The following is a 57,671-nucleotide window of genomic DNA, read 5'->3' as shown; positions in this document are numbered from 1 at the left end:
ACTGCTGCTTGAAGTGAAGGATCTCAAAAAATATTTTCCGATCAAATCGGGATTTTTTCGTAAAACGGTTGGTCACGTCAAAGCTGTTGATGGGGTATCGTTCACAGTGAATGCGGGCGAAACTCTCGGCATCGTAGGAGAATCCGGCTGTGGCAAATCGACTATGGGACGCATGGTGATGCGGGTTTTGGAGCCAACGGAGGGCAGTATCCTGTTCAACGGCCAAAATATCGCGCAAATGAGCCCTGCTAGCCTGCGAAAGCTGCGCAAGGATTTTCAAATGATATTTCAAGATCCTTCTTCGTCGCTCAATCAGAAAATGACGATTCGCGATTTAATCGCAGAACCGTTTCACATCCACGGACAGACGTCCAAATCGGATATCGATCAGGAAGTGATCAAGCTTCTGGAGACAGTCGGACTCCGGTCGGGAGACCGATTCCGGCATCCGCATGAATTTTCGGGAGGCCAACGTCAACGGATCGGGATAGCCCGCGCGTTGGCGCTCAATCCGAAGCTGATCGTGGCAGACGAAGCGGTTTCCGCGCTAGATGTTTCCATTCAATCGCAGATTCTGAATCTTATGGTCGAATTAAAGCATCAATTTAATTTATCGTATATTTTTATCTCGCATAATCTCGCGGTCGTCAAACATATCAGCGACCGGGTAGGCGTGATGTATTTAGGGAACATGGTTGAGATTGCTTCCAAGCAGAGCCTGTTCCAAAAGCCGCTGCATCCTTACACGGAAGCGCTGCTCTCCGCAGCCCCAGAGCCGAAGCGAACGGTGCGGCGGGAGCGGATTATACTTCAGGGCGATGTACCAAGCCCTGCTAATCCGCCCCTTGGTTGTCCGTTCCATACACGCTGTCCCAAAGCTTTCGATCGCTGCTCTCTTGAGCGACCGTCGCTTAAAGAAGTTTTGCCCGACCACCAGGTGGCCTGCTTTTTGTATTAACCTATTTATGATACGAACCTTACCGTTCATAAGCAATAACATCGAAAAAGCACATCTTCCGGATGTGCTTTTTGCCGTAGTTAACATTCGCCCTGCCACTTACTTGCATAGACAAGTATCTTGCGAGGAGGGTGATGGCATTGAAGAAAACGGAGCCTATTTATTTTGCATTCTCATGTCGGTCTTTATGAGTGTACCGATGTCCTTTGTTATGACAGCAGTTAATGTATTACACAGAATGCACTTTTGAAATAAGACGCTTTATCCCAGAGGGCAGTTGATTTATGAATTCGGTCTGCTCTTTTTGCTGAATTTACCGATAAAAAGCTTTTGCCGCTTACCCTGCAACTAAGGTATTATAGATAAAATAGTACGACATCTGTTGGAGGTAGTAAAAGTTGAACACACAAACGATTTCTAACGGAATCTTATCTGCGCTAATGGCTTGCACGGGAGGAGCTATTCTTATAATTGATACGGCCAATGCGGCTGGCTTCAGCCGACCTCAATTGATCTCATGGATTTTTGCCGTTTATTTTATTGGAGGCTTGTTAAATCTTATTCTCCCGTTGATTTATAAAATCCCAATTGCCGGTGCTCATTCTATCACGGTTGCTGCCTTTTTAAGTACGGCTGCTGCGGGCTATTCGTTATCCGAGCTGGCAGGCAGCTATATGCTGGCGGGGGTAGTTATTGCTATCGTCGGCGTCTCGGGGCTTTTTGTCAAATGGCTTCGTTACATCCCCAGGCCGATGCTCGATGCCATGCTGGCGGGATTGGTATTGAATTACATTGTCAAAATGGTTCCTGCTTTCAAGCAGGCGCCGATAATAGGCTTATTCGCTCTAACCGGTTTTCTGGTCATGCCCAAAATCTCGCAGAAAATTCCTCCGATTATCGGTGTGCTTGCTTTCGGAATTATCGGATTATCCGTTAGCTCGTCATTTCCGCCATTGAATGAGGCCCTTTTCGTATGGCCGCAGCCTATAGCGCCTACATTTTCACTCCAAGCTTTTGTGTCCATTACGATACCTGTAGCCATCCTTATTTTGAGCAATGATATTGCTGTAGCTCTTGCTGCGTTAAAAAAAAATGACTACGAGCTGCCGGTTAATAAAGTACTGGTCATCTCAGGTTTGGCCACTTGCTTAGTCGGATTTTTTGGAGGACATGCGGCAACTGTGGGAGGTATGATGAGCGCCGTATGCAGCCAGGAAGAAGTAGGTCCACGACATAAACGATACTGGGCAGCTGTTGTTTCAGGCAGTCTTGTGCTTTTATTCGGAGTTTTTGCTTGGGGTACCGTATTGCTAATTGAGATTCTTCCGCTGCATTTTATTACGATAATTGCCGGTTTCACACTGGTTGGGGTACTGCTGAACAGCTTGCAATCTGCCTTTTCTGAGACGTCCTACCGCTATTCCACCTTGTTTGCTTTTGCAATTGCCGTATCCAACGTAACTTTTCTGGGTGTTGCTGCACCGGTCTGGTCGCTTGTATGCGGGGTGCTTATTGCCAAAATTTTAGGTGAAGGCAAATCGCCCGTAGCTCCAATTCTGGAAAAAAGCAGAGTGGTAAGCAAGTAGGCTAGCTGAGGCTAAGGTTGCTTGCTATGGAGTGTGGGGTGGACCGAAAGCTATGCAACTCCACAACGTGCTCGGGATCTGTGCGTTGGAATTTCGCTCGTGGCGGAGCGTCAATACTGGCTGAACCTAAGTACTTCATTTCGTATTCAGACAGCTCGGTTCCTTTATGTTTGGTTAATGATGCCCCTGACATCTAAAAGTGATCCAGTCTTTTCAAATTTAACCTGTGTAATGTAAAGTGGCGGTCGGTTTCTGTTCAGTGCAGCTAAATGCTAAATGCTGAATGCTTTAGATGCTGAATGCTAAATGCCTCGCTGTACCGCGAATAATAAAGATTGTATGTTAAAACACAAGTTACTCGTGAATTCGGCGTGACTATGATGTCGGGTATCCACCAAAAGTCTAACATCATCAAAAGCCTGAAGTGCCACATTTCAAGTGGAAAAGTGAACCTTGTTGACTCGTAGCGCAGTTGAATAATAGTGTGTGCCTGTTTGTTCGCCGAGTATAGATATCCATCCATCTCAATATTCAGATATATCACCTAACACAATCCTCAGTGGCTTTTCAGCGAAATATTGGGACGAGAATATGAGTTAACTGGAAAATGTCATGTTAATTATTGAATTTAATGGCATTTCTATCCCTATAACTGGAAATCCTACCGCTAATTTCTTCTATTTACCCAATTATCTTAAATATCACCTTATTTAGATGGAGAATTTCCAGTTAAATATAATTAAAACCATATATTAGTTGAATTAGCAGGAGGATTTACTGTTATTGCAAAATCACAACCCGCACAACCCGCAACCCACAAATCTATAATCCCCGAGTAAAATAAAAAACCTAATCCCGCGAGGATTAGGTTTTTAGATGTTCTCTCGCATCCTTGCGGTATTGGCCGGGCGGCATGCCTACGGCCTTCTTGAAGGTGCGCGAGAAATTTTGAGCGTTGCTGTAATGCAGACGCGAGGATATATCTTCAATGCTCATTTCGCTGTGCACCAGCCAGCTTTTTGCTTTCTCAATCCGGCTATGCAGCAGGAAGTCCGAGAAGGTCGTATCATGGACCTCCTTAAGCGCTTGCTTGCCGATTGAGGTCGGCACATTAAGTGCCTTGCAGCAGCCCTCAGGCCGCAGGTCTTCTTCATTATGCTCATGAATATATGCGGTAAGCTGCTGGGCTACCTTGAGCATATGCTCCAGATGCTCCTGCTGCAAATCAGCGTATAGCTTGTCTACGGTATTAGCTTTGAGCCAAGCGATCCATTCCTCCAGTGTCGCCAGCTGCATCAGCTCGCCCATCAGCGGTTCAGTAGGCGGTTTACGCAGCGTGCTGCCTATAGTCCGGTGGATGGAGAATACCATCTCTGTCAGCTGGCTCTGCAGCCATTGATAGCTGATGGTACGCAAACCCTGAAGCTCTCCGAGGCGGTCGATGTAGCGATAAGCAAGCTCCGGGTTAAGGGAACGCACAGCATAAATAACGTCATTCTCCAGCTCGCGGAACGAAACGGGCAGGGCAGAGGCACCACTGTCTGATTCCTCTCTGCGGAATTCTTCGATCGGGATAATTTCATTGGTCCCGGTTACAAGCTTATGCTTCAATGCATCCTCTGCTTCCTGGGATGAGAGACTCAAATACGCGTAATCTTTCCTCAACAGGCTTATGCCGATAGAAACCGTGAAGGGAAAGTATTGCTCAATGAAATCGCGTATCGTTCTTGCCGCCTCATGAATGGAGTCTTTGTACGTATCAAGCGAAGCCTCTGCGTCATCTAAAGAAAGGAGGGCAAGAAAACGGCCTTCTCCGTGTCCGGTAACGACACCTTTGCCTTTCCCGGCGATAACTTCTTGAATAACCAATGACAGGCCATAAAGAAAGTAGTACAGGTCAATTTCCGAGTATATGCCTGACATGCTTTTATATTGGTCAATTTCCACACAAAAGCAGCTGTAGCCCCCCGATAGCAGTTCTATCTGATACCGTTCGCATTTGTCTACATCCTCCTGAGACCGCAGCCCCTTTTGCAGCATATTGCGAATGAAGGCTTCGCGGATTTCCGGCGTCAGCTCCTTTACCTGCTCCTTAAGCTCATCCCTCGTTTCTTTGATACGCTGCATTTTACCGTAAATATGTTGGAATTCATCGGCCCGATGCGCAGTTTTTTTGGTTGAACTTACCGCCCCAGAGCCTGTCGAAGGCTCATCCAGAAGCGAAACAATATCTTTCCAGCCCCGCCATAGCCGGTTTGTGGAGAAGATGGTAACTAATACGGCTAGAATCAACAAAACAGCTGCCAAAATAAAGGTCACATTGCGAATGCTGTTAATTTTCGTAAAAAGCTCCTCGTTTGGGGTGGCGAAGCCGAATATCCAACCATTATAAGAAGGTGGCAAATAGGCCGTGAACAGCTTGTCCGAAGAAGGGCGACGTTCATGTAAAATTTCTGGCACCACATAAGCCATCAGTCGGGTGGTGTCCATGACTCCGCGGTTTTGCAGCAGTTGATTGTTTTCATCCAAGATGAAATAATTCCCTTTTGTTTCATTGGAAGAGCCGAGTATATGATCGAAGAACTGCTGATTCAAGTGAATGATAATGTAGAGTGTTCTCGAACCTTGAAAGATCGGCAGCTTGCGGATATAAACAGTAGTAGGAGTCTCTTTAACCGTCAAATTAAAAAAGGAGTAGTTTTTATCGGTTTGCTCAAATTTGGCGATAGCCTCCCTATAATCCTCTTGAAAAGCAGTAACCTGGTGATTGGTGCTGTATAGCTTTTTGTTGCTAATACGGTACAGAGCTATATTATCGACATCATCCATTGAAGTTTGCATACGCAGCATGGTTTCGAGCAGCTTTAGAATCTCAAGATTATTTTCTTCTTCTCCCGGCATGATGAGCGATTCCAGGGCGGGAAGCTTTTCGAATTGCAGCACGGATTGATCGATTTGCTTGAAGTAGTTTTGGACTCGATCCTGCGTACGCTGCAAGGACACGTGGTAGGCGCTCTGCACCTCCTGTACCAAAGTATCTGTAGCTATCCGGTACACCGCGTAACCCATGGCTGTGATGCAGAGGGAGGTCAGAAGCAGCATGATGATGAGTGTTTGCGCTTTTTTGGAATGTTGAAGACGCACAGAGCGCCCCCCTTTCTATTTAAAAATATAACGGTAAGATTATAGCATGAACAGTATCATTTTGTGCAAATGAGCGATTTGGCAATAATGATAAAGAGAAACAATAAGGGAGCTTTACCCGATTTTACGTCTGGTTATATGGTCATTTGAGCTATTTGTAGCTATTTTGCGGAATTGATCGTTGCCGAAGCTGCTTGAAGAAAGGTACATTGATGGCGAAGGCAAAAGAGCAAGCATCTACATAGACCATTTACAATTGAAAATGAAAAGGGGAATAAACAATGACAGTTAATAGCAAGACTTACTGGAAACGTGCTGCCAGCACATTGTTGGTTACTGCATTAGTAGGAGTAACCGCAGCCTGCGGAAGCAACACTTCAGATAAGCCTCAAACCGGTGGGGCTGCAAAAGCGCCAACAGGTCCAGTGAAGCTGAAGCTGGCTTATGATTCCGGCAACACGATTCCAAGTACCTCGGCAGATAGTAATGAAGCGATGAAATATTTGCAAGATAAGCTGGGGATACAATTCGATCTCACAGTAAATGCCTGGGAAATCTATAAAGAGAAGATCCGTGTACAAATTGCGTCCGGAGATGTTCCAGATGCGTTTGCATGGAGAACGATGGATGATTTTATTGTAGGCATGATTAAGGCTGGGGAAATTGTACCGTTGGATGAATACATCGATAAGTATCCGAATTTGAAGAAGCAAAAGGATCTGTACCTGACCAAATATCAAAATAAGACGTATGCGATTGCGAATGTGCGTAACCCGGTTGCCTCTGGCGATGCTCCACTGATTCGTCAGGATTGGCTGGATGCTTTGGGATTGCAGGCGCCAAAAACAATGGACGATCTGTACAATGTAGCCAAAGCATTTTCCTTCAACGATCCGGATAAAAATGGAAAAAAAGATACGTACGGCATCCAGATTGGATTTGGAGCTAATGCATTTATAGGAGTTAGCGGCTTACAAGAGCCATTCGGCATTCAAGATAAATGGGTGAAGCAGGCCGATGGTAAATACATCCCTTATTTCGCGACTCCGGCCTTCAAGGAATATTTGACCTGGATGAATAAAGCATTCAAAGATGGCCTGATTGATCCGGATTTCGCGGTAACGGATGGCAAAACAGCTGAATCCAAGGTGGTCAGCAAAGGTCAGTCCGGGATTTTCTTCCATTACATGTCCCGTGTAAACGATTTTGAAGATAACTTTAAGAAAGCGAACCCGAATGCCAAGCTGATGCCTTTTGAACCTGTAAAAGGTCCTGCTGGACTGCAAGGGGCTACAGGTCGCGTGGAATATGGAGGCTTGTTCGTTTCTAAAAAAGCGGCTCAAGATCCGGCGAAAATGCAAAAGCTTATGGAATGGCTCGACTTCGGAGCAAGTCCAGAAGGCCAAACTTTCAACCTGTATGGTGCCGAAGGTATTCATTTTACGAAAAAAGATGGCAAGAATGAAGTGAAAAGCGAGCTGATTTCTCGTGATATGCCGGGTACATTCCTCAGAACATTGCCTATGCAGCCTACGGAAGAAATGTTCGTGAGCAAGAAAAACTCCGAGGAAGCTCAAAAAATTGTTATAAATGGAAATAAAATGTTAGAAATGTTTTTGAAAATCCCAACACCTATGGATTTCGCGTTCTCCCCTGTCGGTTCGAAATATAGGGCGGAGGCCGATGCTTTTATCAACACCAACATAGTGAAAGTCATTATGGGCAATACGGAAGTGAAGGATTGGGATGGCGTTGTGAAGCAATGGTACGACCGTTTTGAAGGCGCTAAATGGATTGAGGAAATTGCAGCTACTGCAGGTAAATAAATGAAGCAGCACAGGGGTGCGTGTCAGATCAGCGGCACGTACCCGAGCTTTCTATAGGGAGTGATGGATAATGACAACTAGGACGGAAGCCGCATACCCAGGAAGAAGACCGGCGGCCGCTGCCCGCACTGGGAGCGGTAAGCTGTGGAAGAAGCTATGGACGGACCGTTACTTATATTTGCTGGCTCTGCCCGGAATGGCTTTTATTTTACTTTTTGATTATGTTCCGATGTACGGAATTGTTCTTGCCTTTCAGGATTATAACCCGTTTGCAGGTATTCTCCATAGTGATTGGGTCGGTTTCGCCCATTTTGAGCGCCTATTTAAGCATCCGGATTTTTGGTTGGTTTTGCGTAATACTCTGGTAATCAGTTTAATGAATTTGGTGCTATTTTTCCCGACACCGATTGTATTGGCATTGCTGCTTAATGAGATACGGTTAAAATGGTTCCAGCGGACGATACAAACGATAATTTATTTGCCTCACTTCGTATCATGGGTTGTCATTTGCTCGCTAACGATCACCTTGATGAACTCGGAAGGGCTGGTTACACAGATTGTCCATGCATTGGGCTTTCCGAAGGTGCAGCTGCTGCTCGATAAACAGCTGTTCTGGGGTATGATTACGCTGCAAAGCATTTGGAAGGAAGCCGGCTGGGGGACGATTATTTTCCTTGCGGCGCTGGCAGGTATTAATCCCGAGCTGTATGAGGCGGCGCGTGTGGACGGAGCAAACCGTTGGCATCAGATGAAATCGATTACGATTCCCGCGTTGATGAACACAGTTGTTGTGCTGCTGTTATTGCGGATTGGACATATTATGAGCCTTTCGTTCGACCAGCTGTACATGATGGGTAACCCAATGGTGAGCGATGTGGCTGAAGTATTTGATACCTATGTATTTAAAGCCGGAGTTCTTCAAGGCAACTTCAGCTTTGCGGCAGCGGTAGGGTTGTTTAAATCGGCAGTAGGGCTTGTTCTAATACTTGGCTCCAACTTTTTAGCTAAAAAGACGAGTGATAACTATTTATTCTAGATGCGGTTCAACAAACTTCCAGGGAGGAGACAATCGATGAAAAGGCAGAAAAGTTCAGGATTCGAAGTGATTAACTACGCGCTCCTGGGATTAATGGCGTTATTGATGATATTTCCATTCTGGAATGTATTGGTAATGTCATTTTCGACATCTCATTTGGTGTATGAGGGTCAGCTGTTGTTTTGGCCTAAGCAATGGACGACGGCAGCCTACAACGTAGTATTTCAAAACCGTCAGTTCATTCAAACGCTGCAAAATACTGTATTTATAACCATTGTAGGCACAGTCATAAGTATGATACTGACAACGACTCTAGCGTATCCGCTATCCAAACGGACGGTTAAGGGTGCAAGTGTAATGCTGTTTATCGCCTTTTTCACAATGCTGTTCAATGGAGGAATTATCCCTTCTTATTTACTGGTTAAGCAGCTAGGTATGCTCAACTCGCTATGGTCCTTAATCATTCCAAGTGCGCTGAGCGTGTTTAACCTGATGATTATGGTCAGCTTCTTCCGTTCACTTCCATCCGAGCTGGAGGAGTCGGCCAAGATGGACGGATGTAACGATATCGGAGTACTGCTGCGTATCATTGTACCGATTTCACTTCCGGTTATTGCGACTTTGACATTGTTTTATGCGGTCTCCAAGTGGAATATATTTTTCCAAGCGGTTATGTACAACAGTGATGTCAGTAAAATGACGATGCAGGTGCTGCTGCGGCAAATTTTGGTCCAGATGACCAGCGATGCCGTGGATGCGGCAATGTCGGGAGATACTCCGAAGATTGGCGTGACGGTCAAAATGGCGATGATTATAATCGCAACGGTACCGATTCTATTGATTTATCCGTTCCTGCAAAAGTATTTTGCCAAAGGTGCGATGATTGGTTCGGTGAAAGGGTAGGCCTGATGAAAGGAATGAATTCTGTTTCGTAAAAGTGGAACGCAGAATATGTGTTTACGCTGCGAGTCTAGCTGAAGCGAAACTATTGGGAGGTTGCAATAAGGATGGACAGAGAAAGATTGTTGAGCAAGGCGCAACAGGTATACGAATATATGGTCACCGCACCTGAGAGCGATTGGCAGCGCAACATGTACAATTGGGACTGGAAGCCAGGCGTTGGTCTGGTCGCCGCGGTGAAGTATGGCGAAGTGATCGGTCAGTCAAAGGAGGTTCGCGAATATTTGTGGCGCTGGATGCAGGACAACCGCCACAAGGCGGCGCAGCAGCGCGTCATTAACTCGACAGCGCCATTCGCCGCGCTGACGGAAATGCTGCGCAGCGAGCCGGAGGCCGTGGCGGAGTGGATGCCGCTCGTGCGTGAGCACGGCGAGTGGCTCATGCACGAAGCGCCGCGGACGAAGGAAGGCGGCTTCGAGCACACAGTGACCGAAGGCGTCGACTTCCCGGAGCAGCTGTGGGCCGACACGCTGGTAGTCGGCGCACTGTTCCTGGCGCGGCTGGCGTCGCTGACTGGCGACGAGGCGATGGCGCAGGAAGCCGTGAAGCAGGTCGTCGTTCATCTGCAGATTCTGCAGGATGAGGCGACGGGCGTGCTGTTCCATGGCTTCGATGGGCTGCACCGCAGCCACATGTCGGCGGCGCGCTGGGGCCGCGCCAACGCTTGGGTGGCTTTCGGCGTGCCGGAGATCATCGCCGAGGTGAAGCATTTGGCTTATATCCCGCCCGAAGTGGGCGAGCGGTATACGGCGCTGGTGCAGGGCTTGGTCCGGCTTCAGACAGCTAACGGTATGTGGCATACCGTGATGGACCGGCCGGACTTTTATCTTGAGACGTCGGCGACGGCGGGTATCGCCTACGGCTTTGCGCTTGCGCTGCGCAGCGGCTTGATCGCCGATGCGGCGCTGCAGGCCGAGCTTCGCGAGGCCGTGCGCAAGGCGGCCGACGCGGTCATGATCCACGTCGATGTATACGGCGCCGTGCATGGGGTGTCCGGCGGCACGCCGGTTATGCCAACGGTGGAAGCATACAACGAAGTGAAGATTACGCCAACACCGTATGGGCAAGCATTGGCTCTGCTGCTGATCAGTGAGCAGCTTGATTCCCACGAAAATGAGATTTAAACAAACTAGAGGCAGGTTTTCCAGCCAGTGTAAAAGATTGATTTTAGTGAAAGCCTTTTTTTAATACTTACAATTGGGGGGAGCCGCTGTTTACTTCCCCTTGATTTTCTGTACTCATAAACATGTATACGGGAGGGAAAATAAGATGAAACAAGGGAAAATAGCTGGAAAACGGAAATCTTGGGGAGCGGCCATACTCGCAATGCTGGTGTCGCTATCCGCTTTTACAAGCGTGTCAGCTGCAGCGGCTGTAACCATCACGCCGGATGCGAATCTTTTTTTGGATAGAGTAGACCGAGTGTACCCGAATGTAAACGCAGCGGAAAAACAACTGAATTTTTTCAAAACCAATCTGCTCGCCAATCAACAGCCAGACGGTAGAACAGATAACTTTCCGCAGAAAGTGACTGTCAGCAACGGAAACCTTTTGACTGGTAACATTGTTTTGAATATGGGCTTTGAAGCAGGGACTTCTTCTGCAGGAGCACCCGATAGCTGGAGCTATTCAGGAGCAGCACAATTCACTTGGGTAAATGATGTGCAAGCTGCTTTTGAAGCTGCAAGAATGGTCAAAATGGAAGCGCTATCAGAGAGCGGCGGTGTTCTAACACAAACCATTGCGAATCCGCTCAACGTACTGGTCGATTATGTGACTCCAGCGACTGTAACATTAAAGCCTAACAGTTTGATGCTGTTTAGCGCTTTTGTGAAAAAGGAGCAGGTAACCGGTTCTGGCCAAGGTGTGTACGCGAAGGTTTCCTTTAAGGATGCCAACGGTACCGTGCTTGAAGTCCCTTATGTATTTACTGAAGGTGGCGGTGGCAAAGGTACACAGGATTGGACGGAAATTCGCGGTTTGGTAACAGTACCCTCTGTGCAGCCAGACAGCATTATTGTGGAAGCCGGCTTGGATGGAGCGTCAGGAACGGTCTACTGGGATGGCGTCAGACTGATGCGATTAGATACATCGATTTCCACAGCAGCCGGATCAGCTGGCGTTCAGGTCGGGAACAAAGGAGCGGCAGCGATTCCGAATGCTAATTTCGATGCAACGCCTGCCTGGACAGAGAATCAACTGAATGGAACTAAGGCGACGATAGATCAAAAGACCTCCAGCGGTTTGTCGGGTAAAGGGGCGCAGATCGTTTCTTCTTCGATAAGTACAGTCGCTTCGGTTAGTATGCTGGCTAAGGCTTCATCTAATGGAACACGGCAATTTGGCGGCGACTATCGGGTATTTTCCGTCAAGTACAAAACATTGCCTGGATTCACGGCAGCAGACGGACGTGGAGTGGCAGCAAAAATCAGCTATAACGATAAAGATGGGCTGCTAGTGGGCAGCAAAATATTTTATGGCAGTGCTACAGAAGGAAGCTGGAAAGAACTAAGCGGTATTTTTGATGCGGAATATCCGACCTACACGATGACTTTTGAGTTGATGCTGGATCAGGCTGCGGGAACCGTTATTTTTGACAATGCATCGTTTATCGGTATGGATCAACAAAACAGCAGCACAGAAGCGGGCTTTGGAGCTGCAGGCATATTTGCATATATGTGGAGGCTGTCGGGTAAAACGGATGAGCTGTTAGCTAAGCAAGCAAGGAAAGCTCTCGATTTCTATTTACATAACCGTGTTCAGTCGATTGATAATCCGGCTAATTCGGATAAGCTTTTGACAGGTGCGAAGAATAGTGGAGAAGCTTATGTGCCGTATTATGTCAGCGGGAGCACAACGGGTGCAGACTATCCGACAACTGCATTTGGTCTTCATAATTTGGCGAGCACGTTGAAATATGGTCAAGAGTTGTTCACGACGGAGCAGCTGGCTGAGGGCAAGGAAAAGGCTTATTCCATGTGGAAATGGCTAACCCGGGTAACCAAATTCAGCACGCAAAAATCGCAGAACCAAGCCCTTGTAGCGCTGTTGGGTGGTATTGAGTTGGCGGTGTTGTATGACGATCAGGCACTGAAAAACGAAATTTATGATTATTATACAAAAGGAATTCCTGGAACGAACCTGCCGAATGAAGGAGGGTTTCGGAAAGAGGCACGGCAGGAGGTGGATGGCAAACATATTTTTTATGAGGTAAACGGGTTTGATGTTAGCTACGCAGGCGTATCACTGAGCGATTTGGCTGAAATTATCAATGAGATTCCCGATCAGGATGCTGGCTTTAAGGATTTCAAAAGCATCATTCATGCGGATGGCATGGAAATGGCACAATATTTCAACTCGCGGCTTTCTGCCGATGGTTGGATTTTCGCAGGCTCGCGGCATAACGAGGGCGGCGGCTCCAGCTTTAACATGGGTAACTTTTCAGGCTTATCGTATTGGGCTCAAGAGTTGAATTCGGATTTGGGGCGTTTTTTGATCAAAGGCCCGAGTGCCTTAATTCCATCCTACGGAGAAACGGCCAATCTGGGTCATATTGCGGTACACGGTCCAATAGCGTTGCACCATATGCTGCAAAAATACACATGGGTTTCTACTGAGCAGCAGAAGCTGGAGGACTATACTTTCCGTAAAGGCAAAGTGTCGGCTTATTTCAAAAATGATAACCGGCAGCCTCTGACAATCTCCGTATCCGGAACCGATTTTACTGAAAATTTGATTGATTCCGGTACTGTAACCCCAACGGGACCTAAGATTGATCGGGTTATGGGGATGTATTTTAAAGATGGCAATGATCAGTGGCTATACGATGATGTGAAAGCTTCGACCTCGAATATGGCAACGCCTAACTATTATGTTCGCAAAGATACGGGTGTCACCACTTCTACTTCGAACGTTACGAAGCAGTATTACATTACTAACGGAACGTCGCTCTATAATGTATTGGCGGTACAATTCAGCTCCGATCAAAGCTACAAATCGCTGAATCAGTTGATTGGTCTGCCTTATATGTCAGTACCCGATTATCCCTATGTGCCTGGCAGCATCGACCCTAACATGGTGCGGATCAATGGAATATATGCAAGCGATGGCTCTCCCTTGCTTGATTTGACGCAAGATTCGGGAGAGGCTTCGGCTAGTGAAGTTCGTGCTGGCAAGGCCCAAATAAACGGCTGGCCGGGCTTGAAGGTTGTTAACGCGCCTGCGGGTGGTACGGCAAAGCCAACATGGCTATCGAGCGCTGACATTAACCAACTGAACGCCGGATTCACCACAACTAACGGCAAGGTTATGGATGATCTTTACTCGAAGGCGCTCTGGGATCCGACAAATGTTAGAACGTCTGATAATAACGGAGTTATTGTTCAATTTGCTAACTCGGATAAGTTTATGGTCAAGCTGACCGATTCGGCAGCTCCCGCTGCTTACAAGGCTGGAGAATGGGTTTATTTTGTGGCCAAATATGCTCCTGATAGTGAGACGGGCAGCTTTTCCGTAACTCCTGTGCAGACTTATTCTACACGCAGCGATGTTTTGCAGGCTATTACCGTTGAGGATGAGGGTATGAAGTTGGTGCTAAGCGGAGGCAATGATTTATTTATTGATAAGCAAGCAGGGATGATTCGGTTCAACGGCAATCCGGCTGCAGCCTCTGAGCTGGCTAATCTGTGGAAGGAGCAGGGCAAGACCCTGGCTAACGATAGAGTGAATTTCCCTTATCTGTACGATTTGAACGGAGATGGGATCATTTCCATTGTGGATCTGTCTCTGCTCGGGCTGTACATCAATAAACAATAAGGAAGGAGGCTTGGTTCAATGAGACATTTAATAAAATTTCCGATGGCAGCTGCCATGCTGCTAATGATCGCGGTTCTGCTGTCTGTAGTTACAGGTGCGTCTTCAGTGGTATTTGGAGCTGTACCGTCTTCATTATCCGTGGATGAGAGCTTCGACAATTATCCGTCGGGCACTTTGAGCGGAGCGAATTGGGGCACTACAACGGCTTCAGGTTCGGTGATGGTCGAGGAGGATGCCAGTAATGCCAATAATAAGAGTGTCAAAATTACAAAAACTAATATGACTGGCACTGTAAATGCGGATCGCAAAAATATTAGCTTAACCGGTCAACTTGTTGTCGATTATCGCGTTAAGAGCGATGAGGTTGAGGGTAATAAGTCGGCTCCCTATATTAATAACGCTACTCAGACAGGCGTCAATATCTCTCTGGATGCAGGCAGCATAAAGGCTTACAACGGTACGACCAATGCCAAGCTGCAAGCTTTCACAGCGGGTACCTGGTATCAAATTCAGCTTGTGCTGGACACGAATACAAGCAAGTTTGATATGTATGTTGACGGTAAGTTGGTGGCATCCCAGTTTTCTTTTAGGACTACTGGAGCTAGTCCATTAACGTATATTCGTTTTGCCATTGGCTCTAATCAGGTTGGAACCGTCTCCTTCGATGACTTGAGAGTAACTGAGGTGCCAACTACTATAGAGCTGGAAGCCCCATATGGGCTTGTGATTGGCCATACTCATACATCCAAGGTAACTTCCAACTATCCGGATGGAACGAGCGGCGATGTTACAAAGGCAGCTTGGTATGATTCCTCCAACACGGCGATAGCCCAGGTGGATGCCAAAGGGGTTGTAACGGCCAAAGGCATCGGGTCTGCGGTCATTACCGCCCATTATGCCGGAAAAACCACTTCAACAATCATTGAAGTCGCTAGTGACGTGGTGCTTAATGGCCTGCAGATGGATGCAGAAGTCTATAGCATTCAGCATGGATCCGAGCGTGCGACTGTAGTAACAGCTGTTTATTCCAATGGATTGAGAAATGTCACAGCTGCTGCGGGGTATTCTTCGAATAACCCGTCCATAGCTACGGTTAGTGGAACAGGACTTGTTACCGGCAAAAGTCCGGGAACTACTGTAATCACAGCCACTTATGGGGGGAAATCGGCATCGGCTACAGTGACGGTAATTCCTGTGCTTACAAAGCTCCAATTGGATACAGGCGTATACAGTTTACATGCTGGCGCCTCACATAAAACGGTTGTTTCAGCCGTTTATTCGGATCAAAGCGTTAGAGATGTATCTTTATCTTCTGCTTACATGAGCACCAATTCATCTGTTGCCTGGGTAGATCGCGCGGGTACGGTAACAGGAGTATCCGCAGGTACCTCCGTAATCACAGCTACTTACGGCGGTAAATCTGTATCCTCTAATGTGGCTGTCAGTTCGGTGAAACTGGATTCAGATGGCTACGTGCTGCAGCCAGGCACTATCCGTCAAACGAACGTACTTCTTCAGGCCCCCGATGGTTCTGAACTTAATGTTTCCGGATTAGCCGGCTTCAGCTCCTCTAATCCAGCGGTTGCGGAGGTAGATGCAGCAGGTAAAGTAACGGGCAAGAAGGACGGCTCGACGGTTATAACAGCTGTATACGGACAGAGCCGTGCTGTAGCTAATGTAACAGTGAGCTCAACCGGCTATAGTTCTCAAGTAATTGTTCCTAGCACTGGTAAAGGCAGTCTACAGGTTCATTTGTGGGCTTTGGGGGCCGATCCGGTATATGGGATCCAGTCTGGCTTTGATTTTGATCCTACTGTGTTGAAGCTAGAGGGAATTGCAACAGAGCTTTTCGAAGGAGATGTGATAGAGATTGATGCAGCCAGCCTTGTCAACGTTGACGGTAAGCTGACAGGCTTTAGAAGTGTAACGGTACAGGGAAGCCACATTGCGTATGCGGCTACTCGCATTGGATTGGATGCTGCTAGTGGAGCCAAGCCTTATGCAACGCTGAAATTCAAAGTTCTGAATGCAAGCCAAGATACACAGCTGCAAATAAGCGGTACTGCAGCTGCTGCTCTGGCAGGCAATAGCATAGTCCAAGCCGCATTAACTGGTGTTACGGCTACCTTTGACTCGGAACCGCCTCCAGCTGGAGGCGACACCATCCCACCAAGTGCACCCGTTGTAAGCGTAAGCGGGAAGACTCAAACCAGCGTCAGCTTAGGCTGGACAGAAGCAGCGGATAACGTGGGTGTTGTGGGTTATAAAGTATATGTAAACAATGGAACAGCGGCAGCAGCAACAGTAACAGGATTGACCTATACATTCACAGGCCTGATGCCAAGCACTTCTTACACTTTTGTTGTTAAGGCTGTGGATGCAGCAGGTAATATAAAAGCGAGTAATGAAGTAAGCGTGAAGACGGATTCGTCAGCTCCACCGCTTGACACCATCCCACCAAGTGCACCCGTTGTAAGCGTAAGCGGGAAGACTCAAACCAGCGTCAGCTTAAGCTGGACAGAAGCAAAGGATAATGTTGGTGTTGTGGGTTATAAAGTATATGTAAACAATGGAACAGCGGCAGCAGCAACAGTAACAGGATTGACCTATACACTCACAGGCCTGATGCCAGGCACTTCTTACACTTTTGTTGTTAAGGCTGTGGATGCAGCAGGCAACTTATCGGAAGGAGCGGCAATCAGCGTACTTACATCTACGTATTCTTCTAACCATTCCAACGGTGGAGGCGGAAGTGCTCCAGTTGGACCTCAATCGGAAGATAAGCAAAATGTGAAACTCACTGATCTGAAGCCGGATATCAACGGTAAGTTTGTTCTAGAGATGGGAATTGGCAAGAAGCAGTTAATGTTGCCGGTCGAAGCTATTAATGCTTTGAAATCGCAAAGCGGTAAGCTTGAAATTCAATCAGAGAAAGGGACTGTGAGCATTCCGCTTGATATATTAAAGTCATTAACAGCACTACTTGGAAGTGAAGCGGCGGCTAAGGATGCACAGATTTCATTCATACTAAGCGCTATGGATAAGCAATCTGCAGAAAGCATGGCAGCTTCAGCGTTAAAAACTAAGGATGCTCTCGTAAAATCAGTGAGCGAAGTGCTGCGGTTCGAGCTGTCTATTTTTACCAAGGATGGCGTGGAGAAGAAACTGCCTTTCTTCAATGAGCCTATTGAGATAAAGATTCCTTATGTTGGCAGCTCAGGTCTTAAAGAACAGCTGCTTGGTGTCTACTACCTTAACGAGCAAACTAAGGAGTGGGAATATGTAGGTGGGCGTATTGATGCTGTGAACAAACAAATCACTGTGAAACTAAGCCATTTCAGCGTATATACGGTGCTGGAATACAATAAAACCTATATAGATGTGCCTTCCGGACATTGGGGATTTGATGCCGTAAACGTACTTTCGGCCAAACACATTGTCAATGGCATAGATGCCGAGCATTTTGCACCGACAGCATCTACAACCCGTGCTGAATTTGCGGCGCTGCTTGTCCGATCTCTAGGATTATCTGCAAAAGCTGCTGCAGCCTTGCCCTTCAACGATGTACCGTCCAATGCATGGTATACGGAAGCTGTAGCGGCAGCTTATGAAGCGAAGCTTATTGGAGGCCGTACGGCTGCAACATTCGCTCCCGATGATAAGCTAAGCCGAGAAGAAATGGCGGTCATGCTGGTAAGAGCTTATGAAGTGGCTGCCAAGGGACAAAAGCTGCAAGCTGATTCGAGCAGCAGCTTCACGGATGCAAACAAAGTATCGAGCTGGGCAATTGAAGCCGTCCAGGCAGCTGCCTCAGCAAGACTGCTGAATGGTACGGGGGACGGCGAATTCCAACCGACTCTGTGGACGAATAGGGCAGAAACCGCTCAGGCCCTTGCGAATTTGCTCGGCCTATTGCAATAACCGATAACAAGCTGCAGGTCCATCTATTAAAACGAGAAGGAGCTGTCCCAAAAGACATTTTGAGACAACCCCTCCACCATTTTATCCTGAATATATGGTTGCAAAAGAGCCCTCAATTCCACTTTAATAGTTGAAGGCTCTTTTACACACTCTTGTGTATTCAGTGACGCATAAGATGAGGTAGCTTTCCAACGCGTGCTAATCGCGGGTATCGGGTTCGTGGTTCATGGTTCATGGTTCGGTTACGGCATTGCATGGCAGTCTTGCGCACTCTAAGCTATTATCAGGAAAATGTCAAGTTAGTTACTCCGAAAATAGCGTACCAAGTCTTATAGCTGGAATTTCTCATGCTAATTCTACGTATTTTGGCTGATATCCACCATAGTCCCTCTATTAGAGTTAGTTTTTCCAGTTAGATTGATTTAAGGTGATATCGACGCTGGATTAGCGTGAGGAGTTCCCTCTATTTCTTTTCTTTCCGCAGCCGCCCGACAAATCCTGGTCTCCTCTAGATTGAAAGCAGCCTTTGAACATCGCTTCTCGCCCCATCACTTAAGCGACATCCAAAAAGCGGCCGAACTCATTTTTGGATTTTCAAACCCCCACTCTGAGGGGATTTTCCCTACAAAAAAGACGCTTCCATTTCCGCTTACATAGTGGTTTTGGAGGCGTATTTGTTCATAATTTGGGGCTGATTCATTCACTGATACCCTTTTGGGACAGCCTCTTTATTCTATAATATCAGACTTGATAAGTTTTCAGCGGAGCTGAAGAAGTCTGATATTGCAAGAAAAGCTACAATTTAGACACGAATGTATCTTCCACGAAATGGCTTCGATCAGATGCTTTTTTTATAGGCTTAATAAGTTCATTTCCATTAATATCCAACAATTGATAGGCTTTGCTGATCATGTTCTGGTCCTGGCCATAGAGATGGATGGACTTATCGTTTATACCACTAGCCGTTGTGACATGATTCATCTGTTGAACCATGAACTCTGAATTGCATAAGAGAACAACTTTATTACTGTAGGTAGTTAACCCTTGCTGAAATATTACGGCTCTTTCTGCTACTTCTAGAGAGTAGACAGCAGGCTCTCCATCCGCAGTCTTCATTTCACGATGATCCACAAACACGTTTAATTGACCTTGACCAAAGGCTGAACAAATCCCCAGTAATGTAGATGCCATGTAATCCACATTTTCTCCGGTAAGTAATCCATACACTTGAAAGGACAAAATCTTTTTTTCGGAATCAATCTCATATTTGAAGCGCTCTAGAAAAGGCAGTGCAAAGTCCTTTTTTTGATAAGCAGGGCTTGTTGAAAAGCGTTCACCTGAAAATAAATATTCTATCGAAACATTCAAAGCTTCAGCAATTCGCTGGATATTGACCAAACTTACATTTCGTTGCCCTTGTTCTACCCCACTTATGTATGTGCGATCCAACTCTGACCGATGAGCTAGCAGCTCCTGCGACATGCCGCTTCGCGATCTCAGCTCTTTGACCCTCGTACCAAATTCTGACCTTATGTCCCACACCTGTGCATCTCCTCCAAACATATACAGTTTAAACGATTTATTGTCGAAAGGGTAGGTCTAAAGTTGTGGAATATGTCATTTTAGTGCGAATGTGACGTAAAGTCGACAGACATTTGGTAAGTCTTTGCTTATTATGAATATCAAAAGTAAACGACCTGAAACAGACTAATGAATTAGTCATAATGTTCATAGGTTAAGGGGGATTCGGTTGAAAAAGGCCATAATCATACTATTAAGCAGTGTAATAGTATCAGCTTCGGGATGTTCTGCAGGCGCTCCCAAACAAGTTGAGAACAGGAGTATGCAGGCAGACCAAACTGTGATTTTCAAGGATCAAGCTCTGGATACCATAATTAGAGAAGAGCTTAAACGCCCAACAGGAGAAGTACGTAAGAAGGACGTGGAAACACTCACAGAATTGAGGGCATCTCAGAAAAATATTGTAGAATTAACAGGGCTAGAAAATTTAACTAATTTGAAAAAAATTGTTTTAAACGATAATCCATTAAAAGATATTAATCCGCTAAGAGAATTAACTAATTTAGAGGAGCTTTATTTAACCCGATTTGCCTTAATGGATGCCAAGAACAGGAATGAATTTAGCGATCTAACCCCTTTAGCCAAGTTAAGCCGTTTGTCGGTACTTGAGATCAATAGCAGCATCAAGGATTTAACTCCGTTAAAAGAATTAATAAATTTGAAGAAGCTTTCATTATTTTGGAACGAAATAAGCAATATCTCTGCCCTGCAGGGATTAACCCAGTTAACGGAGCTTAACCTATCGGGGAATAAAATAAACGATATCAACGCTTTAAGAGGCTTAACTAATTTAACTTCGCTTGATTTATATAATAATGAAATAAGCGATATTAGTACGTTGAAAGGCTTAACTCAGCTAAAAATACTCAGGTTATCAAGTAACAAAATTAATGATGTCAGTGCTTTGCAGAGCTTGACGAATTTAACCAAACTTGAGCTAACAGATAACAAGATTCGTTCATCGGACTTAGAAGCTCTTAAGAAAGCATTGCCGAACTGTACCATTGTTTCATCCAGCCAAAATCCGGCACCAGCGCCAGCTTCTCCAGCAGCACCACCGTTATCAGATAAAAAGGAGACTTCATCCAAAACCACACCCAATAAGTGGGAGTCAGTGTTCAATCCGGTGATGGTGAGTCTGGATGCCAAATACTTTAACAATTACGTGGATGAAATTTATGGCGAGATTAAAAATTATACGAAAAAAGATTGGAACTATGTGGAAATAACGCTTAACCTCTATGATGAAAATAATAAGCAGGTGGGAAAAGCCTACTCCAAGGTAGCTGGGAAGATTAGCCCCAATCAGGTTATCAAATTTAAGTCGGAGGGCGGAGGATTAAGCTATCTGAAAGCCAAAAAATATGAATTAGCTTCCGTATCGCCGATGTGAATTAATCATTATTGAAAATGAAGACCGGTTTTGCAGACGATAGGTTGTTATTCGATTATCACAAAATTATTTTAAAAGGAGTTATGCTATATGTTGAAATTAAATCGGGATAAGCTTAAAGGATTTGTAATGGGGGCTTGCATATTTGCCCTGCTGGCATCGGTAGGTACTGCTTTTGCAGATGGAAAGCTTACGAATATTAATGTAGTGCAAGGCGGACTCAAGCTATTTGTTGATGGTAAATTAATTAAACCTACCGATAGTGATGGCAAAATCGTTGAACCGTTTATTTATGATGGCACGACCTATCTTCCTCTGCGAGCATTGTCGAATGCCCTAACGAATAATCAGAAGGAAGTGAAATGGGATGGCGACACTTCATCGATCTATGTGGGACAAGCGCCTGTAGCGGCTCAAACGGATATTAAAGAAGTGAAGACCTACAACGATAAGGATAGTTATGTTTTTAAAGAAGAGCGTGCAGCTTTTAATATACTTGACAAAAAAATTACACCGTTCAATCGCTTTAGCAGCTATGAGAGCTTCACTTATATGCTTCATTCCAATTATAGTCAAATAAACGGCCAGCTTGTAGTTCCTTATACCAATCTTGGAAATACTAATGCAGGCGGAATTAGCTTCTACAATGTGGACAAGAAAGGAAACAAAACGCTTATTAAATCGTTTAAAACCGTTGCAGGGAATGACCCGGTTCAGGTGAGTGTGGACGTTCGCGGGGTTGAGATTCTGGAAATTCAAACTTACAATAAAAACGCTAACGCGAATAGTATAGAAACGGATGGAGCTTTCTACAATGTGACGCTTGCAGGAATTGAATAGAGTTTGTTCGTAATGCGGCTCTCGGTTGAGGGTCGCTTTTATTATGTCCGTCTATTGATTCATGGATTGACATATAATAATCGGGTTGATATGATCGGCATAAGATATCTGATATATCACGACTGGCTTTTACTAGTGATATGCGGTAGTAATATACTTTTTGAGGAGAGAAATTCAATGCAATACCGTGTAGATATAAGCTCCAAAGCACTATCAATCCGGGATATGGTTTATGAAACTTTAAAAGAAGCCATTTTATCCGGCACTATTGCCCAGGGCTCGCATTTGAAGGAGCGGGATATCGCTCAAAGCTTCAGTGTCAGCACTACGCCTGTAAAAGAGGCTTTACGCCGTCTGGATCAGGAAGGCCTTGTTATAACTAAACCTAGAATCGGGACATTTGTGTCGAATAAAATTATGAGCTCTATTGAGGAAATCAGTTGGGCAAGATCTGCGCTGGAAGGGGTAGCTGCGAGGCTTGCTGCTATTAAAATTTCCGATCAGGAAATTACAGAGCTGGAAGAGCATATGGAGAAGATAAAGAAGGCTACCCAGGAGGATAATGGGGCTCTTTTGTATGAATTGAATGAGGCTTACCACAATAAGATATTGGATATCGCCCAGAACGACTATATTGTTCAGCAAATCAACGCGGTTAGAGCCTTTGACCGGGCTGTTCGCAAGCAGGCATTGTCTGATTCACAAGAGCTGGAACGGGCTTACAAGGAGCATTATTTGGTATTTGAAAAAATTATGCAGCGGGACCCGGATGGTGCGGAGGAAGCTATGCGCAATCATATTCGCAGAACGGCTTCTTTTGTAATGGAGAAGCAATAAATAAAAGTATGTTAACTTATATTTGAAAATTTTACCCTTGCCTATATTTATGCTTGATTCAGCCATATTAGGTAATTCAAGCAACACAGTAATTGGAAGCGAAACTGTGTATTGACGGCAAAGGTTTCTTATGGCAATATCTGATATATCAGATATTATATTTCTTAAACTTTAGTCAGGAAAAGGATGTGTCTAGTAATGGCCTTTCAGGCAGGAGAAACAACTTTAAACTATATCAATGGGGAATGGACGTCTTCCGTAACCGGAGAAGTGGATTCCAGTATAAATCCTTCTAACAAATCGGAGGTCGTAGGCTATATTCAACGTTCCTCTAGAGTTGATCTGGATCATGCAGCTGCCGCTGCGAAGCAAGCTTCGACAGCATGGCGCAAGCTGTCCGGCGCAGCCAGAGGCGAATATTTGTACAAAATCGCTAATGCATTGGAAAAGCGTCTGGATGAGGTTGCCGAGACGATGACCCGCGAGATGGGCAAGACGTTCCCGGAAGCGAAGGGTGAAACGGCTCGTGGTATTGCCATTCTCAGGTATTATGCAGGCGAGGGGATGCGCAAAGTCGGGGATGTTATCCCATCAACCGACAGCGAAGCCTTGATGTTTACGACACGTGTACCGTTAGGGGTTGTCGGCGTCATTACACCTTGGAATTTCCCAGTTGCCATTCCCATTTGGAAAATCGCACCGGCGCTAATATATGGAAACACAGTTATTCTTAAGCCGGCCAGCGAGACAGCGGTAACAGCAGCTAAACTCATGGAATGCTTCCATGAGGCGAATTTGCCAGCAGGTGTAATCAACATGGTTGTAGGCAGTGGCAGTGAAATCGGCCAAGGCATCATTGAGCATAAGAGCATCAACGGAATTACATTCACTGGTTCCAATGCGACAGGCAAGCGCATCGCCATGGGCGCCATTGCTCGTGGGGCCAAGTATCAGTTGGAAATGGGCGGCAAAAATCCAGTCATCGTAGCAGCAGACGCCGATCTCGACTTGGCCGTTGAAGCTACGATAAGCGGCGGCTTGCGTTCCACAGGACAGAAATGTACGGCAACAAGCCGAGTGATTGTACAAAGCGCCGTTTACGAAACATTCAAACAGAAGCTGGTAGAGCGAGTTAAGCAATTAAAGGTTGGAGATGGCATGGACCCGCAAACATGGTTGGGACCATGCGCCAGCGAAAGCCAGCAGCAAACGGTGCTTTCCTATGTGGAGAAGGGAATTAGTGAAGGAGCTACACTTCTGTTCGGGGGAAAAGTGCCTGACGGCACAGGAGAGGGTTTCTATGTAGAGCCTGCTGTGTTCGATAATGTGAAGCCGGATATGACCATTGCCAAAGAGGAGATTTTCGGTCCGGTGCTGGCTCTGATCAAGGTCGATACTTTTGAAGAAGCCTTACAGACAGCGAACGATAGTGAGTTCGGCTTAAGCGCATCTATCTTCACAAAAAATATTGGAAACATGCTCGCATTCGTTAATGATATGGAAGCGGGGCTCGTGAGAGTCAATGCGGAAAGCGCAGGGGTTGAGCTGCAAGCTCCATTCGGCGGTATGAAGCAATCCAGCTCCCACTCTCGTGAGCAGGGACAGGCGGCGATTGAGTTTTTTACATCGATCAAAACCGTATTTGTAAAGCAGTAGCATAACATCACGGACTGAGAGATTTAGGATTCATCTATTATAATACCCCGAGAGGCGGCGAACATATTGTACAGCAACGTTATTGAAAAAATTAAGGGGATCAACGCAATCAACGTAACCCCTTTTGACTCCAGCTTGGAAATTGATTGGCCTGCGCTGAATGATAACATTAATTTTTTGCTGAACAGAGGGCTTGAAGCTATATACCCTTGCGGCAACACAGGCGAGTTTTATGCACTTACCATAGATGAGGCGAAGGAGGTTACCCGTGTAGTTACGAGCCTTGTAGCTAAACGGAGCCTGGTAATTGCAGGTGTCGGCTATGATGTGAAAACAGCCTGCGACTTAGCACAAAATGCGGAAGCATGTGGTGCAGACGGACTTATGGTGCACCAACCGATTCATCCTTATCTGCTTGCTGACGGGCTTATCCAATATTATAAACAAATTGCTGCTTCCACGAAGCTGCCGATTATTCTCTATGTGCGCAGTGAGCAAATTTCACTTGAAGTGCTTCAGGAAACGGCCAAGCTGCCTAATGTTATCGGCGTGAAATATGCAGTAAACCATCTGCCTTCCTTCACCAAAGCTGTACAGGGAGTTAAGGAAGATCTCGTATGGATTTGCGGCACAGCAGAAATGTGGGCGCCTTACTTTTTCGCAGCAGGAGCTGTCGGATTCACATCTGGATTGGTCAATGTAGAAACCATTCGTCCGTTCAAAATGCTGGATGCTTTGCGGGAAGGCAATTATGCAGAGGCGATGTCGATCTGGGAGGAAGTTGCACCGTTTGAAGATCTGAGAGCCAAATATAATACAGGTAACAATGTAACTGTCGTGAAGGAAGCGATGTTTCAGCTCGGATTATTGCCTTCCAAAGCCGTCAGACCGCCAATTAGCCTCTTGAACGAGAATGAAGTGAAGCAAGTAACTAACTTGTTGAAGGACTGGGGATTGTATTAGGTTTTATTTGACTGACCGTATCATATAGAGACTTAAAAGGAGCGACATTAAACATGAAAATATCAGACCTGAAATTAACTGTAGTGGGCATTCCAAGACATACTGGCTTCGTTAGCAAGCATGTTATCGTTGAAATTATGACCGATGAAGGCGTTACTGGAATCGGAGAAATGTCCGACTTTTCCCACCTTCCGCAATACTCGCTGGATGTTAACGACCTGACAACGGTATTAAAAACAATCCTGGTCGGCAAAAATCCATTCGATATATCGTTGATCAACAAAGAGCTGCTGAGCAATTTTCCGGAAATGATGTTCTACTATGAAAAAGGCAATTTCGTACGCAATGGTGTAGATGCCGCCCTTCATGACCTTGCAGGAAAGCTGCTGAATACTTCAGTTGCTGATTTTATCGGAGGCCGGGTGAAGGACAAAATCAAGGTATGTTACCCTATCTTCAGGCACCGGTTTATGGAGGAAGTCGAGGAGAACCTTGAGGTTGTTCGCACACGCTTCAAGCAGGGCTTTGACACTTTCCGGTTGTACGTAGGTAAAAATTTGGATGCGGACGAAGCTTTCCTAGATGGAGTCAAAAGTGAATTCGGCTCCAAAGTTATCATTAAATCGCTGGATTTCAGCCATTTGCTGGACTGGAAGCAAGCATGGCAAGCGACTAAGCGTTTGTCCAAATACGATTTCCAGCTCATCGAGAGCCCAGCGGCGCAAAATGATTTTGAAGGTCTTCACCATTTCCGTTTGAAAGTGGATCATCCGATCAGCGAGCATGTATGGAGCTTCCGTCAGCAATATGAAATGATCCGTCATGACTCGGTCGATATTTTTAACATTTCACCAATCTTTATTGGAGGCCTTACTGCTGCGCGGAAGGCTGCTGCTGCTGCTGAAGTGTCAGGCAAGGGCTGCTTGCTTGGAACCACACAAGAACTGTCCATTGGTACGGCTGCGATGGCTCATTTGGGAGCATCGCTTGTTAATCTGAATTTCACCTCCGATCCAACCGGCCCTGAGCTGTACGTCAGCGACATTGTGAAAAATCCGGTGAAATACGAGGACGGATATTTGCTCGTACCGGGACGCGACAAGCCAGGCTTCGGGATGGAGCTGGATTGGGATTTGATTGAGAAATATAGAGTGCCTGATTTGAGCTGGGGCAGTATTTCCGTACATCAGCTGCAGGATCGCACAGCACAAACCAAAGCGTAAACTCTACTTGAGCGAGCAACAAAACCAGACCGGATTTCCTGAATTAGGGGAGTCCGGTTTTTTGCTGCAATTTTATTAAGGGACTCTTGACAAGCTTAGGCAAAGTACATACATTGAGTGTAAACGATTCCAATCGAAACAATTTATAATTTTCTAATGGAAGGGATGAAGGTAATTGAATAAGGTTTACATAACCCGCAAGCTTCCCGAAGCCGCTTTGGCAATAATCAAGCAGCAGTGTGAGGTAACTATTTGGGATAAAGAGGATACGCCCGTACCGAGGGAAGTGCTTCAGGAGCAGCTTAAAAATGCCGATGGGTTGCTATGCCTCTTAACGGAGCGGATTGATGAACAGCTGCTTGAGGCGGCGCCTAATCTGAAGGTCATCAGTAATATGGCTGTGGGCTATAACAATATTGATGTGGAGGCTGCAACAAAGCGGAGCATTGCAGTTACTAATACACCAGGGGTGTTGACAGAAACGACGGCAGATTTAACCTTTGCCTTGCTGCTCGCCACCTCCCGAAGATTAATTGAAGCCTCCAATTATTTAAGAGACGGTCAATGGAAAACGTGGTCACCGATGCAGTTAACGGGGCAGGATATCTTTGGAGCAACTTTAGGGATCATCGGTATGGGCAGAATCGGCGAGTCTGTCGCCAAGAGGGCGAAGGGGTTTGACATGAAGCTCCTTTACTATAACCGTTCCAGAAAGCTTGAAGCTGAACAAGCCTATGACATGACCTATGCCGATATGGACACTTTACTGAGCCAATCTGATTTCATTGTTGTGTTAACACCGTATTCACCTGACACAGTTAATTTGATCGACCGCGAGCAATTTGCACGAATGAAAAATACCTCAGTCCTTATTAATACGGCCCGCGGGGGTATTGTGAATGAAGACGCCTTGTACGATGCTTTAACAGGAGGTCAGATTTGGGCGGCAGGCTTGGACGTATTTGAAACGGAGCCTTTGGATCCAAATCATCGGCTGCTCACGCTGCCTAATGTTGTAGCAATGCCGCATATCGGCAGCGCAAGCATTAAGACACGAACCCAAATGGCGATACTTGCTGCAGAAAATCTGGTTCGTGGCGTCTCAGGTGAAAGACCCGTACATCTAGTCAATCCTGAAATCAATATCTATTAAATTATGGATTTGTTATCTGCATCGACTAATAAAACCTTACCCTTACTGGCAGGGGCTTCAGCCGCGATCACAGCTTGCTTTACTTGAGCAAGCTCGTACCGCTCACTTATGCGTGATAAGCGAAGACGATTTTGTTGAATCAAATCTATCAGCAGCCCGAACGTATCATGCCATGTGTGAACGGAAGCATCACGGACCCAGTTTCTCAGCCAAAACAACTGAACGGCAGTTTTGCTTGCTCGTGAAACTTCACCCCAATGAACAGGCTGGCCTGATAGAAGTCCAATGCTGATGACCGTTCCCTGAGTGCAGGTACAATAGGCCAGCTGCTCGCCATCAGCACCTCCCACGCTGTCTATGGCAGCCGCTGCACCCCGGCCTTCCGTAATGCTAAGGACAGCTTCGCGGATTGAAGGCGTGTTTGCATCCGATGTATCAATAACATGTGATGCGCCAAGCGACAGCAGCTCTTGGGTATGCCTTGAACTGCGTGTTATAGCGATTAACCGATAGCCGAGAATGGCGGATAGCTGTGCAAATATACGTCCGATTGACGAACCGCAAGCATTAACTGCCACAAAATCTCCTGGCTGCAGCCGCAAGGCTTCTGTTAGAATAACCCATGCTGTTAGCGGGTTTATATATAATTGGCATGCTATATCATCGTCCAAATCATTCGGAACCGGAATGACCAGCTCAGATGAGGCAACAACTCGCTCCTGCCAAGTCCCCTCGCTTCGCAGCGGCAATACACGTTTTCCCAGAAGTGAAGGATCAACCGAAGGGCCGATTGCTTCTACGATGCCGACTCCCTCATAGCCGGGTATGCAAGGCAGCGATATGCGGTGTGGGTAGGCGCCGCGAACAGGGATCAAATCCGACGGATTGATGGGCCGAGCTGTCATACGAACAAGCACTTCGCCTGCCCCCGGCTTCAGGACGCGTCTGTATATTAGCTGAAGCACATCAGCTGGATTTCCGAACTGATAGTACCGGATGGCGCCGTAAGTATGCATCAAGGACTGCCCCTTTGACTGGTTTGGATTTGACCCTTATAAAGAATCTATTGCTGATTATAACATATGTCTTAGGGTCAAGTTGCCTTGGTAATAGGTTAAGTGCAAGTCAAAAGCCGTCACAGTGTGACGGCTTTTCTTACGTGAACAGAAACTAAAATTGCTTCTATCTTGCATCGCGAACCTTGACAATTGCGCTTGTTTCTTGAGAGTTGGCGCAACCGGCCCTCCTCTTTGCTTTCTGAATAATATCACTGTGCTAGTTCGTGCTTAACAAGCTTAACGTGTCGTTAGAGGAGGCTGCTGCCCATAAGGATAAGCATATTTGAGCTCTTCATTAAAGGTGATATAATCCAGGTTTACCATGAGAAGCAGATAACGCATGCCTGTGGTAGGGTCACTGATAATGATGTGATCTCTTCCTGCCGCTTCGAGCCTGCCTTTGAATATTTTGGCATTCCACTCGCTGTTGTTTTCATACGTCATGTAGAGTGTTGCCATTTTTCCTAAATTGAGCCGCAAAATGTTCTCAATAAACGATTGCTCGATAGGCAGCATCGACGTTGGCGCAACCTGACCTGTGGGAGAAATAAATTGACCGCTTGCCGGTGGAGGAGACATTTGTCCGCCATACTGCATGCCTCCCTGTTGAGCTGGGTACCCTGGATAGCCCCCGTAGGCTCCCCCAGGTCTGTAAGGGTTGTTCATCATATTATCGAATTCCTCCTTAAGATAGTAAAAATACTTCTACATTAATTAGTATTATGAACGCTTGGACAATTAGCACTGGTTGGTGAATAAAAGCTTTGCTTTTTATTAGGGCTTGTATGATAGTTTTTTTGCAGTTCAGAGATTCCCAAAGGGTGGAATAATTACTACTGCTAGTCGGGAATATAAAATATTAACCCTTTCCGAAGTTTACTGATTATGCTACAAAAGGATAGGAAGAGGTGGGTTTATGTTTAGGTTGCAACGGTTCAAGCGGATCGCCGTTCAGCGGTTTCGTGATTTTAGCCTGGAATGGAAAGTATTTATGATGACCTCCGTCGTTATTGTGCTCGCGGTTTCACTAACCGGGGCATTTTCAATTTATCAGACATCCCGAATATTGGAGGGATACGCTTATAATGCTGCGGACCAAACGGTTGCACAATTAGGATCGAATATTAATAACGAGCTAAAAAGCATTGGAGACAAGCTGTATTTGATCAATTCCAGCGTGGAGCTCCGGCAGACGATTGAGTGGAGCCAGTTCAAATCAGATGAGACCTACTCCGTGATGTTCAATAAAATGTTTTCTTTATTCTCCAATGTCAGTTTGTCCTCCAGTACGATTCGCAGTATTTACTTGTATACGCCCAGAGGTGAGTTTTATCAAGGAATGCCCGGAGGCAAGCGGAATGTCTCGTTTAAGGAAACGCCTTATTACGAAGCGATTCGCAATTCACCTACCAACCGCTGGGTGTATTCCAAGCAGGATCCGCTTTTTGGCGGGGACGCAGAGGTCCTTAGTCTCGTAACCCGTCCTGCGGCGGATACCGATTATTTGAATCAGGATAACTATATGGTCATTACACTGACGGTTGAAACCTTTCAACATAATTTACAGAGCATACAACTTGTAAATGGAGGCTTTTCACTGGTCCTGGATGAAAAAGGGCAGCCGATTTTGGCATCTTCCCAGGAGCCGTGGACTCGGCAGTTGTTTCAACAGGCTTCAATTGCCGCCCAGGAATCCGAACGCTCCTCATTTGATTTGAATATCGACGGGCACACGTACCTGGTCAATCATAAGTCGATCCCGATTCCGGGCTGGAAGGCGATGGTGCTTCAACCGAAGGAACAACTGATGGATAAGGTCTCCTACATCAAATACTTTACGATACTGCTCACTGCGATTTTGCTTGCGGTTTCGTTTTTTTTGAATAAATATATCGCAAGAATGGTGACTAATCCCGTTCGTAAGCTGCAGAGGCTGATGGGTCAAGCGAAGCGGGGGAGGCTGGACGTGCGGTTTACCTCAAGCAACCGGGATGAGATCGGAGAGCTGGGCAGCCATTTTAACGAGATGCTGGATCAAATTCAGCTGCTGCTCAAGCAGGTTGTTGAAGAGAGCCAGGCGAAACGCAAGGCGGAAATGCGGGTGCTTCAGGCGCAAATAAATCCACATTTTCTTTACAACACACTCGATGAGATTTACTGGAAAGCACTTGAATTTCAAGATACTTCCGCAGCCGATATTATTTTGTCATTGTCGCGTTTTTTTAGGCTTAGCTTGAACCGCGGCGAGGAAGCAACGCCAATTTCCAAAGAAATGGAGCATGTGGAACAATACTTGAAGCTGGTCAATTATCAATATAAACGGCAGTTTTCATTTGAGATCCATACAGATGACAGAACCCGGACCTTCCTGGTACCCAAAATTATTTTACAGCCTCTTGCGGAAAATAGCGTTCTTCATGCCTTCAAAGCAAATGAATACAAGGATTTCCACATTAGGGCGATAAGCCGGTTGGAAGAACCTCATGTTATTGTGCTTGAGGTGGAGGATAACGGATGTGGTATGGAACCGGAGCTTGTAGCTCATTTTAACCGGCCGCTGACGGACGATAAAACAAGTGGAAGGCTGAATGGGGCTGAGAGAACGGGTGAAGGCTACGCCATTATGAATATTAAAGAACGTTTATGGTATTTTTTTGGGAGACATGCATCGTTTCATGTGGAGAGCGAGTTAGGCGCCGGCTCCCGTTTTGTAATACGCATACGAATGGATGGAAGTGGGGAATGAAACCATGAGAGTGTTGCTGGTTGATGATAAGGAAAGTGTAGTACAGGGGATACGCAAGCATATTTCTTGGGAGGAGCTCGGTATTACTCATGTAGATATCGCGCTGGACGGTAAAGAGGCGCTGGCTAAATTTGATGCAGAACCGGCGGATTTGGTCGTAACGGATATCAAGATGCCCAATATGAACGGGATTGAGCTGATGGAGCGGTTGAGACATGACTATGACCACGCGATTCGGTTTGTCGTGCTCAGCGGCTACGAGGAATTCGATTATGCGAAGCAGGCATTGGCGCTTGGGGCATCGGATTATGTGCTTAAGCCTGTGGATATTAAAGAACTGACTGTCATTTTGGAAAAGGTAGTTTTGGAGCTGAAGAAGGTCAAGGAGCAGGATGAACAAAAGCAGAGATTCCAACAAACGATCCGGCGAAGCTTACCCGCTTTGCGGCAGCAATATTTGAATGAAATGGTTCATTTCCGTGATCACAAACTGGTGCGATCCAAGGATAAATGGGAGTTTGCTGAAATTCCGTTGAGCTCCGATTACTTTGCCTTACTCGCTATAGCTATTGATGACTTCCAAACGATTTCCCAAAATTCCGTTGAGGAGGTCGAATTGAGCCGTTTTGTTGTGGAAAATATAATTGGAGACTGCCTGCCGGCTTGGGGGACAGGCATTACCTTTTATTCGGAATGGGGGATTCTGACCCTCCTCGTTAATTATGATTTGTCGATGTCATCCAAAGAAGTCAAAGATTCGTTGCTGAAATTTGCGGAGCATTGCCGATCCTCCATTGAGGTGTATTCCAACCATACGGTCACCATTGGAATCAGCTCGCCTTGCCCGGAGATCACGGGATTGCCGGATGCCTATAAAGAAGCTTGTGAAGCTATTGATCATATCTACTTTTTCGGAAATAACCAGGTGATGCATGTGGAGGATCTGCTGCCGTTTCGGATGAAACGCACAGGTTATCCGGTTGTTGAGGAGCAAGAGCTGTTTACACTCATACGCAGAGGGCAGGTTGAATCGGTGGCGGAGGGAGTAGCTGTTTTTTTTAACGCTTTGAAGGGTAGCGAAAGCACGCCGGCCGATTTCAGAATTTCTTGCATACAGCTGGTTACTATGCTGATACGTCTGCTGCTCGATGTGGGTGTGCAGGTCGAAGAGCGGAACAATGCTCCCGAGACTTGGTATCACACTTGCGAGCATGCCAATTTGACCGAGCTGCAGGAGCAGATGGCCGGATGGTTTTATGAAGCGACGCTGCAAGTCAAACAATACATGCAATTGGGCACTAAAAACATTGTAGGAGAAGCGAAGGCATTCATCCAGCAGCAATTGCTGCAGCAGGTGGGATTGTCTGAAGTAGCGGATCATGTTGGCGTTAGCCCGAACTATTTGAGCAGCTTGTTTAAACGCGAGACCGGTACGACTTTCGTAGAGTACATTACGGATTTGAAGCTGGAGAAGGCCAAGGTTTGGTTAGAGGACGCAGGCATACCGATTTATGAAATCGCGGAACGGCTTGGCTATCTGGATCGGAAGTACTTTCGTGAAATTTTCAAAAAAAAGCTTGGTATTACTCCCTCTGAGTATCGTGAGCAACGTCTTGGAATGAAATAACAATAGGGATCAGGAGTAATTATTCCCCCTCTGAAACGAAAAATGCCTCCCTATCCAATCAGCTTCATTCCGCTATACTTTAAAATATAAGTTTGGACACCAAAGGGAGGTTAACACAACATGAAAAATAAAAAAACGATTGCCAAGACGAGCTTGGCATTGGTATTGGCTTCATCCCTGCTTGCTGGCTGCGGTGCTGCATCGAATTCGGCTTCCTCAAACGGCGGGGCGAACGGACATCCCGTTAAACTGAAATATTGGACGAATGCACGTCATGATACGGATTTAATGAAAGAGAAAATCGACAAGTTCAATGAAACGCATAAAGGCAAGATTGAAGTTGAACAGCAGATCATGACGGATAACTATGAGCAAGCGCTGCAAACAGCGATTCAAGCTGATGAGGCACCGGATATTTTTAACGCAAAAATGAAGATCAAGTTCGAAGATTTAGTTAAGATGAAAGCGATTGAGCCGCTCGATGAATATTTGACACCTGATATCAAAACTCGTTTCGGGGAAAGCTTGCTCAAGGTTGATCGTCAGAATGCTATAGACGGCAAAACATACAGCCTTCCCAACTATGGAACCACTTGGCGCTTGATTTACAATAAAGATCTGTTTGCCAAAGCTGGAATAAGCGGACCGCCGAAGTCTGTAGCCGAGCTTGTGGACGATGCGAAAAAGATTACCGAAGCCGGCAAAGCTGATGGTGTATACGGATTTGCGTTGAATATGAAAACACCTTCGGCCGCTTTTGAAAGAGGTCTTCTGCCTATGGTTCGTTTGGATGGCAAAGACTATTACGACTGGAAGACCGGTAAATATGACTTTGAAGTATTGAAGCCATATGTTGAAGGAATTAAGAAAATCGTAGACAACAAAAGCATGCTACCGGGCTACGAATCTCTGGATATAGATCCGCTTCGCAACCAGTTTGCAGCAGGAAAGATTGGTATGTACTTCTCGCTTTCCGCAGAGCCAGGCGTATATGATTCCCAATTTCCTACCAAAATTGATTGGGGCGTAGCTCAGGTTCCTACATTGGACGGTGGAGCGCCTAAAGGTGCCAACTACATTAACGGCGGCGCATCTTGGTTGTACATGTCGGCAAAAAGCAAAAACAAAAAAGAAGCTTGGGAGTTCATGAACTACTTATATAGCGATGAATTGCTTGTCCCTTATTACGAGCAGGGTAAAGGTGTTAGCGTAGTGCCTAGCGTGATCAGTAAGGCGAAAGAGCCAACGCTCAAAAACTTCAAAGAGTTCGCACCTAAGGATGATATCATGTGGCCTGCTTATCCGGTTCATAAAGTGGAAGGCAAGCCATGGCAAAGTGTGATTTCCGAATCGCTTCTGGGCCTGACTCCGTTGGAAAAAGGTATTGAAGATTTGAACAAACGATACAATGACGCACTGAACAATGAAGAAAAAGCCGGCAACGTCAAACGTGTCGTTGATCCTAACTTCGATCCTCGCAGCCAGCTTAAAAAGTAATTTTGTAATAGACTTGAATTAAATTGAATGCACAGGGATGCAGGTTGTTCTCCTCTTTGGAAACATCGAGGAGATCTGCTCTCTTTTTTTTCGGAAATTTCCCATTGAAAGGAGCCGGATAAAAGCCATGCTGTTGAAAAAACATTTAAGAGAATACGGACTTCCGTATTTGATGATTATGCCTACGATTGTGTTTTTGCTTCTATTTGCGATCTACCCGCTTGCTTGGGCCTTTAAATATATGTTTTTTGATTATGACGGTTTTACGCAAGCCAAATTTATCGGTATGGATAACTTCGTCCGTTTGTTTACACGGGACATGGAATATTGGCATTCCGTATGGAACACGGTTGTATTTACGCTCGGAAAGCTTGTTATTGTTATACCGCTTTCCCTGATCCTGGCTTTTATATTAAATAACAAGCTGTTTGCCAAAAATACGATTCGTGCGATCATTTTCATGCCGACCATCATCAGTACAGCAGTCATATCCCTAGTGTTCTACCTGATGTTTAATTCATACAACGGGATAATCAATAACATGCTCATGTCGATTGGGCTGATCCATTCACCTATTGAGTGGCTCGGTGTTAAATATTCGATGCTAACGGCAATTTTGGTAGCCATTTGGGGCGCAGTGGGTAATTATATGGTGCTTTTCATTGCCGGCCTGCAGGGGATCCCGAACGATCTATACGAAGCGGCATCGATTGACGGAGCTAACAAGCCTCAACAGTTCTGGCATGTTACGATTCCATTGCTTGGACCCGTACTTCAGATGATCGTTATGTTGGCGATTGTCAATACACTGAAAAGCTATGAAAGCATTATGGTTCTTACGGCCGGTGGTCCTGGGGGCAAAACCGAAGTGATGTACCTGTATATTTATAAGCTGTTCTTCCCGGTATCCGAAGGCGATGCCGTCGTACAGCAATACGGCTACGGTGCGGCGGTAGGCTTCACCTCTGCCTTGATCGTCAGTGTGCTCACGGGATTGTATCTCTATATTTCGCGTAAATCCAGCGAGGTCCATTAAGAGAGGAGGGAAAATTATGAGTACATTAACGGCAAATCGAAAATCCTCTTTGGGTTTAGGCACATTGCTGGGTTGGGCGATCATCTGGGTATTTCTGCTTGCTATCCTTATCGCAATAGTGTATCCCGTAGCTTATACCTTGTTCGGATCGTTTAAAACCAATTTCGAGCTGTTAAACAGCACCAATATTTTGGCAGAAACATGGAATTGGAAAAATTACGCAGAAGCTTGGGAAAGAGCCAACTTTGCTCAATATACATGGAACAGCTTGTTCATTTCCGTCGCCTCAACCGTTCTAAATATTATTATCTGTTCTATGGGCGCTTATGTGTTGGCCAGAAAAGCATTTCCCGGCAGGCGGCTCCTTATGTGGGTTCTGGCTGCAACGATGTTCATTACGATCGGGGCGATTACTTTCCGACCTCTTTACGATATGATGCGCGCGGTGCATATGCATACTTCGCTTTGGTCGGTCGTTCTGATTTTCGTTGGAACGCATTTATCCTTTGATATTTTCTTGTTGGAGCGGTTTGTGAAAGCTATTCCGAAGGATTTGGACGAGGCGGCTACAATTGACGGCTGCGGATTCTTTGGTATATATTGGCGCATTATTTTGCCGTTGCTCACACCGGGGCTAGGCGTGGTTGGGCTGTTCACGTTCCGTGAGGCTTGGAACCAGTATGTTCTGCCGCTCATTTTCACCATGACGCATCCGGAGATGCGGCCGCTGACGGTAGGCGTTATTTCTCTGAAATATTCAGCTAACGCCGCAGCGGAATGGAATCTTATGCTGGCAGGCTCAATGCTGTCTATGCTGCCGATTCTTGTTGTATATTTGTTTGCTAACAAATCATTTATCGCCGGTATGACCAGCGGTTCCGTAAAAGGTTAACCTACATGGCAGCCTGGGGAGCTCCACGCAATTATCAGGAAAATGTCATGTTAGTTGCTCCGAAAATAGCATTCAAAGCCCTATAGCTGGAATTTCTCATGCTAATTCTAAGGATTTTGGTTGATATCATCCCTATCACGTCTATTAGCGGGAGTTTTTCCAGTTAGAATGATTTCAAACGATTTCGCGGCTGGATTAACGTGAGTATTTCCATCTATATAATATCTTTCTTATTTCACAACCCCCAACAAGCTGCCATGAGAACATGACAGCCTGTTGGGGGTTAAAGTTTGAATTAGAAATTAAAGTTGTCGGGGTCAGGACCGAAACGTTGGTTTTTGTTTAATGAATTGATTTTAGCTACATCATCCTCGGATAAAGTGAAATCGAAAATTTCACTGTTCTCGCGAATCCGATTAGCGTTGATCGATTTCGGAATGGTGACGACGCCGTTCTGAATATCCCAGCGAAGAATAATTTGCGCAGGAGACTTACCGTATTGGGCAGCTAGCTCACTAATAAGCGGATTGTCCAGGTTACCCTGCATTAAGGGGCTCCAGGCTTCCAGTTGAATTTGATTGGAATTACAGAAGCTGCGCAGCTCTTGCTGGCTCAACAAAGGATGGTATTCAACCTGATTAACCATAGGAACCGTTTCGCTTTCAGAAATGACATCCTTGAGGTGATGAGTATGGAAATTGCTGACTCCAATAGCTCGAACCGCCCCATCCTTGTACAGCTTCTCCAAAGCGCGCCAGGTGTCCTTATACTTACCTTTTACCGGCCAATGGATCAAGTAGAGGTCGATGACTTCAAGACCGAGCTTCTTGCGGCTCTCTTCGAAAGCTCTTAATGTAGAATCATAGCCTTGATCGGCATTCCATACCTTGGTAGTGATGAATAGTTCATCACGTGGTACGCCGGCTTGCTTGATTCCAATGCCAACGCCTTCTTCATTGCCATATGCGGCCGCTGTATCTATACTACGGTAACCGGTTTGGATAGCGGATTTGACTGCCTGGATCACTTCGTCTCCGTCTTTCGTTTTCCAGACACCTAATCCTAACCATGGCATTTTGACGCCATTATGCAATGTTGTGCTGTCAGAAACTTGTTGAGTCATCATTTTCTCCTCCTTATTTGGGATAATTACCCGCTTGATTATCATACCACTTACGATCGGTGAAATAAAATGATCGCGATGAGGCTGATTTAAACAAAAGAAAAACAGCCCCAAGATGATTGGCTGTCTGCGTAAGCTTATCGGCTGTCTTATTAGACGGCCAGATGCTTTTTAACTTGATCCTCGCTTAATGAGGAGGAGCTGCCTTCCGCTACAATGGTACCCTTGTCAAGCACGTAGTAGTAGTCGGCTATGCGGGTTGCAAAGGTAAGGCTTTGCTCAATAAGCAGGACGGACATTTGTTTGCTTGCTTTGATCTTCTCAATGACATGCTCGATTTCCATAACAATGGATGGCTGTATCCCTTCCATAGGCTCATCGAGTAGAAGCAGCTTCGGCTCGGCGACCAGAGCGCGGGCGATGGATAGCTGCTGCTGCTGCCCGCCGCTTAAGTCGCCGCCTTTGCGCCGGATCATCTCCTTAAGCACCGGGAACATTTCATAGACGGTTTCCGGTATACTGGTTTTGCGAATGCTGCTGGCTTCAAGCCCCAACAGTAAATTTTCCTCCACTGTAAGCTGTGGGAAAATATCTCGTCCCTGGGGAACATAGCCGATTCCTCCCTTGGCCCGTCGATCTGGAGTTGCGCTAGTGATGTCTCGGCCATCATAGGTGAGGCTGCCTTTCTTATTCTTGATTAACCCCATAATAGTTTTCATTAGCGTTGTTTTTCCGACACCGTTACGCCCCATTAAGCAAACGACCTGACCAGGCTTAATCTGTAACTCCACATTTCGCAAAACCATGCTTTCTCCGTAACCCGCCTCCAATCCACTAATGTTCAGCATCACGAACACCTCGTCTCCCCAAATAAACTTCGGCAACCTTATCATCATTCTGGATGTCCTCCATGGTTCCTTCACAGAGTACGGATCCTTCATGCATGACGGTGACGGTTTTAGCAAACTGGCGAACAAACTCCATATCATGCTCGACAACAATAATAGTCTGCTTGTCACTGATTTTGTGCAGCAGCTCACCGGTCTTTTCTGTCTCGCTGTCGGTCATCCCAGCAGCAGGCTCATCGAGCAAGAGCAGCTCGGGCTCTTGAATCAACAGCATCCCTATTTCTAGCCATTGCTTCTCTCCATGAGATAGGGAGCCTGCTTTATCTTGAGATTTATGCTCGAGACCAATCATTTGCAAATAATGCTTGATACGTTCCCGCTGATCTGCTGTCGTCTTGGCAATCAAGGAGCTTAACAGTCCTCGTTTCTGGCGCATCGATAAAAGCAGGTTTTCCAAAACGCTCAGTGTAATAAAGATAGAAGGCGCCTGGAATTTACGTCCGATGCCAAGCTGGGCTATTTGATGCTCCTGATGTTTGGTTATATCGATGCTGTTTTTAAACCGAACAGTGCCTTTAGAGGGCTTGACTTTACCGCATAGAACATCTAACAGAGTGGTTTTGCCAGCGCCGTTAGGGCCGATCAGAAATCGCAGCTCGCCTCGCTGGAGGGAGAAGTCGAGTCCACGAATGGCTTTGAAACCGTCGAAATCTACCTCAAGCTGCTCGATGTGGACTAAATCGGCGGCAAGTTCTTTCTTTGGTGATGTCTCCATAATAGGAACAACCTCCTTAGGGTTTTCTTATGAAAACTTTTTTCGTATGCGATCTCTGAGTTTTCATCTCTTTTTAGGTCTTAAATATAATGAAGATTACTTCGTACTGGCTGGATTGGTCTCGTTATGCAAATCTGAATAGGTTACTAAAGATGCGGCTGTTGGAAGCAAACGCTTGGATTTTTTGATCGGGTACCAGCCTTTTTTCTCAACGATGCTTTTGACGGTTCCTACGATGCCTTTGGGCAGGAACAATACAACTATGATGAACATTGCGCCCATAATAATCGGCCACCATTCCGGATAGGCCTCACTGAAGGTGGTTTTTGCCGAGTTGGTGACGAGTGCTCCAATGATTGCACCGAATATGGTGGCACGACCACCGATGGCAACCCATAGAACCATTTCGATAGACGGAACAATGCCCATTTGAGCGGGTGAAATAATGCCTTCCTGCAAAACGAATAAAATGCCGGCCAGCCCCGATAGTGCGGCGGAGAAGCAATAAATAAATACTTTGTAGGTTACAGGATTGTAACCGATGAAGCGGACACGATTCTCTGCGTCGCGTACGGCAACGAGAATTTTGCCCAGCCTGCTTTTGGAGATCCAAAGGCATAATGCCAAGGTGCCGATCACAACAAATGCAGTCACATAGTAGAACATCAGCTTGGTAGACTGTTCGCCTACAGGAAAGCCCAAGAACGTATCGAAATTAGTGAGTCCGTTAGTCCCGCCGGTATAGCCTTGTTGTCCGACAAACAGCGTAACGGTAATGATGACCAATGCTTGCGATAGAATCGAGAAAAAGGTCCCTTTGATTCGATTTCGGAAGGTGAGATAACCAAGAATAAAGGCAACAGCCACCGGTACCAGCATGGCGAGAAGGATGGAAGCTCCGGCTGACTGGAAAGGGAGCCAGAACCAAGGCAGCTTTTCAACACCGCTCCATGACATGAAATCAGGCAATTCACCATGTGAGCTTACAAGCTTGAGGTGCATAGCCATACAATAGGCACCAAGTCCGAAGTAAACGCCGTGACCCAAGCTGAGAATACCTGTATAACCCCAGATCAAATCAAGTCCCATAGCAACAATCGCATAAGTTAGAAATTTGCCTAGCAGTGAGAGCCGGAATTCGGATAAAAATAGCGGGGCTATCAACATCGCTGCAAATAGAATGAGTGTGATCACGATTTTTATTTTGGTATTTGTGATAGTCATTTTATCAACTCCTTAGAGTTTTGCTAATGCAAAACTTTCTGCGAAAGCATGGCGGTTAATCAAGCGCTCGCGATTTAATAGTTACAAAACCGGAAGGCTTCCATTGCAGGAAAGCGATGATAAGCGTAAATACGATAACTTTGCCGATTGTAGCGCTCGTTGTGTATTCGAAGGCGGTGTTCAGCACGCCGATGCCAAGGGCGCCGGCAACGGTGCCGATAATTTTGCCGATACCGCCAAGTACAACGACCATGAACGCATCGACAATGTAGTAGGTTCCGATCGACGGTCCGATCGGACCGACCAAGGTCAGCGCGCAGCCGGCGATGCCAGCCATGCCCGAGCCGAAGGCGAATGCTTGCGAATCGATGCGCCGCGTGGAAATGCCAAGGCATGAAGCCATGCCGCGGTTTTGCATAACCGCCTGCATGTTGCGCCCGCCACGGCTGTGGTATTGGTACAGGTAAATGATCGTGATGCACACGATCACCAGCCCGATGATGAACAGCCGCTTGTAAGGCAGCATCAGATCGGCGCTAAGCGCAAGGCCTCCTTCAAGCCATTCCGGTGCTTTGACCGCCACGTTAGGCGCTCCGAAAATTTGCCGTGCCAGCTGCTGCAGCACAAGGCTTACACCCCAGGTTGCGAGCAAGCTGTCGAGCGGCCTGCCATAAAGGAAGCGGATCAGCGTTGCCTCAAGCAGCCAGCCAATGGCGAATGCCATAGCGAATGCAACGCCTAGAGAAAGAATAAAATACCAGCCAAAAGCGGACGCTGGCAAAAACTTTTGAAATAATTGCTGGATCGTATAGGCCATATAAGCGCCTATCATAATAAATTCACCATGCGCCATGTTGATCACATTCATCAATCCGAACGTGATGGCGAGCCCTAAGGCGATCAGAAGCAGGATGGAGCTAAGCGATACGCCGTTAAATAATTGAAGCAGCAGCAAGCCCATTGGCATCAGCCTCCTTGATATGAATAGCTTCTTGCTCAAAGCCCTTTATGAAAAGGCGGGACTGCCCGCATTGGAGCAGCCCCGAAAGTTTGTTTGCGCTATTGCGGCAGCGAAGCTACGTTTATTTCTTGGTAACCTCGGCGCCCCATGGGTACGTTTTGAGGAAAGGATCGGGCTTCACTGGCTTGCCGGAATTCCACACTTCTTTGAATTGGCCGTCGGCCTGCACTTGACCTATACGAACCGTTTTATAAACGTGCTGATTCTCTCCATCGATCATGACTTTACCGCCTGGAGCGTTATATTCTAGTCCTTTTGCAGCCTCTTTCACTTTTTCTACATCGAAGGAGCCTGCTTTTTTCACGGCTTCAGCCCACAGATATACACCAAAGTAACCTGCTTCGATTGGATCATCGGTCACGCGGTCTTTACCATATTTGGCTTTGTAGGCATCAACGAACTTTTTGTTCTCAGGAGTATCCGTTGTTTGGTAGTAGTTCCATGCAGCATAATGTCCTTCCAGGACGGAAGCGCCGATACCGCGAATTTCTTCTTCTGCAATACTTACGGAAAGTGTGGTCAAATCTTTGGCGCTGATACCTGCATCCTTCAACTGCTTGAAGAAAGCAACGTTGCTGTCACCATTCAAAGTGTTGAAAATGACATTTGGCTTATCTTTTTTGATTTTGCTTATGATTGTGTTGTAGTCGGTGTGCCCGAGCGGGGTGTATTCTTCTGCAATTAATTGTCCGCCTTCAGCTTTCAGCTGCTCTTTAATGATTTTATTGGCGGTTCTTGGGAAAACATAATCAGAGCCCAGCAGGAAAAATTTCTTTCCTTTGTTTTGCAGCAGCCAGGTTACCGCAGGTACGATTTGTTGATTGGTTGTTGCGCCTGTGTAGAAGATGTATGGGGATGATTCAAGACCTTCATATTGCACGGGATAGAAAAAGAGTCCTTTGTTTTGCTCTACAACCGGAAGTACTGCTTTGCGGCTTGAAGAAGTCCATCCGCCGAAGATAACAGCTGTTTTGTCTTTTTGCAGCAGTTTCTTCGTTTTTTCTGCGAAAGTTGGCCAATCGGATGCCCCATCTTCAACAATGGGTTTCAACTGCTTGCCAAGTACGCCCCCTGCTTTGTTAATTTCATCAATAGCCATCATCTCGGCATCTTTTACAGAAACCTCACTGATGGACATGGTGCCGGTCAATGAATGCAGAATTCCGACTGGAATAGCTTCATCCTTGCCCGCTTCCGGCTTCGCATCGGTTTTGGTTGCTGCTGCCGGAGCAGCTGGTGTTGCAGCCGGTGTTGTCTGAGTTGCACAGCCTGCAAGAAGTGCTGTCAGAGACATGCAGACCGCCATTAATACTTGGATCCCTTTTCTTTTTGCCAACATCTCATCCACTCCTTAAAAAATTGTTGTGCAGCTTGTAAGCAGCTGTACCGGACTCTGCAGTTTGATGTCTATTAGTGCCGGCCAGTTACTCATTTGTTTAAGCAGCTTATTGTCGTGGTGAATCTCGGAAAAACAAATCCGATTTATATTTTATGGCGTTAAGCTCAAGAGGGAGGTTTACTTACATGAGATATCATAATTTAGTGTTACATCAATGTCAATATACATAACATAATTTTCTCTTGTAATTGAAATTATGAAATTATTATTCAAAAAAACTATTACTATATAATGTTTTGAGTTAAGTTTTGTCCAAAAACGGAAAATATGATTCGAAATACCTACATATATCTGACATAAGTAATTTACAATTTTTGAAAAAGCGAATATAATGGATGTGTTAGCAACTAATTATTCGTGTTTATATGTTATGTTTCATGACAAATGAATAATTGGGAATGGGAGGTTTTAATCAAATGCATTTAACAGAACGTGAAAAAGAGAAGCTGTTAATTACAGTAGCTGCAGATTTGGCACGAAGACGTCTGCAGCGCGGTGTGAAATTAAATTATCCCGAAAGCATTGCTTTAATTACTTCTGAGATTATGGAAGGGGCAAGGGATGGTTTAACGGTAGCCGAGCTGATGGAATTCGGAACAACTATATTAAAAGCAGAGCAAGTGATGGAAGGCATACCTGAGATGATTCATGAGGTACAGGTTGAGGCGACCTTTCCTGACGGAACCAAGCTGGTCACTGTGCATCACCCTATAGGTGTTTAATTGTCTTTAATGGAAAGGAGCCTTAATGATGATTCCGGGCGAGTATCGAATTAAAGCTGGAGAGATTGAATTAAATAAGGGGAAACAAACATTGGCAATGTTAGTAGTCAACAGCGGCGACCGGCCGATTCAGGTTGGCTCCCATTTTCATTTTTTTGAAGTGAACAGAGCTTTGAAGTTTGACAGGGCAGAAGCATTCGGTATGCGTCTCAATATTGCTTCGGGCACGGCTGTGAGATTTGAACCGGGGGAGGAGAAGCCTGTTCAGCTGGTAGAGCTTGGCGGTGCCAAACTTTCTTATGGTTTAAACAACCTCTCCCAGGGAGAAGCGAAGCATGGCCATATGCCTGAGGAAGTGAAGATCCGCTTGGATGCATGGGAGCTTCTGCATACGAAGCAAGGCTCAGATTACGAAGCCGCTTCTTCTGCGAAAAGCTCAGAGCATGCTTACGATTCAAGCTTTTCTTCAAAAAGCTCTAAGGAGGGGGCTTCTGAAGATGGCAATAATGAATCGTAAAGCGTATGCTCAGATGTTCGGACCTACTGTCGGAGATGCTGTTCGTCTTGCTGATACCGAATTATGGGCTGAAATTGAGCATGATTTCACCGTTTATGGCGAGGAATGCAAGTTCGGCGGAGGCAAGGTTATCCGTGACGGAATGGGACAGTCAAGCCGCCATACCCGGGATCAAGGGGTTCTTGATACCTTGATAACCAATGCTGTGATTATTGATCACTGGGGTATTGTTAAGGCTGATATAGGGATTAAGGATGGAGTTATAGTAGGCATAGGCAAGGCTGGCAATCCGGATTTGATGGATGGGGTGCAGCCGAATATGATTGCTGGCGCCGGAACTGAGGTTATCGCTGGCGAGGGACGTATTATTACTGCTGGCGGAATTGATACCCATATTCATTATATATGCCCTCAGCAGATTGAGACGGCGCTTGCATCCGGCGTCACTACAATGATCGGAGGCGGAACAGGGCCCGCCGCGGGTACGAGTGCTACAACTTGCACACCAGGTAAGTGGCATATGTACCGCATGCTTGAAGCGGCTGAAGCGTTTCCGATGAACCTCGGATTCACGGGCAAGGGCAATGCGTCATTCACGGAGCCGCTCATCGAGCAGGTGGAAGCGGGTGCTATAGGCTTGAAGCTGCATGAGGATTGGGGGACAACGCCTGCGGCGATCGATACATGTCTGCGGGTGGCTGACGAATATGACGTGCAGGTTGCTATTCATTCGGATACGTTGAATGAGTCCGGCTTTGTCGAGGATACGATAACGGCCATTGGCGGCCGAACCATCCATACTTATCATACAGAGGGAGCAGGAGGAGGCCATGCGCCGGATATTATCAAGATTGCTGCTGAGCTTAATGTGCTTCCATCATCCACTAATCCGACGCGTCCTTATACCGTAAATACGATTGAAGAGCATCTCGACATGCTGATGGTTTGCCATCATCTCGACAGTCGGATTCCGGAGGACGTCGCTTTTGCGGACTCACGGATCCGGCCTGAGACTATCGCTGCTGAGGATATCCTGCACGACCTTGGCGTGTTCAGTATGCTTAGCTCGGATTCGCAAGCTATGGGGCGAGTGGGGGAAGTGATCATCCGAACTTGGCAGACGGCGGATAAAATGAAAAAGCAGCGCGGTTACTTGCCGGCGCCTGATGAAGGTAACGACGTTTTATCCAGCGATGCCGACAACTTTCGGATTAAGCGCTACATTGCGAAATATACGATAAACCCGGCGATTACTCATGGCGTTTCCCATCTTGTAGGATCTGTAGAGGTGGGGAAGCTGGCGGATCTGGTGCTGTGGAGCCCGATGTTTTTTGGAGTCAAGCCGGAAATGGTGCTTAAGGGAGGAGTAATCGCTTATGCGCAAATGGGCGATCCGAACGCTTCCATACCAACGCCGCAGCCGGTATTCGGAAGGCCGATGTTCGGCTCCTTCGGTAAGGCGCTGAATCATTGCATTACATTTGTTTCGCAGGCTGCTTTCGATTCAGGTGTACACACTGAGCTAGGGCTGCAAAAACGGATAGAGCCGATTAAAAACTGCCGAAGCATAACCAAGAAGGATATGATCCATAATGGGGAAACTCCTCGTATAGAGGTGAATCCTGAAACGTATGAAGTAAAGGTCGATGGAACGGCTATCACTTGTGAGCCGGCACAGCAATTGCCGATGGCTCAGCGATATTTCTTGTTTTAACGCATTCCTACTATATATAGAAGGAATGCAATAGGAGGGGAACCAATCATGCAGCAGCAATCCGCACACTTGTGGCTCTCCTACGTTCAACTGCTCGATTCTGCGCTGCCAATCGGAGGGTTCTCCCACTCCTTTGGGCTGGAAACGTTGGTTCAGTCTGGGCATGTGCAGCGGCCTGAACATTTGAGGGAATATATTGAAACTATGCTGTTTCAAAGCTGGGCGCCGATAGATGCCCTCGCGGTAAAAGCAGTTTATCTTTACGCACCTGAGCGGCAGTGGGATTCGCTTTGGCTTGTGGATCAAACCCAGCATGTGCAGCGAGCAGCTGCGGAGACGAGGGAAGGGGTAGTCAAGATGGGGCGGCGGCTGTTCCAGCTGGCAAGATCTATCTACCCGCAAATGACATGGGAGCCTCTGCAGGCTGCGCTTCAGCAGCGCCGTTGTCACGGCACCCATCCTCTGATTCATGGCTGGATCAGTTATCAAATACAAGTGCCGCTTGCTATGGCAGCGGAAGGTTATTTATACGCTTGCACGATGACCTGTATTAACAGCGGCCTGAGGCTGATGTCCATCGGTCAAACGGAAGGACAGCGACTGCTTGCGGAGCTTACACCTGTAATTGCGCAAGCCTGGCAGGGCGCGCAGCATTTGGACCCGCTAGAGGATGGCTTCGGTAATACTCCTCAGACGGACATTGCCATGATGCGTCATGAAGCACTGTATTCACGCTTGTTTATGTCCTGAACCAATAATAATTAAGGAGGCGCATTTCTATGTGTCAAGGAGAAACGCATCATCACCATCAATGGGAAACACCGGAGAAGCATCATCAAGAACGCCCGATGCGAATCGGGATTGGAGGCCCTGTAGGCTCAGGCAAAACCGCATTAGTGGAGCGGCTTGCCCGCAGATTGAATGATAAATATAGCATCGCCGTAATAACTAACGATATCTATACAAAGGAAGATGCCAATATCCTTATTCGTTCCGAAGCATTATCCGCAGACCGAATTATTGGTGTTGAAACAGGAGGCTGCCCTCATACGGCTATCAGGGAAGATGCATCAATGAATTTTGAAGCGATTGAGGAGCTGGAAAGCCGTTTTGACCATCTGGACATTATTTTTATTGAAAGCGGCGGTGACAATCTGGCAGCTGCCTTTAGTCCGGAATTGGTGGATCGCTTCATCTATATTATTGATGTGGCCCAGGGTGAGAAGATCCCCCGTAAAGGAGGTCCTGGCATTATAAGATCCGATATGTTAGTGATTAATAAAATTGACTTGGCCCCTCATGTAGGCGCCAGTTTAATAGTAATGGAAGAAGATACCCGGAAAATGCGCGGCGAGCGACCATTTATTTTCTCTAATCTGTTTAACGGCCAAGGTCTAGATGATATTGTCGAATGGGTAGAACGGGAATTCGATCATGCCTAAAGTGACCGGATGCATTTCCGCCTCCTTTACGGAGGCGGGAGGGCAGACACGGCTAAGCGATAGGTACCATGCATATCCGCTCAAAATCGCCAAAGCATTCCCATTCGATCACGGCCAGCTTGGAGTTTATATCATGGACGCCTCTCCAGGTATTATGGGGGGAGATGAATACGTGCTGGACTGGAGATTTGGTGAAAATACAAATGTTTTTATTACCAACCAATCCTATACAAAAGTACATCCCGCCCGCGGAGAGGGAATGGATGCCTCGACAGCTAAGCCGAGCAGACAGCAGCAGAAGCTTATTCTTCATAGTGGCAGCTATGTGGAGTATATGCCTGAGCCATTAATGCTGTATAAGGATTCCATTCTGTACACAAGCACTGAGGTTCATATGGAGCCTGGCTCCGTTCTGATATATTCGGACACGGTTTGTCCGGGGAGAACGCACAGAGGCGAGCTATTTCACTACGAAAAGTATCAAAATCAGCTAACGGTCCATTATGACGGCGAATTGATTTATTGTGCCAAACAGCGTGTATGTCCTGCTGAACAGAAGCTTCATTCACTGGGAAGTTGGTCTGGCTATACCCATACTGGATCACTTTGTATTTTCAGTGACCGGGTGGACGCCGCATTTATAGAATCGTTGAGAGATTTTATAGAGCAGCTGAATACAACAATCGCAACGCAAGAAAGGACTGTAGAACCATCGATTCCGCTTTATTACGGCGTTAGCAGAACCTATAAATACGGACTGGTATTATCTGTAATGGGCCACAAAGTATATCAAATCCAAAGTTTGCTTGATGGAGCGTGGCAATTTACCCGGCAGCATCTATTTGCTAAGCCTGAGCTGTATGTACGCAAGTAAATACATCGCCAGTACATCCTATTTCATTGCACATAAACTTCATTGCATAGAACAAATCCGTCGTTCCACACAGCGGATTTTTTTCTGTTGTTATTAATGTATATTAATGAAGCAAAAGGATGAATGGGTTGGCTGATGAGAATAGAAGCTGGTCGAGTCTTACTCTTTGGAAAATGCAGTGAATGAATACGACTGAAATGTTAACTTTTAACTGATAATAAGAAATATCGGCTGTTTTGATTTTAAAATATGTTCATATTAAGTCCGACAGGGCAAAAGATTCGACAATATTTTGAACTCGTCTCCCGGTTCATTGTCAAACAGGTTCGTGGTTGTTATTATAAGAGAGGGTATAAAAGGAATTATAATTTCAGGTTAAGTTTTGCCAAAAGGAATACTTAAGCTTTTGCTTACGAAGATAGTTTTGCTTTAGCAAAACTCTTAGGAGGTTTAAATAAAGTGGAAGAACAAATGAGGCTAGACCTCAACAACACAGTAAATTCAGCGGATGAAGCTGCGTCTGAAACGGTTGATCACGGACCCGTCACTTGGAGAGATTTTGTACAATTAGCCAAGCCGGGTATTATTTTTTCCAATTCCATTACTGCATTCGGCGGCTTCTGGGTGGCATCAGGCTGGCAAATAAATTGGCTGCAAATGCTGTACACGATGATTGGGACGGCGTTAGTAATGGCATCAGGCTGCGTGCTGAACAATTATTTGGACCGCGATATGGATACGAAGATGGCTCGTACCCAGCAGCGGGCGCTTCCGAGCGGCAAGCTTTCTGCGCAGACGGTAATGCTTTATGGAATTATTCTCGGCGTCATAGGTGTCAGTGGTCTTGGGCTGCTGGTCAATCCGATGACAGCGCTGCTTGGTTTGATCGGGCTTTTTGTCTATGTTTGGATTTATACAGCCTGGTTCAAACGCACCTCTGTATGGAGCACATTTGTAGGAAGCTTTTCCGGCGCTATACCTCCTGTAATCGGTTATTGCGCAGTTCGTCCTGAGATTGATGCAGGTGCGATCATTTTATTCGGGATTTTATTTCTATGGCAGCCGCCGCATTTCTGGGCACTCGGCATTCGCCGTATGGAAGAGTACCGGGCAGCCGGCTTTCCGCTGCTTCCTGTTGTGAGAGGGACTTATGTTACAAAGATCAGTATGATTCGCTATATCGTCTTACTGGTTCCATTATCACTTCTGCTTTATGTTTATGGTTATGTCAATGTGTTCTATTTTTATGCGGCGACAATTATGGGGCTTTACTGGGCGTTTCTCTGTATTAAAGGCTTCAAAGCGCAAGATGAAGAGCTTTGGGCCAAAAAGATGTTCATTTATTCCATTAACTACTTAACGCTGCTGTTTATCATAATGGTTATTACTACCGTTTCGACGAATCATTAATTTGCGGCTGATAGAAATTAATCACTAAGTCCCATGGAAGCATGGGCTATTTTTTTTAGATAAAGGATGGAGAAAGCTTTATGAATACAAATGCTCAAAGTAATTGGTTTAAAATTGTTGTCATTGTGCTGCTGCTTGCTATGATTGGCGTTTTCGGATATATGATGCTTAAAGGTAAAGATACTAAGATTGGGGTTATCAAGCCGGCGCCGGATTTCAAGCTTGAGAATATTGACGGGAAGAAGGTTGGGCTTGCGGATTTGTCGGGCAAAGCTAAGCTGGTCTATTTCTTTTATTCTACTTGTCCTGATGTTTGCTCTCCAACCACCTACACGATATCGAAAATACAGGATTCGCTTGTGAAAAAAGGCGTCTTCGGTGATAAAACGGCTATTGTCTCCATTACTTTTGACCCGACGAAGGATACAACAGAGCAGCTTAAAGAGTTCTCAGGGCGCTTTCATGCGGATCCCAAGGGCTGGTACTTCCTGCGCGGGGGAGAAGCCGAATCCATGCAGCTTGCAGAAAAATTCGGAGTTACGGTGCTGAAGGATAAGCAGGGCGGTACGTTCACACATAACAATGTTATTTTGCTGGTAGACAAAAAAGGCGATCTTCGCACGTACTATGTTGGCAGTGATCCGAATTTGGATGTGGAAAAAATCGCCCAGGACATGATTCAATTGACAAAGGAATAAACATAAACAATAGCTTGAGAAGGAAAAGCTGATCTACGGGCTGAGAGTCGGATCTGGTGGAGGGTATAGGATAAACTCTTCCAGACCGGCTTTTTCTAATTGTTGGATTAAATATTCTGCGGGTGTTCCTTCTACCCCGGCGTAGCCTTTTCTTGTATAGATTTGCTCAGCTTCGGGAAACGTATCCCGTAAAATGCCGCGGATTTTTTTCCCGGAGGAGTCATTATCGGTAAATAAATACACATCATTGTGGTCAGCCTTTTTCTTCAATGCCTCCAACTTCTCCGTATTCAAAGATCCGTAGGTGCATAATATATCGACATCGTTGCTTAACAAGCGGCGAAGCCTGCTTTTGTCGTTTTTTCCTTCAACAATAATAATCGGCATAGGAAACATCACCTCTTTGTTTAACAGTATCTTTTTGTAGTATATCCAGTTTTGCTGTTCGTTCCAAGCTGTGATGCAATATGAAGGGTCATATTTCCCAGGAAATGTCGAATTGTGGATAAAACTTAAAATCTGCTTGACGAGGCTAACTAAATGAATTAATCTTAATATAGAAACTTATTAATAGTAAGTTAATGAACGATAATGTAAAAGGAGGAGGAAAAGGTTATGACAATTACTATATACCCACCGGAAAAGCAAGCTGTAGGCAATTTTGACGGAGGCAAAATAACAGAGCTGAAACCAATCGGATTCCCTAGAGAAGGTTCAGCCGTAAAAGGGATTGGCCCTTTATTTTATTGGGCTTGGGCGCATGCGAAGGAGGAAGGCCATATCCCTATGCATCCCCATCAAGCGTTCGAGATTATAACGTACATGGTCAATGCCCAGGCTGAGCATTCGGATACGTTAGGTACCCGAAGCATAGTAACGGCAGGCGGGCTTCAAGTGATGCAGACAGGCTCAGGCGTATCTCATAGCGAAAAGTTTATTGGACCGGATTCCGAAGGTTTTCAAATATGGTTTGAGCCGCATCTCCGTGAAGCGCTGCAGCGCCAGCCTACTTATAACCAATATGATCATGAAGCGTTCCCTGCATTCGAATCGGCTGGACTTACTGTGAAAACAGTGATCGGGGAAGATTCTCCTGTTGAATTGGTTGCTGATGTTCAAATGTGGGATGTAGAGCTCGCAGGAGGAATATCGTACAATCTCAAGCTTGAAGCAGGGCGTTCTTTGGCGGCATTGGCCATTCGCGGTCACGGAAGCTGGACATTAGCTTTAGAGGCAGACAAGCCTGTACATCCGTTCAATCATAAAGATTTTACAGTCATCGAAGCGGAAGGCGAGCAAGCAGAGGATGTGGTCCTGACAGCAGCTGCAGAGGGGTTAAGAATGATTCTGATCGAGATTCCAACTGAGGTTGATTATCCTTTATATAAAAATGGCCGTTAAACAATAAACATGAGTTATGTGTCAAATAGAAGCTGGTTTCAATTAAAAAAACGGACTGACAATAGTCAGCCCGTTTTTTGGAGAGTGTAGCTTTTTAAAGTTAATCTTAATTGTTGATGAATTGTGCTTTAGTCAACAAGCGTTTCAGCATTGTAGCTGATTGAGCGCGAGTCGCTTGAGTGTTTGGAGAAATTGTGGAGTCTGTAATTCCGTCTACAATTCCTGCTTCGATAGCTACAGCCAGCTCGTTCTGAGCCCATACGATTTGATTAGCGTCTGTAAACTTCGCTAACAACTCCGATTGCTGGGAAGAGGAAACTTCCGGCTTAGCGCCTGCGTAGCTCAATGCACGAACGACCATTGCTGCAAGCTCTTCACGTTTGATCGCTTGATTCGGACGGAAAGTGTTGTCTTCATAGCCGTCAATGATTTTGGCATTGACTGCAGCGCCGACTACACCGGAGAACCAATCACTGGAAGTTACATCACTAAATGAGCTGCTTCCAATGGATTGATCCAATCCTAAAGCACGAACGACCAAAGCTGCGAATTCAGCACGGGTAATATCGCGTTCAGGCTGGAACGTATCATCGGTTACACCATCGATAACCAGCTTATTAGCCAGCAGCTCGATGTAACCTTGTGCCCAATGGCCTTTACTGTCACCGAAGCTTTTGTTCAGTTCAACAACGGTGTAGATGCTGTTATTATTGCGTTTGATAACAGCTTCATTGATACCGTCAGTTGTTGTGAACAAAGATGGTACGAAGCTTAGCTTCTTAGTGGTTGTGTCGAAAACAACAGCTGTTGTACGGGATGGATCCACTTCTTTGGATAATGGAATCGTCCGGCTGATGTAGTTGCTGCCCAGATTAATATTCTGTGTCGTACCGTCTGCTGCAACTGCTGCAAGCGTAAAGTCAACGGCACTGCTGATCACAGTTGCTCCTAAGGTAGAAGCAGAAGTTGCAATTTCGCTAGTTGCTGTTTCGTCCGCTGCTGCGATTCCAACCTTGATTTTCAAGTCATCAACGGTTGTGGACAGCTTGCTGGCAAGATCTTCTAACTGCAATACATATAGAGGAAGAGTATAAGTTCCTTTTTCGTTAGAAATTTTCAGCATTTTGTTCTTGTCGCTTACATAGTTTACCAACGACTTGGCTGGAATTAATGCGACATCACCGTTCAGCTTAAGCTCAACGACATCGTATTGACTAAGTGAATTTTGCAATGTGTATGCGTCAATAGATCCATCGGAATTTACAGTAATTGTAGCTCCGCCGGAAATACCGCCGCCACCGCCACCACCGCCGCCGCCATTGCTGTTGTTGCCGCCGCTAGTTGTGCTGTCATAAACTCTGGAAGTAACGCTGCTCGAAACTTCCTTAAGATCGAGGTAAGTTTGAGTAGTTACGGTTGGGCTACCTGTGAAAGAATAAGTGTATACACCCTCGTATACGCTGTATGTAGCACTTGTTGTAGTAGTTCCCACCAGATTGCCGTTTGGATCATACATATAAACTTGTGTGCTCACACTGTAAGGAGTATCCGTATAAACGTTACCTGTAACGGTATTATTTTTATAAACCAAATTACTGAAGCCTGTTGCTGCGAACGCTAGTACGGGCAGTAATGCTGAAATGATAAGCATCATGACGGTTACTTGCGCCGTTTTTTTGAATATCGTTGATTTCATTACGGTTTCACTCCTTTCTGTCTCTAATAAATTCTTCGATTCTTGAAATGGCTCTTGACTCAAAATGCTTTTCACCTCCTTTGAATAAAAAAACAGAACACCAAAAACCTTCGAACGCAGTTCCCAGATTTAAGTCCGTCTCTCCTATAAAAATCATTTTTAGTAGGAAAAATGGCAGAAATGTGAAAAGTGAGTACGACCCTATTTTTATTTACCCAGGGTTTATATTAGTGAATCACAAAAAGAAAAACCGTCCGGCAAATGTGCCGAACGGTCAGCTAGTGAGTACTCTCAACAGTTTTTTAATAAGGTAAACTTATACAATTTAAACGGATTGGGTCGCACTGTCGAGGCTAAGTCCTTCAGGTCTGAACGGTTTTGAAACCGCGCAGAGGGAGCAGGGTGAGGGCTGTCATTAAACAGATAAAGGCGATAAAATAAGGTGATGTATGACTCCGCATATGACCGGCAACAATGGGACCTATAAAGGCTCCGATGGAAAAAGAGATGGACAGGAATGAAAAAATACGTCCATAGCGGTTCGCGCTTGTCAAACTGGCTAACAAAGAGGCAATGGCTGGATAAATAACACCTTTTGCCATTCCAATCATGAACAAGGAGACATGGATCGGCAGCGGCCAGCCAATCGATAAACCGAAGAAGATGAATGCGAGTGCCAAGCTGCCGAAAGAGGTGCGAAGTAAAGGTGAGATTCGGTTCAAGAAAACCATGCTCAGTGTGACCAGGGCGCCTAAACTAACCAATGAAAAGAGGATTCCGGAGGTTAAGATGGAGCCGTTCGTTTCTTTCATAAGAGGCAGCTCAAAGAACAATATGCCTTGAGAGCAGGAAATGGCTAACGGAACGCCGAAGAACAACCAGGGAATAGTTCCTGTTCTCGCGGTCGCTTCCTCTATGCCTGCTGGAAGCGCGTGAGCGCCATGTCCATGTGCCTGTGGAAATAGCTCTACAGCGCTCTGCGTATACTGACGTTCTTTGACGCCGAATATAGCGAGCACACCTGTAATAATAAGCAGCCATCCGAGCATGGTGAAGGATTGGGAAAACCCGAGCTTTGCAACGAGGAAGGCGCCGGCCGCCGGGCTTAATACGGATGCCATAGTATGCACAAACCCGTTGCCGGCCATCAGCTTGCTTTGTTGAACACTGTCCTTTGCTAATCTAGCGAGTAGAGATAGACAAGCCGGAGAAAGGAAGGCAAGCACAAATCCACTAATGGAACGGACAATAAGCAAGTCCCATGGGTCGGTAACTTTGGATTGTATGAGCAGTACGATTCCTGCTACAATCAAGCTGAATACAATAAATCGTTTGCTGCCATAACGATCGACACCATAGCCTGCCAACAGGTTTCCAGGCAGGTGAGTGATCGAATACACACCCAGGATCAATCCGATAAACGATGGAGCTGCACCTAATGATATAGCAAACGGGGATAAAATAGGGTACTGTGCGTGCAAGTCGAAAAAGGCCACAAACATAAACAAGTAAAGCCAAATTGCGGTTTTCAACGTCATCACCTCAACTTCTGATCTTTGTCTGACTCCTATCCGTCTATGATTACTTTTACGTGACAAGCTGGTAGGTTAGTACCATTATTTTTGCAACCTCTTATTGAGAACAGCGTACTTGCTTACAACAGATTGAATAAGTTGAACGGAAGGTATGAGTTTGTACATGGCTTCACTCAACCTTGATCAACGTGCTCGTCCTTAAAGGAATAGAGCAGCCCTTTATAATTAACTTGCAATTATACGAACTATACTGGGGGAAGGCGGACGCATTAGTGAGTCCATTTATTATTATTTTGGCAGTTATTCTGATTCTTGCGGTACTTCGTTTACGTTCCACGTATCTCAAAACCAAGAAGTTCGACCGATCCGATGAGATACAGCAAAGGCTTGCGGAGCTTAAGAAGAAGCGGGATGCAGATCGAGAGTAAAGGTTACAGGGTTATCAATTTTGATGAATGTAGGGAGAGATGGAATTGGATTTCTTAGTGTCTTTTTTGCAGGAGCGTTGGTTTATTATTGTTGGTGCGATCGTAGTGTTGTTCCTTGTAGTGCGCATACTAAAAACAGTTGTAAAATGGGTTATTGTGTTGGCTGTGCTGGCCGGCTTGTTCTTCTACGGTGCCAGCTATAAGGATCAGCTGCTGGATATTGGTGCAGCCGTATCGACAGAGGCCAAGAATCAAGCGGTTAAGGCTTTCTCCAACGAAATGAAGGAAGCTCAGTATAAGCAGAATTCAGATGGCACATTTACCGTTACAACCAAAAGCTTGAAGTTGGACGGAAATCCCTCTTCTAACGAGGTAAAAGTAACGTTTATGAACCAGACTTTTACAATGAAGATGGACGAGGCTGTGAATGCTCTGATCGAGCAAGCGAAGAAAAATACGAAGCTGTAAATCATTAACCGGATGAACGAAGTGAGGTGAAGCGTATGACGGAAGCATGGACCGCGCTAAGCGCAGCAAATTGGATAACGGTATTGTTGGCCGGCACAGTGCTCTTATCTGTCATTCAAGGGATGTTTCGCGGCGCTTCAACCTCGGCAAGGCATTTGATGTTGATGGTGTCGGAGGGAATTGCCACACTGCTTGGGCTTATCATTGCCTGGAAGCTGGCTGAATGGCTGTCCCCTCAGGTTCAAAGCTGGCTGACATCGCTTGATATCATGATCCCTTCACATGAACTTGGTTTTTTTGAACAGTTGTATTATACAGGTGTGACAGGGATTCGCGATTTCTCGCTGCTGCGCTTTGGAATTTTATTTGTAATTGGCTACAGTGTATCGAAGCAGCTTCTATACCGTATTATTGACCCGCTTGTTGATAGATGGGCGAAGGAATCGATTCATCGGGAAGGGCGCAGCAGTAAGGGGCAACCAACACTAATCAGCAGCTTGGTGGGGGGATTCATAGGAGCTGTCACCGGGGCCGGCCGGTCTTTGCTCGTTATCGCGGCATTATTTATTTTTGCCAGCTTGTTTCCACAGACGCCCGCAGCGGCCTACATTCAAGCCTCTGGTTTATACCAGAAAGGTGCAAATGAAGTTATTAAACCGGTGACGGGCGACTTTATTGCCAATCAGCTTCCTGTATTTACCAGAGCAGTCGAGCAGGAATTCACCAACATTTTGCAGCGGAAATACGAGGTGCTCGATGCTAATATACCGAAGGATATTGCCCAAGCGGCCAAGGAAGTGTCGGCTAAAGGCAAATCTGACGAGGAGAAAGCCAAGCTGTTGTACAGCTGGGTAGGCAGCCGGGTGAAGTATGATTGGGATAAAGTGAATTTATATGAACAAAAGCGGATTTGGAAAGAACAAACACCGGAAGAAACGTTCGCAACCAAGCAGGGCGTTTGTATTGACTACTCCAGACTGTATGCGGTTATGGCCCGCTCCATAGGGCTTGAGGTGAAGGTTGTCACTGGTCTCGGCTATGATGGAAAAGGGAGCTATGGTCCGCATGCTTGGAACGAGGTCTATATATCCGATAAGCAGAAATGGGTTCCATTGGATTCAACCTGGGTCGCCAGTGGCGGTAATTGGTTCAACCCTCCGAACTTTAATGATACACATATCCGCGAGGCATAACCCGATAGTCAAGTATTTGGCCGGGCATTCTTACCACGTATTGTGGAAGAATGTCCGGTTTTCCACTTCAATGCGAATTATGGTAAACTATTGGAGGCTGCTGTGGAAGCTGTTAGTAAGCTAACTTAAAAGGAGTAAGTGCTCATGAATTTACGTAAACCATTGAACTCATATAAAGCTATATTTTTTGATGTTGGCGATACACTAATGACCATTCCGGCAGCAAGAGTCATTATGCAGCAATTTCTGGCTGCTCGTTCCTTGCACCGTGCGGAAGAACAGGTTGGCGACTTGTTTACCGAGGCTTTCCGCTTATTTTATTATGGCAGGCAGTTGGACCCTTTCGAGGTATGTACGCCGGAATCGGATCGCGCGTTCTGGATGAAGCTTTATCATTACATTCTGGACAAGCTGGGAGTTCAAGAAGAGAATTGG

At 46.0% G+C, this 57,671-nt stretch carries 45 protein-coding genes and 1 pseudogene (2 of these 46 cut by a window edge); 33 read left to right on the top strand and 13 right to left on the bottom strand.

The features are described from left to right. Together NV381_RS01960 and NV381_RS01955 are read left to right on the top strand one after the other, a co-directional pair. On the top strand, positions 1 to 958 hold the 3' portion of the coding sequence (locus tag NV381_RS01960) for an ABC transporter ATP-binding protein (protein ID WP_258211563.1). The gene continues 8 nt to the left of window position 1, outside the view; only the last 958 of its 966 coding nucleotides appear in the window; its start codon lies beyond the left edge, outside the window; the stop codon is at positions 956 to 958. 398 nt (positions 959 to 1,356) lie between these two features. Continuing rightward, positions 1,357 to 2,544, top strand: coding sequence for a benzoate/H(+) symporter BenE family transporter (locus tag NV381_RS01955; RefSeq protein WP_258211562.1), 1,188 nt, complete (start codon positions 1,357 to 1,359; stop codon positions 2,542 to 2,544). Positions 2,545 to 3,408: 864 nt separating this feature from the next. On the opposite strand, the gene NV381_RS01950 is transcribed toward NV381_RS01955, so the two are convergent. Continuing rightward, positions 3,409 to 5,688: a helix-turn-helix domain-containing protein gene (locus NV381_RS01950; RefSeq protein WP_258211561.1), complete on the bottom strand. Its 2,280-nt coding sequence runs from the start codon at positions 5,686 to 5,688 to the stop codon at positions 3,409 to 3,411. A 281-nt stretch (positions 5,689 to 5,969) separates the two neighbouring features. Between NV381_RS01950 and NV381_RS01945 the strand changes: the two genes are divergently transcribed. From NV381_RS01945 to NV381_RS01920, 6 genes are all read left to right on the top strand, one after another. Beyond that, on the top strand, positions 5,970 to 7,514 hold the full coding sequence (locus NV381_RS01945; RefSeq protein ID WP_258211560.1) for an extracellular solute-binding protein: 1,545 nt from the start codon (positions 5,970 to 5,972) through the stop codon (positions 7,512 to 7,514). A gap of 70 nt (positions 7,515 to 7,584) precedes the next feature. Continuing rightward, positions 7,585 to 8,550 (top strand): ABC transporter permease, encoded by a 966-nt coding sequence (locus tag NV381_RS01940; RefSeq protein ID WP_258211559.1) that lies wholly within the window; start codon positions 7,585 to 7,587, stop codon positions 8,548 to 8,550. 36 nt (positions 8,551 to 8,586) lie between these two features. After that, positions 8,587 to 9,453: a carbohydrate ABC transporter permease gene (locus tag NV381_RS01935; RefSeq protein ID WP_258211558.1), complete on the top strand. Its 867-nt coding sequence runs from the start codon at positions 8,587 to 8,589 to the stop codon at positions 9,451 to 9,453. Positions 9,454 to 9,557: 104 nt separating this feature from the next. Beyond that, a complete protein-coding gene (locus NV381_RS01930; protein ID WP_258211557.1) occupies positions 9,558 to 10,634 on the top strand; it encodes a glycoside hydrolase family 88/105 protein in 1,077 nt (358 codons plus the stop codon). A 145-nt stretch (positions 10,635 to 10,779) separates the two neighbouring features. Beyond that, positions 10,780 to 14,325, top strand: a complete 3,546-nt coding sequence (locus NV381_RS01925; RefSeq protein WP_258211556.1) for a hypothetical protein — start codon at positions 10,780 to 10,782, stop codon at positions 14,323 to 14,325. A gap of 18 nt (positions 14,326 to 14,343) precedes the next feature. Beyond that, positions 14,344 to 18,246: an S-layer homology domain-containing protein gene (locus NV381_RS01920; protein WP_258211555.1), complete on the top strand. Its 3,903-nt coding sequence runs from the start codon at positions 14,344 to 14,346 to the stop codon at positions 18,244 to 18,246. Between the two features lie 795 nt (positions 18,247 to 19,041). On the opposite strand, the gene NV381_RS01915 is transcribed toward NV381_RS01920, so the two are convergent. Further along, on the bottom strand, positions 19,042 to 19,788 hold the full coding sequence (locus NV381_RS01915) for a helix-turn-helix domain-containing protein (RefSeq protein ID WP_258211554.1): 747 nt from the start codon (positions 19,786 to 19,788) through the stop codon (positions 19,042 to 19,044). Between the two features lie 208 nt (positions 19,789 to 19,996). Between NV381_RS01915 and NV381_RS01910 the strand changes: the two genes are divergently transcribed. The 7 genes from NV381_RS01910 (at position 19,997) to NV381_RS01880 (ending at position 27,892) form a co-directional block, all read left to right on the top strand. Further along, positions 19,997 to 21,220, top strand: a complete 1,224-nt coding sequence (locus NV381_RS01910) for a leucine-rich repeat domain-containing protein (RefSeq protein ID WP_258211553.1) — start codon at positions 19,997 to 19,999, stop codon at positions 21,218 to 21,220. Positions 21,221 to 21,310: 90 nt separating this feature from the next. Further along, positions 21,311 to 22,060: a copper amine oxidase N-terminal domain-containing protein gene (locus NV381_RS01905; RefSeq protein WP_258211552.1), complete on the top strand. Its 750-nt coding sequence runs from the start codon at positions 21,311 to 21,313 to the stop codon at positions 22,058 to 22,060. Positions 22,061 to 22,237: 177 nt separating this feature from the next. After that, positions 22,238 to 22,897, top strand: a complete 660-nt coding sequence (locus NV381_RS01900) for a GntR family transcriptional regulator (protein WP_258211551.1) — start codon at positions 22,238 to 22,240, stop codon at positions 22,895 to 22,897. Between the two features lie 198 nt (positions 22,898 to 23,095). Then, a complete protein-coding gene (gene gucD, locus NV381_RS01895; protein ID WP_258211550.1) occupies positions 23,096 to 24,553 on the top strand; it encodes an alpha-ketoglutaric semialdehyde dehydrogenase GucD in 1,458 nt (485 codons plus the stop codon). A 66-nt stretch (positions 24,554 to 24,619) separates the two neighbouring features. Beyond that, on the top strand, positions 24,620 to 25,516 hold the full coding sequence (locus NV381_RS01890) for a dihydrodipicolinate synthase family protein (protein WP_258211549.1): 897 nt from the start codon (positions 24,620 to 24,622) through the stop codon (positions 25,514 to 25,516). Between the two features lie 53 nt (positions 25,517 to 25,569). Beyond that, positions 25,570 to 26,739, top strand: a complete 1,170-nt coding sequence (locus NV381_RS01885; RefSeq protein WP_258211548.1) for a mandelate racemase/muconate lactonizing enzyme family protein — start codon at positions 25,570 to 25,572, stop codon at positions 26,737 to 26,739. 175 nt (positions 26,740 to 26,914) lie between these two features. Beyond that, positions 26,915 to 27,892: a 2-hydroxyacid dehydrogenase gene (locus NV381_RS01880; protein WP_258211547.1), complete on the top strand. Its 978-nt coding sequence runs from the start codon at positions 26,915 to 26,917 to the stop codon at positions 27,890 to 27,892. On the opposite strand, the gene NV381_RS01875 is transcribed toward NV381_RS01880, so the two are convergent. Together NV381_RS01875 and gerQ are read right to left on the bottom strand one after the other, a co-directional pair. Beyond that, positions 27,889 to 28,908, bottom strand: a complete 1,020-nt coding sequence (locus NV381_RS01875) for a zinc-dependent alcohol dehydrogenase family protein (RefSeq protein ID WP_258211546.1) — start codon at positions 28,906 to 28,908, stop codon at positions 27,889 to 27,891. The two genes, NV381_RS01880 and NV381_RS01875, sit on opposite strands and share 4 nt — an antisense overlap. Before the next feature lie 279 nt (positions 28,909 to 29,187). After that, positions 29,188 to 29,619, bottom strand: a complete 432-nt coding sequence (gene gerQ / locus NV381_RS01870) for a spore coat protein GerQ (RefSeq protein ID WP_258211545.1) — start codon at positions 29,617 to 29,619, stop codon at positions 29,188 to 29,190. A 247-nt stretch (positions 29,620 to 29,866) separates the two neighbouring features. On the opposite strand from gerQ, the gene NV381_RS01865 reads away from it, so the two are divergent. The 5 genes from NV381_RS01865 (at position 29,867) to NV381_RS01845 (ending at position 36,748) form a co-directional block, all read left to right on the top strand. Further along, positions 29,867 to 31,696, top strand: coding sequence for a cache domain-containing sensor histidine kinase (locus NV381_RS01865; RefSeq protein WP_258211544.1), 1,830 nt, complete (start codon positions 29,867 to 29,869; stop codon positions 31,694 to 31,696). Positions 31,697 to 31,700: 4 nt separating this feature from the next. After that, positions 31,701 to 33,323, top strand: a complete 1,623-nt coding sequence (locus tag NV381_RS01860; RefSeq protein WP_258211543.1) for a response regulator — start codon at positions 31,701 to 31,703, stop codon at positions 33,321 to 33,323. Between the two features lie 120 nt (positions 33,324 to 33,443). Beyond that, positions 33,444 to 34,820, top strand: coding sequence for an ABC transporter substrate-binding protein (locus NV381_RS01855; protein ID WP_258211542.1), 1,377 nt, complete (start codon positions 33,444 to 33,446; stop codon positions 34,818 to 34,820). 127 nt (positions 34,821 to 34,947) lie between these two features. Further along, complete coding sequence (locus NV381_RS01850) at positions 34,948 to 35,856, top strand: carbohydrate ABC transporter permease (RefSeq protein WP_258211541.1); 909 nt, start codon at positions 34,948 to 34,950, stop codon at positions 35,854 to 35,856. A gap of 16 nt (positions 35,857 to 35,872) precedes the next feature. Then, on the top strand, positions 35,873 to 36,748 hold the full coding sequence (locus tag NV381_RS01845) for a carbohydrate ABC transporter permease (protein ID WP_258211540.1): 876 nt from the start codon (positions 35,873 to 35,875) through the stop codon (positions 36,746 to 36,748). 295 nt (positions 36,749 to 37,043) lie between these two features. On the opposite strand, the gene NV381_RS01840 is transcribed toward NV381_RS01845, so the two are convergent. The 6 genes from NV381_RS01840 to urtA all read right to left on the bottom strand — a co-directional run bounded on the left by NV381_RS01840 (position 37,044) and on the right by urtA (position 43,078). Then, positions 37,044 to 37,871, bottom strand: coding sequence for an aldo/keto reductase (locus tag NV381_RS01840; protein ID WP_258211707.1), 828 nt, complete (start codon positions 37,869 to 37,871; stop codon positions 37,044 to 37,046). A 152-nt stretch (positions 37,872 to 38,023) separates the two neighbouring features. Further along, complete coding sequence (urtE, locus tag NV381_RS01835; protein WP_258211706.1) at positions 38,024 to 38,719, bottom strand: urea ABC transporter ATP-binding subunit UrtE; 696 nt, start codon at positions 38,717 to 38,719, stop codon at positions 38,024 to 38,026. After that, positions 38,706 to 39,494: an urea ABC transporter ATP-binding protein UrtD gene (urtD, locus tag NV381_RS01830; protein ID WP_258211539.1), complete on the bottom strand. Its 789-nt coding sequence runs from the start codon at positions 39,492 to 39,494 to the stop codon at positions 38,706 to 38,708. The genes urtE and urtD overlap by 14 nt, the downstream gene beginning before the upstream one ends. A gap of 96 nt (positions 39,495 to 39,590) precedes the next feature. After that, positions 39,591 to 40,718 carry an urea ABC transporter permease subunit UrtC gene (gene urtC, locus NV381_RS01825; protein ID WP_258211538.1) on the bottom strand — a complete coding sequence of 376 codons (1,128 nt, stop codon included), beginning with the start codon at positions 40,716 to 40,718 and terminating at the stop codon, positions 39,591 to 39,593. 55 nt (positions 40,719 to 40,773) lie between these two features. Beyond that, complete coding sequence (gene urtB, locus NV381_RS01820; protein ID WP_258211705.1) at positions 40,774 to 41,679, bottom strand: urea ABC transporter permease subunit UrtB; 906 nt, start codon at positions 41,677 to 41,679, stop codon at positions 40,774 to 40,776. Positions 41,680 to 41,800: 121 nt separating this feature from the next. After that, positions 41,801 to 43,078 (bottom strand): urea ABC transporter substrate-binding protein, encoded by a 1,278-nt coding sequence (urtA, locus tag NV381_RS01815; protein ID WP_258211537.1) that lies wholly within the window; start codon positions 43,076 to 43,078, stop codon positions 41,801 to 41,803. A 476-nt stretch (positions 43,079 to 43,554) separates the two neighbouring features. Here urtA and NV381_RS01810 point away from each other — a divergent pair, with 476 nt between their 5' ends. From NV381_RS01810 to NV381_RS01775, 8 genes and pseudogenes are all read left to right on the top strand, one after another. Further along, positions 43,555 to 43,860, top strand: coding sequence for an urease subunit gamma (locus NV381_RS01810; RefSeq protein ID WP_258211536.1), 306 nt, complete (start codon positions 43,555 to 43,557; stop codon positions 43,858 to 43,860). A 28-nt stretch (positions 43,861 to 43,888) separates the two neighbouring features. Then, positions 43,889 to 44,242, top strand: a pseudogene (locus NV381_RS01805) (urease subunit beta); the annotation flags it as partial. A gap of 115 nt (positions 44,243 to 44,357) precedes the next feature. Beyond that, on the top strand, positions 44,358 to 46,091 hold the full coding sequence (gene ureC / locus NV381_RS01800; protein WP_258211535.1) for an urease subunit alpha: 1,734 nt from the start codon (positions 44,358 to 44,360) through the stop codon (positions 46,089 to 46,091). A gap of 48 nt (positions 46,092 to 46,139) precedes the next feature. Then, entirely contained in the window at positions 46,140 to 46,841 is a 702-nt protein-coding gene (locus NV381_RS01795) for an urease accessory protein UreF (RefSeq protein WP_258211534.1), read from the top strand. Positions 46,842 to 46,870: 29 nt separating this feature from the next. After that, a complete protein-coding gene (gene ureG, locus NV381_RS01790; RefSeq protein WP_258211533.1) occupies positions 46,871 to 47,533 on the top strand; it encodes an urease accessory protein UreG in 663 nt (220 codons plus the stop codon). Continuing rightward, complete coding sequence (locus NV381_RS01785; protein WP_258211532.1) at positions 47,526 to 48,407, top strand: urease accessory protein UreD; 882 nt, start codon at positions 47,526 to 47,528, stop codon at positions 48,405 to 48,407. Before ureG ends, NV381_RS01785 begins: the two co-directional genes overlap by 8 nt. 471 nt (positions 48,408 to 48,878) lie before the next feature. Continuing rightward, the gene (gene cyoE, locus NV381_RS01780; RefSeq protein WP_419182235.1) at positions 48,879 to 49,817 is read left to right on the top strand and encodes a heme o synthase; all 939 of its coding nucleotides are present in this window, start codon (positions 48,879 to 48,881) and stop codon (positions 49,815 to 49,817) included. 80 nt (positions 49,818 to 49,897) lie between these two features. Then, the gene (locus NV381_RS01775; RefSeq protein ID WP_258211530.1) at positions 49,898 to 50,515 is read left to right on the top strand and encodes an SCO family protein; all 618 of its coding nucleotides are present in this window, start codon (positions 49,898 to 49,900) and stop codon (positions 50,513 to 50,515) included. A gap of 33 nt (positions 50,516 to 50,548) precedes the next feature. On the opposite strand, the gene NV381_RS01770 is transcribed toward NV381_RS01775, so the two are convergent. Then, positions 50,549 to 50,902 carry a toprim domain-containing protein gene (locus NV381_RS01770; RefSeq protein WP_258211529.1) on the bottom strand — a complete coding sequence of 118 codons (354 nt, stop codon included), beginning with the start codon at positions 50,900 to 50,902 and terminating at the stop codon, positions 50,549 to 50,551. Positions 50,903 to 51,130: 228 nt separating this feature from the next. On the opposite strand from NV381_RS01770, the gene NV381_RS01765 reads away from it, so the two are divergent. Then, positions 51,131 to 51,916, top strand: a complete 786-nt coding sequence (locus NV381_RS01765; protein WP_258211528.1) for a pirin family protein — start codon at positions 51,131 to 51,133, stop codon at positions 51,914 to 51,916. Positions 51,917 to 52,022: 106 nt separating this feature from the next. Here the strand turns inward: NV381_RS01765 and NV381_RS01760 are convergent, their stop codons facing one another. Continuing rightward, on the bottom strand, positions 52,023 to 53,612 hold the full coding sequence (locus NV381_RS01760; RefSeq protein ID WP_258211527.1) for an S-layer homology domain-containing protein: 1,590 nt from the start codon (positions 53,610 to 53,612) through the stop codon (positions 52,023 to 52,025). Between the two features lie 362 nt (positions 53,613 to 53,974). Continuing rightward, positions 53,975 to 55,144, bottom strand: coding sequence for an MFS transporter (locus tag NV381_RS01755; protein WP_258211526.1), 1,170 nt, complete (start codon positions 55,142 to 55,144; stop codon positions 53,975 to 53,977). A 275-nt stretch (positions 55,145 to 55,419) separates the two neighbouring features. On the opposite strand from NV381_RS01755, the gene NV381_RS01750 reads away from it, so the two are divergent. The 4 genes from NV381_RS01750 to NV381_RS01735 all read left to right on the top strand — a co-directional run. Further along, positions 55,420 to 55,575 carry a hypothetical protein gene (locus tag NV381_RS01750; protein ID WP_258211525.1) on the top strand — a complete coding sequence of 52 codons (156 nt, stop codon included), beginning with the start codon at positions 55,420 to 55,422 and terminating at the stop codon, positions 55,573 to 55,575. A gap of 39 nt (positions 55,576 to 55,614) precedes the next feature. Beyond that, the gene (locus NV381_RS01745) at positions 55,615 to 56,043 is read left to right on the top strand and encodes a hypothetical protein (protein ID WP_258211524.1); all 429 of its coding nucleotides are present in this window, start codon (positions 55,615 to 55,617) and stop codon (positions 56,041 to 56,043) included. Between the two features lie 35 nt (positions 56,044 to 56,078). Further along, complete coding sequence (locus NV381_RS01740) at positions 56,079 to 57,236, top strand: transglutaminase domain-containing protein (protein WP_258211523.1); 1,158 nt, start codon at positions 56,079 to 56,081, stop codon at positions 57,234 to 57,236. A 144-nt stretch (positions 57,237 to 57,380) separates the two neighbouring features. Continuing rightward, positions 57,381 to 57,671, top strand: partial view of an HAD-IA family hydrolase gene (locus NV381_RS01735; protein ID WP_258211522.1) — the 5' end (the start) only. 429 nt of this gene lie beyond the right edge of the window; 291 of the gene's 720 nt are visible here — the first part of the coding sequence; it begins with the start codon at positions 57,381 to 57,383; its stop codon lies off the right edge, out of view.

The organism is Paenibacillus radicis (ex Xue et al. 2023), from assembly GCF_024722015.1.
In the GTDB taxonomy this organism is placed as follows: domain Bacteria; phylum Bacillota; class Bacilli; order Paenibacillales; family NBRC-103111; genus Paenibacillus_S.
Note: the sequence above shows the minus strand (reverse complement) of the source record. Positions and strands in the feature narration are given on the sequence as shown.

What these genes read in the sequence shown, in the direction of transcription:
- NV381_RS01945 (WP_258211560.1), top strand. Translation starts at nt 5,970, where the DNA reads ATGACAGTTAATAGCAAGACTTACTGGAAACGTGCTGCCAGCACATTG.
- NV381_RS01940 (WP_258211559.1), top strand. Translation starts at nt 7,585, where the DNA reads ATGACAACTAGGACGGAAGCCGCATACCCAGGAAGAAGACCGGCGGCC.
- NV381_RS01935 (WP_258211558.1), top strand. Translation starts at nt 8,587, where the DNA reads ATGAAAAGGCAGAAAAGTTCAGGATTCGAAGTGATTAACTACGCGCTC.
- NV381_RS01930 (WP_258211557.1), top strand. Translation starts at nt 9,558, where the DNA reads ATGGACAGAGAAAGATTGTTGAGCAAGGCGCAACAGGTATACGAATAT.
- NV381_RS01925 (WP_258211556.1), top strand. Translation starts at nt 10,780, where the DNA reads ATGAAACAAGGGAAAATAGCTGGAAAACGGAAATCTTGGGGAGCGGCC.
- NV381_RS01920 (WP_258211555.1), top strand. Translation starts at nt 14,344, where the DNA reads ATGAGACATTTAATAAAATTTCCGATGGCAGCTGCCATGCTGCTAATG.
- NV381_RS01905 (WP_258211552.1), top strand. Translation starts at nt 21,311, where the DNA reads ATGTTGAAATTAAATCGGGATAAGCTTAAAGGATTTGTAATGGGGGCT.
- NV381_RS01900 (WP_258211551.1), top strand. Translation starts at nt 22,238, where the DNA reads ATGCAATACCGTGTAGATATAAGCTCCAAAGCACTATCAATCCGGGAT.
- gucD (WP_258211550.1), top strand. Translation starts at nt 23,096, where the DNA reads ATGGCCTTTCAGGCAGGAGAAACAACTTTAAACTATATCAATGGGGAA.
- NV381_RS01885 (WP_258211548.1), top strand. Translation starts at nt 25,570, where the DNA reads ATGAAAATATCAGACCTGAAATTAACTGTAGTGGGCATTCCAAGACAT.
- NV381_RS01875 (WP_258211546.1), bottom strand. Translation starts at nt 28,908, where the DNA reads ATGCATACTTACGGCGCCATCCGGTACTATCAGTTCGGAAATCCAGCT.
- gerQ (WP_258211545.1), bottom strand. Translation starts at nt 29,619, where the DNA reads ATGATGAACAACCCTTACAGACCTGGGGGAGCCTACGGGGGCTATCCA.
- NV381_RS01865 (WP_258211544.1), top strand. Translation starts at nt 29,867, where the DNA reads ATGTTTAGGTTGCAACGGTTCAAGCGGATCGCCGTTCAGCGGTTTCGT.
- NV381_RS01860 (WP_258211543.1), top strand. Translation starts at nt 31,701, where the DNA reads ATGAGAGTGTTGCTGGTTGATGATAAGGAAAGTGTAGTACAGGGGATA.
- NV381_RS01855 (WP_258211542.1), top strand. Translation starts at nt 33,444, where the DNA reads ATGAAAAATAAAAAAACGATTGCCAAGACGAGCTTGGCATTGGTATTG.
- NV381_RS01850 (WP_258211541.1), top strand. Translation starts at nt 34,948, where the DNA reads ATGCTGTTGAAAAAACATTTAAGAGAATACGGACTTCCGTATTTGATG.
- NV381_RS01845 (WP_258211540.1), top strand. Translation starts at nt 35,873, where the DNA reads ATGAGTACATTAACGGCAAATCGAAAATCCTCTTTGGGTTTAGGCACA.
- NV381_RS01840 (WP_258211707.1), bottom strand. Translation starts at nt 37,871, where the DNA reads ATGACTCAACAAGTTTCTGACAGCACAACATTGCATAATGGCGTCAAA.
- urtE (WP_258211706.1), bottom strand. Translation starts at nt 38,719, where the DNA reads ATGCTGAACATTAGTGGATTGGAGGCGGGTTACGGAGAAAGCATGGTT.
- urtD (WP_258211539.1), bottom strand. Translation starts at nt 39,494, where the DNA reads ATGGAGACATCACCAAAGAAAGAACTTGCCGCCGATTTAGTCCACATC.
- urtC (WP_258211538.1), bottom strand. Translation starts at nt 40,718, where the DNA reads ATGACTATCACAAATACCAAAATAAAAATCGTGATCACACTCATTCTA.
- urtB (WP_258211705.1), bottom strand. Translation starts at nt 41,679, where the DNA reads ATGGGCTTGCTGCTGCTTCAATTATTTAACGGCGTATCGCTTAGCTCC.
- urtA (WP_258211537.1), bottom strand. Translation starts at nt 43,078, where the DNA reads ATGTTGGCAAAAAGAAAAGGGATCCAAGTATTAATGGCGGTCTGCATG.
- NV381_RS01810 (WP_258211536.1), top strand. Translation starts at nt 43,555, where the DNA reads ATGCATTTAACAGAACGTGAAAAAGAGAAGCTGTTAATTACAGTAGCT.
- ureC (WP_258211535.1), top strand. Translation starts at nt 44,358, where the DNA reads ATGGCAATAATGAATCGTAAAGCGTATGCTCAGATGTTCGGACCTACT.
- NV381_RS01795 (WP_258211534.1), top strand. Translation starts at nt 46,140, where the DNA reads ATGCAGCAGCAATCCGCACACTTGTGGCTCTCCTACGTTCAACTGCTC.
- ureG (WP_258211533.1), top strand. Translation starts at nt 46,871, where the DNA reads ATGTGTCAAGGAGAAACGCATCATCACCATCAATGGGAAACACCGGAG.
- NV381_RS01785 (WP_258211532.1), top strand. Translation starts at nt 47,526, where the DNA reads ATGCCTAAAGTGACCGGATGCATTTCCGCCTCCTTTACGGAGGCGGGA.
- cyoE (WP_419182235.1), top strand. Translation starts at nt 48,879, where the DNA reads ATGAGGCTAGACCTCAACAACACAGTAAATTCAGCGGATGAAGCTGCG.
- NV381_RS01775 (WP_258211530.1), top strand. Translation starts at nt 49,898, where the DNA reads ATGAATACAAATGCTCAAAGTAATTGGTTTAAAATTGTTGTCATTGTG.
- NV381_RS01770 (WP_258211529.1), bottom strand. Translation starts at nt 50,902, where the DNA reads ATGCCGATTATTATTGTTGAAGGAAAAAACGACAAAAGCAGGCTTCGC.
- NV381_RS01765 (WP_258211528.1), top strand. Translation starts at nt 51,131, where the DNA reads ATGACAATTACTATATACCCACCGGAAAAGCAAGCTGTAGGCAATTTT.
- NV381_RS01760 (WP_258211527.1), bottom strand. Translation starts at nt 53,612, where the DNA reads ATGAAATCAACGATATTCAAAAAAACGGCGCAAGTAACCGTCATGATG.
- NV381_RS01745 (WP_258211524.1), top strand. Translation starts at nt 55,615, where the DNA reads ATGGAATTGGATTTCTTAGTGTCTTTTTTGCAGGAGCGTTGGTTTATT.
- NV381_RS01740 (WP_258211523.1), top strand. Translation starts at nt 56,079, where the DNA reads ATGACGGAAGCATGGACCGCGCTAAGCGCAGCAAATTGGATAACGGTA.